This window comes from Bacillus sp. AFS037270, from assembly GCF_002585305.1.
Map to the genome: position 1 here is coordinate 57672 of NZ_NUNF01000003.1, position 49867 is coordinate 107538.

At 38.3% G+C, this 49867-nt stretch carries 54 protein-coding genes (1 of these 54 running past the window's edge); 6 read left to right on the plus strand and 48 right to left on the minus strand.

Annotation, left to right across the window (positions count from 1 at the left end):
* The 3 genes from COD92_RS01590 to COD92_RS01600 all read right to left on the minus strand — a co-directional run.
* Positions 1–381 carry the 5' portion of a CotD family spore coat protein gene (locus tag COD92_RS01590; protein ID WP_098530449.1) on the minus strand. Its footprint begins 12 nt before the window's first position, so the window shows 381 of its 393 coding nt (coding positions 1–381); the start codon lies at positions 379–381; its stop codon lies beyond the left edge, outside the window.
* Positions 382–768: 387 nt separating this feature from the next.
* On the minus strand, positions 769–2028 hold the full coding sequence (locus COD92_RS01595; RefSeq protein ID WP_098530448.1) for a ribonuclease H-like domain-containing protein: 1260 nt from the start codon (positions 2026–2028) through the stop codon (positions 769–771).
* Positions 2019–4322, minus strand: a complete 2304-nt coding sequence (locus COD92_RS01600; RefSeq protein ID WP_098530447.1) for a DEAD/DEAH box helicase — start codon at positions 4320–4322, stop codon at positions 2019–2021. Before COD92_RS01600 ends, COD92_RS01595 begins: the two co-directional genes overlap by 10 nt.
* Positions 4323–4493: 171 nt before the next feature.
* Between COD92_RS01600 and COD92_RS01605 the strand changes: the two genes are divergently transcribed.
* On the plus strand, positions 4494–5192 hold the full coding sequence (locus tag COD92_RS01605) for a Crp/Fnr family transcriptional regulator (RefSeq protein WP_098530446.1): 699 nt from the start codon (positions 4494–4496) through the stop codon (positions 5190–5192).
* Between the two features lie 38 nt (positions 5193–5230).
* Here COD92_RS01605 and hcp read toward each other — a convergent pair whose 3' ends face one another.
* Positions 5231–6529, minus strand: coding sequence for a hydroxylamine reductase (gene hcp, locus COD92_RS01610; protein WP_098530445.1), 1299 nt, complete (start codon positions 6527–6529; stop codon positions 5231–5233).
* A 169-nt stretch (positions 6530–6698) separates the two neighbouring features.
* On the opposite strand from hcp, the gene COD92_RS01615 reads away from it, so the two are divergent.
* Positions 6699–7202: an Hsp20/alpha crystallin family protein gene (locus COD92_RS01615; protein ID WP_255286649.1), complete on the plus strand. Its 504-nt coding sequence runs from the start codon at positions 6699–6701 to the stop codon at positions 7200–7202.
* Between the two features lie 71 nt (positions 7203–7273).
* Here COD92_RS01615 and COD92_RS01620 read toward each other — a convergent pair whose 3' ends face one another.
* Positions 7274–7828 (minus strand): YppG family protein, encoded by a 555-nt coding sequence (locus tag COD92_RS01620; protein WP_255286648.1) that lies wholly within the window; start codon positions 7826–7828, stop codon positions 7274–7276.
* Positions 7829–8015: 187 nt separating this feature from the next.
* Here COD92_RS01620 and yppF point away from each other — a divergent pair, with 187 nt between their 5' ends.
* On the plus strand, positions 8016–8225 hold the full coding sequence (gene yppF, locus COD92_RS01625; RefSeq protein WP_098530444.1) for a YppF family protein: 210 nt from the start codon (positions 8016–8018) through the stop codon (positions 8223–8225).
* Between the two features lie 113 nt (positions 8226–8338).
* Here yppF and COD92_RS01630 read toward each other — a convergent pair whose 3' ends face one another.
* The 3 genes from COD92_RS01630 to COD92_RS01640 all read right to left on the minus strand — a co-directional run bounded on the left by COD92_RS01630 (position 8339) and on the right by COD92_RS01640 (position 10376).
* Positions 8339–8695, minus strand: a complete 357-nt coding sequence (locus COD92_RS01630; RefSeq protein ID WP_176541197.1) for a YppE family protein — start codon at positions 8693–8695, stop codon at positions 8339–8341.
* 90 nt (positions 8696–8785) lie between these two features.
* The gene (locus tag COD92_RS01635) at positions 8786–9058 is read right to left on the minus strand and encodes a hypothetical protein (protein WP_098530442.1); all 273 of its coding nucleotides are present in this window, start codon (positions 9056–9058) and stop codon (positions 8786–8788) included.
* A 340-nt stretch (positions 9059–9398) separates the two neighbouring features.
* On the minus strand, positions 9399–10376 hold the full coding sequence (locus COD92_RS01640) for a DUF2515 domain-containing protein (protein WP_098530441.1): 978 nt from the start codon (positions 10374–10376) through the stop codon (positions 9399–9401).
* 188 nt (positions 10377–10564) lie between these two features.
* On the opposite strand from COD92_RS01640, the gene recU reads away from it, so the two are divergent.
* Positions 10565–11167: a Holliday junction resolvase RecU gene (gene recU, locus COD92_RS01645; protein ID WP_098530440.1), complete on the plus strand. Its 603-nt coding sequence runs from the start codon at positions 10565–10567 to the stop codon at positions 11165–11167.
* Between the two features lie 41 nt (positions 11168–11208).
* Positions 11209–13899 carry a transglycosylase domain-containing protein gene (locus COD92_RS01650; RefSeq protein WP_098530439.1) on the plus strand — a complete coding sequence of 897 codons (2691 nt, stop codon included), beginning with the start codon at positions 11209–11211 and terminating at the stop codon, positions 13897–13899.
* Positions 13900–13923: 24 nt separating this feature from the next.
* Here COD92_RS01650 and COD92_RS01655 read toward each other — a convergent pair whose 3' ends face one another.
* From COD92_RS01655 to COD92_RS01735, 17 genes are all read right to left on the minus strand, one after another.
* Positions 13924–14280, minus strand: coding sequence for a YpoC family protein (locus tag COD92_RS01655; protein ID WP_098530438.1), 357 nt, complete (start codon positions 14278–14280; stop codon positions 13924–13926).
* Complete coding sequence (gene nth / locus COD92_RS01660; RefSeq protein ID WP_098530437.1) at positions 14273–14935, minus strand: endonuclease III; 663 nt, start codon at positions 14933–14935, stop codon at positions 14273–14275. Before nth ends, COD92_RS01655 begins: the two co-directional genes overlap by 8 nt.
* A 64-nt stretch (positions 14936–14999) precedes the next feature.
* Positions 15000–15698, minus strand: coding sequence for a DnaD domain-containing protein (locus tag COD92_RS01665; protein ID WP_098530436.1), 699 nt, complete (start codon positions 15696–15698; stop codon positions 15000–15002).
* A 131-nt stretch (positions 15699–15829) separates the two neighbouring features.
* Positions 15830–17017: a pyridoxal phosphate-dependent aminotransferase gene (locus COD92_RS01670; RefSeq protein WP_098530508.1), complete on the minus strand. Its 1188-nt coding sequence runs from the start codon at positions 17015–17017 to the stop codon at positions 15830–15832.
* Positions 17018–17048: 31 nt separating this feature from the next.
* Positions 17049–17522: a cell wall elongation regulator TseB-like domain-containing protein gene (locus COD92_RS01675; protein ID WP_098530435.1), complete on the minus strand. Its 474-nt coding sequence runs from the start codon at positions 17520–17522 to the stop codon at positions 17049–17051.
* A gap of 139 nt (positions 17523–17661) precedes the next feature.
* The gene (locus COD92_RS01680) at positions 17662–18507 is read right to left on the minus strand and encodes a ComEC/Rec2 family competence protein (RefSeq protein WP_098530434.1); all 846 of its coding nucleotides are present in this window, start codon (positions 18505–18507) and stop codon (positions 17662–17664) included.
* Between the two features lie 48 nt (positions 18508–18555).
* Positions 18556–21354: an ATP-dependent DNA helicase DinG gene (dinG, locus tag COD92_RS01685; protein WP_098530433.1), complete on the minus strand. Its 2799-nt coding sequence runs from the start codon at positions 21352–21354 to the stop codon at positions 18556–18558.
* Positions 21355–21474: 120 nt separating this feature from the next.
* Positions 21475–21858 (minus strand): aspartate 1-decarboxylase, encoded by a 384-nt coding sequence (panD, locus tag COD92_RS01690; RefSeq protein WP_098530432.1) that lies wholly within the window; start codon positions 21856–21858, stop codon positions 21475–21477.
* Positions 21859–21885: 27 nt separating this feature from the next.
* A complete protein-coding gene (gene panC / locus COD92_RS01695) occupies positions 21886–22734 on the minus strand; it encodes a pantoate--beta-alanine ligase (protein ID WP_098530431.1) in 849 nt (282 codons plus the stop codon).
* Entirely contained in the window at positions 22731–23567 is an 837-nt protein-coding gene (panB, locus tag COD92_RS01700) for a 3-methyl-2-oxobutanoate hydroxymethyltransferase (protein WP_098530430.1), read from the minus strand. Before panB ends, panC begins: the two co-directional genes overlap by 4 nt.
* 279 nt (positions 23568–23846) lie before the next feature.
* Positions 23847–24824: a biotin--[acetyl-CoA-carboxylase] ligase gene (locus tag COD92_RS01705; RefSeq protein WP_098530429.1), complete on the minus strand. Its 978-nt coding sequence runs from the start codon at positions 24822–24824 to the stop codon at positions 23847–23849.
* Positions 24809–26008 carry a CCA tRNA nucleotidyltransferase gene (locus tag COD92_RS01710; RefSeq protein WP_098530428.1) on the minus strand — a complete coding sequence of 400 codons (1200 nt, stop codon included), beginning with the start codon at positions 26006–26008 and terminating at the stop codon, positions 24809–24811. The genes COD92_RS01705 and COD92_RS01710 overlap by 16 nt, the downstream gene beginning before the upstream one ends.
* A gap of 10 nt (positions 26009–26018) precedes the next feature.
* On the minus strand, positions 26019–27146 hold the full coding sequence (gene bshA / locus COD92_RS01715; RefSeq protein ID WP_098530427.1) for an N-acetyl-alpha-D-glucosaminyl L-malate synthase BshA: 1128 nt from the start codon (positions 27144–27146) through the stop codon (positions 26019–26021).
* Entirely contained in the window at positions 27134–27859 is a 726-nt protein-coding gene (gene bshB1, locus COD92_RS01720) for a bacillithiol biosynthesis deacetylase BshB1 (RefSeq protein WP_098530507.1), read from the minus strand. Before bshB1 ends, bshA begins: the two co-directional genes overlap by 13 nt.
* Positions 27846–28268: a methylglyoxal synthase gene (gene mgsA / locus COD92_RS01725; protein ID WP_098530426.1), complete on the minus strand. Its 423-nt coding sequence runs from the start codon at positions 28266–28268 to the stop codon at positions 27846–27848. The genes bshB1 and mgsA overlap by 14 nt, the downstream gene beginning before the upstream one ends.
* 10 nt (positions 28269–28278) lie before the next feature.
* Positions 28279–29082, minus strand: a complete 804-nt coding sequence (gene dapB / locus COD92_RS01730) for a 4-hydroxy-tetrahydrodipicolinate reductase (RefSeq protein WP_098530425.1) — start codon at positions 29080–29082, stop codon at positions 28279–28281.
* A 4-nt stretch (positions 29083–29086) separates the two neighbouring features.
* Positions 29087–29431, minus strand: a complete 345-nt coding sequence (locus tag COD92_RS01735) for a nucleotide pyrophosphohydrolase (protein ID WP_098530424.1) — start codon at positions 29429–29431, stop codon at positions 29087–29089.
* A gap of 195 nt (positions 29432–29626) precedes the next feature.
* Here COD92_RS01735 and COD92_RS01740 point away from each other — a divergent pair, with 195 nt between their 5' ends.
* On the plus strand, positions 29627–30499 hold the full coding sequence (locus COD92_RS01740; RefSeq protein ID WP_098530423.1) for a YitT family protein: 873 nt from the start codon (positions 29627–29629) through the stop codon (positions 30497–30499).
* Positions 30500–30530: 31 nt separating this feature from the next.
* Here COD92_RS01740 and COD92_RS01745 read toward each other — a convergent pair whose 3' ends face one another.
* The 23 genes from COD92_RS01745 to COD92_RS01855 form a co-directional block, all read right to left on the minus strand.
* Positions 30531–31208 carry a zinc metallopeptidase gene (locus tag COD92_RS01745; protein WP_098530422.1) on the minus strand — a complete coding sequence of 226 codons (678 nt, stop codon included), beginning with the start codon at positions 31206–31208 and terminating at the stop codon, positions 30531–30533.
* Between the two features lie 57 nt (positions 31209–31265).
* Positions 31266–32060, minus strand: a complete 795-nt coding sequence (ypjB, locus tag COD92_RS01750; RefSeq protein WP_098530421.1) for a sporulation protein YpjB — start codon at positions 32058–32060, stop codon at positions 31266–31268.
* 62 nt (positions 32061–32122) lie between these two features.
* Positions 32123–32719, minus strand: a complete 597-nt coding sequence (gene lhaT, locus COD92_RS01755) for a lipoprotein heptaprenylglyceryl N-acetyltransferase LhaT (protein ID WP_098530420.1) — start codon at positions 32717–32719, stop codon at positions 32123–32125.
* 76 nt (positions 32720–32795) lie between these two features.
* Positions 32796–33572 carry a menaquinol-cytochrome c reductase cytochrome b/c subunit gene (locus tag COD92_RS01760; protein ID WP_098530419.1) on the minus strand — a complete coding sequence of 259 codons (777 nt, stop codon included), beginning with the start codon at positions 33570–33572 and terminating at the stop codon, positions 32796–32798.
* 58 nt (positions 33573–33630) lie between these two features.
* The gene (qcrB, locus tag COD92_RS01765) at positions 33631–34305 is read right to left on the minus strand and encodes a menaquinol-cytochrome c reductase cytochrome b subunit (RefSeq protein ID WP_098530418.1); all 675 of its coding nucleotides are present in this window, start codon (positions 34303–34305) and stop codon (positions 33631–33633) included.
* 3 nt (positions 34306–34308) lie between these two features.
* Positions 34309–34833 carry a QcrA and Rieske domain-containing protein gene (locus COD92_RS01770; protein WP_141561064.1) on the minus strand — a complete coding sequence of 175 codons (525 nt, stop codon included), beginning with the start codon at positions 34831–34833 and terminating at the stop codon, positions 34309–34311.
* Positions 34834–34952: 119 nt separating this feature from the next.
* Positions 34953–35417 (minus strand): YpiF family protein, encoded by a 465-nt coding sequence (locus tag COD92_RS01775; RefSeq protein ID WP_098530416.1) that lies wholly within the window; start codon positions 35415–35417, stop codon positions 34953–34955.
* 216 nt (positions 35418–35633) lie between these two features.
* Complete coding sequence (locus tag COD92_RS01780; RefSeq protein WP_098533675.1) at positions 35634–36200, minus strand: ReoY family proteolytic degradation factor; 567 nt, start codon at positions 36198–36200, stop codon at positions 35634–35636.
* Positions 36201–36234: 34 nt separating this feature from the next.
* Positions 36235–37500 carry a tetratricopeptide repeat protein gene (locus tag COD92_RS01785; protein ID WP_098533699.1) on the minus strand — a complete coding sequence of 422 codons (1266 nt, stop codon included), beginning with the start codon at positions 37498–37500 and terminating at the stop codon, positions 36235–36237.
* A gap of 26 nt (positions 37501–37526) precedes the next feature.
* Positions 37527–38423 (minus strand): hypothetical protein, encoded by an 897-nt coding sequence (locus COD92_RS01790; RefSeq protein ID WP_098533677.1) that lies wholly within the window; start codon positions 38421–38423, stop codon positions 37527–37529.
* A 105-nt stretch (positions 38424–38528) separates the two neighbouring features.
* On the minus strand, positions 38529–39818 hold the full coding sequence (gene aroA, locus COD92_RS01795) for a 3-phosphoshikimate 1-carboxyvinyltransferase (RefSeq protein WP_098533679.1): 1290 nt from the start codon (positions 39816–39818) through the stop codon (positions 38529–38531).
* A 63-nt stretch (positions 39819–39881) separates the two neighbouring features.
* Complete coding sequence (locus COD92_RS01800; RefSeq protein ID WP_098533681.1) at positions 39882–40988, minus strand: prephenate dehydrogenase; 1107 nt, start codon at positions 40986–40988, stop codon at positions 39882–39884.
* Positions 40989–41019: 31 nt separating this feature from the next.
* A complete protein-coding gene (hisC, locus tag COD92_RS01805) occupies positions 41020–42108 on the minus strand; it encodes a histidinol-phosphate transaminase (protein WP_098533683.1) in 1089 nt (362 codons plus the stop codon).
* Positions 42109–42144: 36 nt separating this feature from the next.
* The gene (gene aroH / locus COD92_RS01810) at positions 42145–42519 is read right to left on the minus strand and encodes a chorismate mutase (RefSeq protein ID WP_098533685.1); all 375 of its coding nucleotides are present in this window, start codon (positions 42517–42519) and stop codon (positions 42145–42147) included.
* A gap of 18 nt (positions 42520–42537) precedes the next feature.
* Entirely contained in the window at positions 42538–43608 is a 1071-nt protein-coding gene (gene aroB / locus COD92_RS01815) for a 3-dehydroquinate synthase (protein ID WP_098533687.1), read from the minus strand.
* Positions 43608–44780, minus strand: a complete 1173-nt coding sequence (gene aroC / locus COD92_RS01820) for a chorismate synthase (protein ID WP_098533701.1) — start codon at positions 44778–44780, stop codon at positions 43608–43610. The genes aroB and aroC overlap by 1 nt, the downstream gene beginning before the upstream one ends.
* 167 nt (positions 44781–44947) lie before the next feature.
* Positions 44948–45394 (minus strand): nucleoside-diphosphate kinase, encoded by a 447-nt coding sequence (gene ndk, locus COD92_RS01825; protein WP_098533689.1) that lies wholly within the window; start codon positions 45392–45394, stop codon positions 44948–44950.
* 109 nt (positions 45395–45503) lie between these two features.
* A complete protein-coding gene (gene hepT / locus COD92_RS01830; RefSeq protein ID WP_098533691.1) occupies positions 45504–46466 on the minus strand; it encodes a heptaprenyl diphosphate synthase component II in 963 nt (320 codons plus the stop codon).
* A gap of 43 nt (positions 46467–46509) precedes the next feature.
* Entirely contained in the window at positions 46510–47214 is a 705-nt protein-coding gene (locus COD92_RS01835) for a demethylmenaquinone methyltransferase (protein ID WP_098533693.1), read from the minus strand.
* Between the two features lie 3 nt (positions 47215–47217).
* The gene (locus COD92_RS01840; RefSeq protein ID WP_255286857.1) at positions 47218–48021 is read right to left on the minus strand and encodes a heptaprenyl diphosphate synthase component 1; all 804 of its coding nucleotides are present in this window, start codon (positions 48019–48021) and stop codon (positions 47218–47220) included.
* Between the two features lie 172 nt (positions 48022–48193).
* Entirely contained in the window at positions 48194–48430 is a 237-nt protein-coding gene (mtrB, locus tag COD92_RS01845) for a trp RNA-binding attenuation protein MtrB (RefSeq protein ID WP_098533695.1), read from the minus strand.
* A 34-nt stretch (positions 48431–48464) separates the two neighbouring features.
* The gene (gene folE, locus COD92_RS01850; protein WP_098533697.1) at positions 48465–49031 is read right to left on the minus strand and encodes a GTP cyclohydrolase I FolE; all 567 of its coding nucleotides are present in this window, start codon (positions 49029–49031) and stop codon (positions 48465–48467) included.
* 185 nt (positions 49032–49216) lie between these two features.
* Entirely contained in the window at positions 49217–49489 is a 273-nt protein-coding gene (locus COD92_RS01855) for an HU family DNA-binding protein (RefSeq protein WP_007084878.1), read from the minus strand.
* Positions 49490–49867 lie beyond the last annotated feature (378 nt).

Here is a 49867-nt window from a genome sequence, read left to right on the forward strand (position 1 = left end):
GCCCATATATGGTCCAGGGCCAGGGCCAAATCCTGGTGCGCCTGGGCCAAAGCCAGGACCTCCCATTCCACCAAAACCAGGACCTCCCATTCCACCAAAACCTGGTGCATTTGGTACTGCATTTGGCATTGGCGCTGCTATTGGCGCTATTGGCGCTGGTGCCGGTGCACATGGGTTACAGCAGTTGATGTGCTGATTGCAGCACTCTTCTGCACATGATGCGGTTTGCGGACAGTAATGTTTATGTTGATACATATGGTGGTTCACTGTGGTTGTATGAACCGGATGAATATGCGGCACCACCGTTGTTGAAAAAGTATGGTTCACGATTTGTTGCGTCGGATGAATGACTGGAGGTAAAAAATTAGTTCCTAGATACATATAATAATCTCCCTTCAAATATTCTGTTTACATTAACAGCCTATGTAAAAGGAGCTACTCTTGTACTAATGAAAATACCTATTTTTCGTTATGGAAGCTATATTTCTTATAACATAGTATAAAAACTGTCTTTTAGGCTTGTAAACACAACGGCAGTCAAACAGACGACAATAAAAAATAAGAAAAGAATTGCTTTATACATACTACCAGCTCCATATATTTTATAGTCGTTTTTTTCTCAACTCAATTTTCAATTTTACCTTTTTCAACTATGATAAACAATATGGAAATGCTGGTTTTCTTAATAAAAATGTTAAAATTTTGTGTCACAAAATCAAATAATCTAAAATAATGAAATGACTAAACTGAAATGTGCGAACGATGCGTTTATCCATGATATTTTGCATATTTTTGTTCCAAGCGTCTAAGTCGGTTCTGAAGCTGGTCAAATATAGGTTTGTGCATGTTTATTGGATCAATAATGACAGAGTTAATGGCTTCTTGGCAATACCTAATTGCTTTTGAAAGGTCTTTATGCCTATGCTCAAATATTTTGGCCAGCTCTACACAGGCTTCTGCCCTGATTTGTAGATCCTCGGATTCAACAACCTCCAAAAACAACTCTTGCGCGCTGTTCCAATTACGTTCCTTTTTTTGCTGATAGGCTAAAATTAGCTTTGCCTTTGTTGATGTTATATCCTGTTCTTTAGTTAAAGTCGTTAATACCTTTTTCGCTTGTTCCGTTTCTCCTAAACTGGCAAACCAACGTCCTACCTCATACGTTTCAGGGCGTGATTGATTCCGGTCTGTTCCGGTGATCTGGAATGTCAGATGAGTATACAACGTTACAAGGGATAAAATGTCAATTTCATTATGTTTAAGGATACCAATCATTCCATCAGGTTGTTTACTTTCTATAAAGTCAAAATATATGATAGGAGCCAGATATCCAGGAATATCATTCAACCTTTCTACCCCTAATACCTCTTTTTCAACAATGGACAACTTCATTCTGTCTAATTTATGCTTCCAAAGTCTTCTAGCCGCGTGAAAAAGATCAAAGTGTCCGAACGCAGGCAGTTTTGGGACATGTTCTCTAACTAGCGTATGTCGTGTTTTTACTTGCGGCCAATCAAACGATTTTCCATTATATGTGACAAGGGTTCGATAGTTCACTTTTTCCAAAAAACTTTGATAAAGAGGGACCTCAGCACCTGGATTCGGCAGAATGTGCTGCCTTAAAATAAGCTCATCGCCTAAAACGCTGGCATAACCAAGAATAAAAATAGTATTTCCTACCCCGCCGCCAAGCCCGGTCGTTTCTGTGTCAAAAAAGAATAATTCTTCTACACTATGCCCTTTAGATGATAATGGATGGATAATTTCGCTTTCATTCCAGCTATTGACCGCAGTTCGTAATTCATCAAAACGATAAAGCCCATGCTGATATGCAAGCGGGTATCTTACTTCTCGAATGAAACAATAATTTCCATCTAAAAAATACGGAGTGACTTTTTCTTGTTCCCATTTATCAAGAAATGGGATTTCAATGGCAGGTACCTCTGGAAGAAGTTTTGGTTCTTTTTCAGAATAAGTACTAATTGAAAGATGCGGTTTTAAACGGTTCAATTTATTCTTTAAAGACATGACTCAACTTCCTCACCTGAAAGTGGAGTGTAGAGGAACGTCTCAAGAATGTTAACTGTATCTTTTTTGACCGTTTGACCAACAGTATCAGCGCCAATACACGATGGACATCCTGACTGACATTGACATTGATGAATCATTTTTAATGACTCATGAAAAACCTCTGACATTCCTGTATATATTTTTTCACTCAAACCAATCCCGCCCGGATAACGATCATAAAAGAAAATCGTCGGTTTTTCATTATGATCTGCCTTAACTTGGGGAATAACGTGGATATCCGAAGGATCAGCCATGACAAATAAGGGAGCAATATGATTTAGAGCATGCGCAGCGCCAATCAGACCTTGCTCGAGACGTTCTTGCCCCATTTCAGCTAACGGTTTATTTAATGACATCCAGGCTGCATTCGTATGAAGCTCCTCCTCAGGGAGGTGAATCGGACCAGATCCAATGTTTTCATGTGTCTCAAATTTTATTTTTTTAAAAATAGTAGCCATCGCCCTGACACTGACATCGCCATAGCCTATTTCTGCCTCAGGGAGTGTTTGAAGTTTATCTACTTCTAAAACCTTTAATTGAACTGCCAGGTTGGCATCCGTAAAATAGTCTACGTCAACCTCCCGAACAAATGCCTTTTTCTCATCCCAATCAAGTTTTTCAACCTGAAATTGTGTCCCCTGATGCAAGTATATAGCTTCATCATGAAGCAGCGTCATTGCAGAAAAGCGATCCATCTCACCAATGACCTTAACATGAGCTATATCAGATTGATCGACGATTATAACGTTTTCTTGTGAGGCCGAACGTAAACTAATATTATGAGCCGGAAAAGAATCATTCATCCAAAAAAATTTATCCCCATTTCGGTAAAGAACACGTTCCTCTGACAAGTATTCGAGTAACTCATCTGTTTCTACATTTCCAAATCTATCACCAGTCTTAAATGGTAGTTCATAGGCGGCGCATTTCATATGATCAATTAAAATAATAAGATTATCAGGATTAATTCTAGCCGTTTCAGGGCTTTTATTAAAAAAGTAATCAGGGTTTTGGATAATATATTGATCAAGCGGGCTGGAACTAGCAACCATTATCACTAATGCCTCGCCATGTCTCCTGCCAGCTCTTCCTGCTTGCTGCCATGCACTCGATATTGTCCCTGGATAACCAGTCATAATACAAACCTGCAGCTGTCCAATATCGACTCCCAGTTCAAGCGCATTCGTGCTGACAACCCCATAAATGTCCCCTGAACGCAAGCCCTTTTCAATTTTCCTTCGTTCTGTTGGTAAGTATCCGCCGCGATACCCCATAATTGATTTTGCTCCCAACTTATTTTTAACTAATTCCTGCAAGTAAGTTAGGATAATTTCTACTCTCACTCTGCTTCTAGCAAATACGATAGTTTGGATCTTATTTTTCAAGAGCTCACCGGCGATCTTACGAACTTCAAGTGTTGCACTTCTACGAATATTTAATGGCTTATTAACAATTGGAGGGTTATAGAAGAGAAAATGCTTGGTTCCACTTGGAGCACCATTATTATTTATCAGGGTCATTTTCTCTTCCGTTAGTCTCTCCGCAAGCTCTAGAGGATTGGCTATAGTAGCAGAGGTGCAAATAAATACAGGACTGCTTCCGTAATATTGGCAAATTCTCTTTAACCTTCTGATTACATTGGCAACATGACTGCCAAAAACACCCCGATATGTATGGAGCTCATCGATGACAACAAATTTAAGATTCTCAAACAATGAAACCCATTTTGTATGATGCGGCAGAATAGCGGAATGCAGCATATCTGGGTTGGTAATCACCACATGCCCTGCCTTTCTTACCTTTTGCCTAATATTTGCTGGTGTATCCCCGTCATACGTATAACTGTTAATATCAGCACCGGAAGCTTCAATTATTTCATTTATCTCACTTTTTTGGTCTTGTGCAAGTGCTTTAGTTGGAAAGATATAAAGTGCTCTTGCATTTGGATTTTCCAAAACGGTTTGTAATACCGGCAAATTGTAGCAAAGTGTCTTCCCAGAGGCAGTAGGAGTAACTGCCACAATACTATGACCCGAGTTAATTTCCTCATAAGCTGATTTTTGATGTGTATAAAGATGATCTATTCCTCTGGTATTTAGAGATTTCTTTAAAACAGGATGCAGATTCTCTGGCAATTCTACAGTTTGGGCAGTCTGCTTCTCAATTGTATGCCATGTGACAATATTTTCTTTAAACTCATGATTTATTTTTAGATCTGCAAGGATTTCCTGCAGGTTTTTTTTCAGCTTCATGTTCTCACCTCATTACTCCTATTTTACCGAATAAACGTTCGTTATTAAAGATATAAAACAAAATTTAATACATTAACAAGATTGAAACCTTTTTCCATTATGATAGAGTAAACGATAGGAGCAAAATTTGTTACAATAGAATAAAATGCACTGGACTTGAAAGGGGTCTATATGAAAATTGAAGATATTAAACGGGTACTAGGTGATTTTACCCTCTTCCGCGAATTAAACGATTTTGAATTAACTAAAATAGCGAATATTTCGATCGCCAGAGAGTGGAAGAAACATAGTCATGTCTTTCTCCAAGGTGATCCGCTCGAAAACGTCTATTTTATCTTCGATGGAAGAATAAAAATTTATAAAAGTGATGTAAGTGGTAAAGAACAAATCGTTGCGATTGCAAAAAAAGGAGAAATGTTCCCTCATGTCGGGTTCTTTAGAAAAGGGGATTATCCTGCCTATGCTGAAGTGCTAGAACCCTCTACACTGATTACAGTCCCTATTTCAAAATTTGAAAAGGTATTGATTGAAAATCCTGAGCTTTGTATTAAAGTGTTTAAGGTGCTTGGAGAGAAAATTGTTGATTTACAAAATCGCTTGGAGGAACAAATTCTAAACAATACATATGAACAAATCGTTAAACTTCTTATTCGTCTGGCTCAGAAACATGGAATTGAACAGCCCGATGGGACGATTCTTCTAAAATCAGAGTTTACTAACAAAGATCTTGCCAATATGATTGGTACAACAAGAGAAACCATTAGCCGGACATTAACTAAAATGAAAAAAGACGAATTAATTGAAGTGGATCCTGATGGGAACATGATTCTCGATATCACTATTCTAATGCAGGAATTGAATTTACTATAATAAAAACACCGCAGCCTTTGTAAGCTGCGATGTTTCTGTTAATTTGTATGAAGCTGAAGCATGTCTTCCATATCTTCTTTCGCTGTACCAATTAATTTAAGATTAAATGTATCCTGAAGAACCTGAAGAACTCCTTCTGAAATAAATTCAGGCGGTTTTGGCCCAATTCTAATGTCTTTAATTCCTAAACTGAATAGTCCTAATAAAATCGCTACTGCTTTTTGCTCAAACCAAGATAGGACGATACTTACTGGTAATTCATTGACTTCACATCCGAACGCATCTGCTAATGCTAAAGCGATTTTCACAGTCGAGCCGGAATTATTACATTGACCTAAATCGATATACCTAGGGATGTTTGTTCCTGGTACAACACCATAATCAACATCGTTAAAGCGGAATTTACCGCAGGAAGTCGTTAATATAACTGTCTCTGGAGGAAGTGATGTAGCAAGCTCTCGGTAGTATTCACCGCCTTTTCCAGGTGCGTCACATCCTGCAATAACAAAGAAACGTTTAATCTTACCTGCTTTCACTGCTTCAATGACCTCTGGTGCTAATCCTAAAACAGTCTCATGGTGGAATCCAGTGAGTAATGTTTCTTCTGATTCTATCGCTGCTTCAGGAAGCTCCAATGCTCTGTTAATTAATGGGGTAAAATCATCATTCACAATTTTTTCAACATTCTCAAGACCAGCAACTTCATAGGAGAACATCCGGTCAGCATAAGTACCCTTAATTGGCATTACACAGTTAGTTGTAGCAAGAATAGCTCCTGGGAACTTTTCAAATAGGCGGCGTTGATCGTACCAAGCTTTACCTATATTACCTTTTAAATGCGCATATTTTTTCAGGGCAGGATATCCATGAGCAGGCAGCATTTCAGAGTGTGTATAAATATTAATTCCTTTTCCTTCTGTTTGTTTTAATAATTCTTCTAAGGCGAATAGGTTATGCCCCGTAACAACAATACACTTGCCCTCAATTTTATTTTGACTTACGCGAATTGGTTCTGGAATTCCTAAACGTTTCGTATGAGCCTCATCGAGCATTTCCATTACGCGGACAGCAGATTTGCCTACCTTCATAGCCATATCAATATGTTCTTGTACATTAAAGTTTGAATTAGTTAATGTCATGTAAAGCGCTTCATGTGTTGTCGCATCCACAAATGGGTCCGTATACCCCAGTTGGTTGGCATGTGTTCTGTAGGCCGCAATTCCTTTTAATCCAAAAATAATTGTATCTTGTAAGCTGGCGATGGTTTCATCTTTACCACAAACACCGATAACCTTACATCCGCCAGATGGTGTTTGTTCACATTGATAACAGAACATGTAACTTCCCCGCTTTCATCAGTTTTCTTAACTAGACTACAAATTTTTTCACATCATTAGTGTGATTTAAATCACATCAGTTGAGTTTGTAACAAATTGTTCAATAACTTGTGACGAACTTATGTCGACACCTACCTATTTTTCTCCGCATATGATATGGAGTAAACTAATGGAAAGAGAGGGAATTATCATGTCATCCATGCTTCCGAGTGATAAAAATAACCATAAACCCCAGCTGCCGGAACCTTTCAAGGATATATTTAAATCAATGAATGACTTTTTCACTGATAAACCAATGCGGGGATTTTTACAATCTATTGATGATTTTTTCAAATCTCCTTTTCCGGTTGGTACAGGTTTTCAAGTTGATACAGTTGAAACAGGATCGGAATATATTATTTCAGCAGAGCTCCCTGGTGTGCAAAAGGAGCAAATCCAATTAAATATTTCAGGAAACTATTTAACCATCTCCGTCGAAAATAAGGAATTAGAGACGGAAGAAAACGACCTTACCCACGTTTATCGTCGAAAATACGTTCGGCAGCAAGCTTCTAGAACGATCGCCCTGCCACATGCTATCAATGAGAATTTGGTTAAGGCTTCGTACCGTAACGGCTTATTGCAAATCCGCATTCCTCAGGAAAAAGGAAAAATAATAGATATAGAAGAATAACCGATTTTTTTAGCTTCCTTATATATGAAAAAGACGGCTGCCAATAGCCGTCTTTTTTTCCTCTAAAATGGTTAACTTTTAAATATTCCTCCAAATCCTTTAACAAGCGAGGATACTTGGTTTACTGCATTCATCATTTGCCCTGCTGTATTCACCATTTTATTAATGTCAACTGATCCATCTTGTGATTTGAAGGAATTCATTAGCGATTTCATTCCACCTGGTTGTTTTGGCATGAAACTGTTTTTGGGATAGGGATTCATTACCGGATATCCATTCATCGGCATATATGACTGTTGAACCATGTCATCCTTCGGCTGAAGCGGGTTTTGAAATAGAAACTGGTTATCCTTTTGCGTATATTGAGCTTGATAATTCATATTTTGCGGTACAAAGCCCGGTTGATAGGTTTGACCAAATGTCTGCATTTGCTGCGGGTAATAAGGGTTGGGCGGGTAATAGGGCATCATATTATAGTTCTGGGGTTGAGTTTGATAAGCACTCGGCTGGTTTCGGCTCATATATGCTTGAGGGTTCAATTGTTGTTGTGTCATCGGTACTTGGTGCATCATTTGCCCCGAGTATCCATAATGAGCAAAATGATTTGGTCTTGGTTTACCAAACATGGGCAAACATCTCCTCTTTATAATTCTCTATTACACATTATGAAGGTTAGAGATGAATGGTGATTCTTCTAGTCTGTTTGTCAATGTCATAATCACAGGAATTTTGTCTAAAGTTTAAATATTTTAAAAACTAGGAATCCTATGTTTTCATGATACGATAATTAAAAGGGTGAAGGAGGAGCTATATATGGACATTCACGAATTAAAAAGCAAATTTATTCAAAGTCGGGATTACAACACAGATGACGTTAATGCCTTATTGGATTTTGCAAAGAGAGCGTATATTCATAATGAAATTAATATTAAAGAATATCGCATTCTTGTCCGCGAGCTTGAAAATCAAGGTGCGGTTATACCTGAAGCTATACATGAAGACTCCCTCATCGAACATTCATAGAATAATCAGCTGCAGCTCAAATCTGCGCCGTTTATCTGCCGTAAATCAGCAGCTGGCAGATAATAATTTAAATCCTTTGATCATAAAAGAGATGCAAAAAATTGCATCTCTTTCTATTTTTTAACCTCTTTTTCTACTTCCGAGAGAATAAATTCAATTGCCCGATGTGTATTTAAAAATCTTGATTTACTTGTCTCTGGGAAAAAAGACTGCACAGAAAGCTGATCAATATGGGCAGATGTTGTATCAATTTGCTTCAAATGGAGATACTGCGTCTTTGCTGTGGAAAGCCATATCTTCATAGCCTTATTCCATTTATCATTCATTTCCTTTACCTCATCCGCAAATGGTTTTATCACACTATGAAAATCGTGAGTTACTCCTGTCTCTCTCCCTTCACGATAGTTCTTTAAGAATAATTCATTATAATGTAAAAGTTTTTCCGTTAAATCAAGAATTTCTTCTGACATGTTTCCCATTGTCCCCTTTTTAATGTACAAAATAAAAAAGTAGCAAGTGTAGTAATGCTACTTTTAACCATATTATTATTTTAGCGCTAATTAAAAACCTAATTCAAGCTTTAAGGATTTAGGAACGGCACCAAGGTTGGAGTCAAGGAATTCTTCGTGAGACAGGTTCACTTGTGCTGATTTTACCCCGATATCTGAAAGGCGATGGAGTGTTACCGATAATTTTTCTTGTTCTTCACTATTCATATGAAGGCGGTGGTCGGAAAAAGAGGCTTCTAAAACAGACTCCAATTCTTCTAATTGATCATATATTTCAGTTAGCATTGTAAGCATTTTTTCTTTTTCGGACATTGGTATTGTCATTTACAAATCCCTCCTCACGAATATCTATTACGTATTATTCTCCTTCCCTTTCCAGCCTCCTTCCAGCTTGACAAAACTAGAAGCAATTCGGCAAAGAAAGTGTTAATACAGCATAAAGGATATTCTTTTTCGACATAATCATAAGTTCGCATGAAAAATCGCTGAAGCGCACATGCTAGTAAATGGAGGTGTTTTTAATGGCGAAAAAGAATAACCCAACAAGCAAACAATCAAAAGCTGTCACTGAACAAAAAACAGGCTATGGGGATAAAAAGCTTGAAGGACCAAATCGTCCTGCTGAATAAGAACCCTAAAAAAGCAAGGAGGAATCCTTGCTTTTTCATTTCCACTTTTTTAACTTCAGCGACTTTTGAAGGGAAAGAAGTAAATGAAGCTGATTTGATTTATTAAAATACCAGTCTGTAAGATGAATGGGATGATGATGGCGGGCTGGAGAATACAACCATGCTGGGGAAATGATTCGCTGTTTGCTCCAATCCTGATATTTATGTTGATGATGCGCAATTACTGGAAAAGTTGTTCTTAGCAGTGGCGTTTTCCGACCAGTCTTTATCTTAAAATATTGTTCATAATCGTGTCTTGAACCAGTATGTGGGGTCTTTTCAGCAAACTCAAAAAAATAAGGAAACAGCCGGGGATGAAAAAGGATACTCGCCAGTCTCTTCCCTAAATTAATTCGCTTGGATAGAGATCTAAAACCATTTACACTAGCCCCATAAACCTCTCCTCCACAAGTAGGAAAAAGAACACAGCTGAAGTGTAGCCAATCTTGAAAAGAAAAGAGTAAGGAGTGAAAGACCTTATTTCTATATATAGGGTGTTCTATCACAGGGGATTGAATCACATTTTGTTCATTTATAATTAAAGCTGTTGTTAATCTTTTCTTATCGGTTTCCTTCCAGTAACGATCCCACTCTTTTTGTATAAATGCTGAGACATTGAAATAGGGAAGCAAGTGAAACATTGGCCGATTGAATTTCGTCGAATATTTGTAGAGCAAAAGCTGGGGATAGACGTCATGAAAGATAAGCCAATTAGCACGCTCATAAGTCAAAAAAAGCTGTTTTCTCATTTTCGGCTCTAAAATTTCCGGGAAAATGTCACCTTCGAGGTCACACATATTCCAGCCGCCGTTCCGGGAAACCATACTTGCAAGAAAAGACCAAGTAATATCAGGATGCTTCTTAAAATATGAAAAATAGGCATCCGTTCTCGAAATATTATCAACATTTCTCTTTTTTGTTTCACTTACAATTTGACGGATGATTGATTGTTCCTGTATTGTAAGATGATTCATATTCATCTTCCCTTATTTTTTGATAGAGTTTTAATTTACGTGTAAATCTTTTGCGAAAATGGAATCATGCCTATGTTAAGCATTCACTATACAATTATTATTAGAGTGTGTAAGCAAAATTATTTTATACACCCCAAAAAAACGCTAATATTTGGTATGATAAGGATTAGCTTGAGAGGTGCAAAACGATGAATCTTAACTATCCCAATGGAAAAAAGTATAAGCCAAAGGAACTTCCGATCGATGCTTCCTTGAAAAAAAGAAAAAATGGATCTTATAGTAATCGGGGAATGACACTTGAGGAAGATTTAAATGAAACCAATCAATATTACCGGGAAAGAAAAATTGCAGTAATACATAAAAAGCCTACTCCGGTTCAAATTGTTCAGGTGGATTATCCAAATAGAAGTGCTGCCGTAATAAAAGAGGCATACTTTAAACTAGCATCGACAACTGATTATAATGGGGTATATAAAGGTAGATATATTGATTTTGAAGCAAAAGAAACACAAAATCCCACCTCCTTTCCATTAAAGAATTTCCATCAACACCAAATCGAACATATGGAAGAAGTAATGGATCAAGGCGCTATTTGTTTTGTTATTCTCCGTTTTACAAAATTTGAACAGGTTTATCTGCTTGAAGCTCAGCACTTATTAAATTTTTGGAATCGAATGATGAATGGAGGAAGAAAATCCATTACGAAAGAAGAAATTGAACAAAAGGGGTACCACATACCGCTTGGATTTCAACCAAGAATTGACTATATTAAAATAATAGAGCAACTATAGAAAACTTCATTTTTATAGAGGGTAGAAAGGAAGGAAATCATATGTCTGAACAATACCAATCAAGAGAGGAGCGCAGGAAGCAACTCCAATCCAAAGGTAAGAAAAAAAAGCAGAAAAAACCCCGCGGACTTTTTAAGAAAATTTTTCTAAGTCTTGTTGTCCTCGGAATTATTGGAATACTTACTGGAGTTGGGACTTTCGCCTATTTAGTGAAAGATGCTCCCAAACTTGATCCGAAATTATTAAAAGATCCTATTCCTTCAAAGATTTTTGATAAAAATGATAAATTGATAACTGAAGTAGGCGCCGTAAATAGGGAATACGTAAACTATAAAGACATACCTGCAGTTGTCGAAGACGCTGTTTTAGCGACGGAGGATTATCGTTTCTATAAGCACCATGGGATCGATCCGATTCGTCTCGGTGGCGCCATTTTAGCCAATTTCCAACGTGGTTTTGGTGCTGAAGGCGGCAGTACAATCACACAACAAGTTGTGAAAAATACCTTTTTAACTCAAGAAAAGACTTTAAAACGAAAAGTTCAAGAAGCTTGGCTTGCTTATGAGCTAGAACAGCAATACACAAAACATCAGATTTTTGAAATGTATGTGAATAAAGTATATGTTTCAGAAAATAGTCACGGGCTTGCAACTGCAGCAAAAATCTATTATGGGAAAGATTTAAAGGACCTTACATTAGCAGAAGCCGCGCAAATTGCCGGAATGCCACAGAGTCCTAATAACTATAATCCGTTTGATTATCCTGATAAAGCAGAAGAAAGACGTAATATCGTTTTATCATTAATGTATCAACATGGATATATTTCAAAGCAGCAAATGGAAGAAGCTGAAAAGGTTTCTGTAGCAAAAGATGTGCTGCCAATTGACAAACGTCAGGTTAAAGATAATAAAACTTATGACTCATTTGTGGATGCCGTCATTAATGAAGTCGACGATACAACTGATTTTGATATCTATACGGATGGACTAACAATCTATACATCACTAGACAGAGATGCTCAATTACACGTTAATGAAATCCTAAATGATAAGGATTCTAACATAATCCCTTACCCGGATGATAAATTTCAAGCCGGTATCGTCCTCCTTGATACAAAGACCTCAGAAATTCGAGCAATTGGAGGAGGAAGAAACCAACAGGTACAACGCGGCTTTAATTATGCCACCGATACGAGACGACAGCCTGGTTCTACGATCAAGCCGGTTCTTGATTACGGCCCTGCAATTGAATATTTAAATTGGGGCACCTATGAAATGATTAACGATAAGCCCATTACGTATTCTTCTGGTAAGAAATTTGGTAACTGGGATCAAAAATATAAGGGACCAATGTCCATAAGAACAGCCCTCCAATTATCGCGTAATAGTCCTGCTGTTCAAGCATTACAACAGGTTGGGTTAGATAAAGCGAAGGACTTTGCTGTTAATCTTGGGATTCCTTTAAAAGAAATCTACGAATCATATGCGATTGGCGGATTTGAAACAGGAGTATCACCACTTCAAATGGCCGGAGCATATGCTGCATTTGGCAATAATGGCTTCTATACCAAACCACATGCGGTCAGAAAAATAAAACTGCGTGACGGAACTATGATTGATACTTCACCTAAACCAAAAGTTGTCATGAAGGACTCTACTGCGTTTATGGTTACGGATATGTTAAAGAGTGTACTTGTATATCCTGGTACAGGGACAAGGGCCAAAGTACCTGGACTTCCAATTGCCGGTAAAACAGGAACAACCAATTATACAGATCAAGAAATGCAAGAATGGAATATAGATAGCAGTTCTGTCCCGGATGCATGGTTTACCGGTTATACAACAAATTATACTGCATCCATTTGGACAGGATATGAGAGCCGGAAAACCCCAATTACAGCGGAAGGAAGCAATCAACGAATTGCTCAGCTGCTTTTTAAGAATTTAATGGCTTATGTATCTAAGGACATTGATACCCCTGATTTTACAATCCCAAATAGTGTTCAAAAGGTCAGGGTTGAGAAAGGCAGTATGCCGGCTGTATTAGCTAGTCAGTATACCCCTAGCAGTCAGGTCTCAATTGAATACGCAGTCAAGGGGCATGCACCTAAAAAGGTTTCTGAAAAATATTACAAACTTTCAGCTCCGTCAAATCTAGCGGCAAAATATGATAATACAAGCGGAAATGTCGAAGTAACATGGAATTATAGCGCAAATAAAGATGTTCAGTTTGATATTACGATAGATGGTACCACTGCAAATCATTCTGTTCAGGCCGGAAATAGCTTTACCTTTAAGGCTAATCCGGGAGAAAAATATACTATCTCCGTCTTTGCCCTTAGTGGAAATAATAAAAGTGATGCAGTTCATACTTCAATTGATATTCCACAAGCCGAAGAACAAACTGACCAAGGCACTGGAACTGGAACTGGTACTGATACTGGCACAGGGACCGGTACTGGTACTGGCACAGGGACTGACACTGGTACTGGGACTGGAACTGGGACTGGTACTGGGACTGGAACTGGGACTGGTACTGGGACTGACACTGGAACTGGGACTGACACTGGTACTGGGACTGACACTGGTACTGATAACGGTAATGGGGACGGCAATAACACTGGAAACAACAACGGTGGTCAACAAGGAAATACTACTCCACCAGTTACAACCCCAGTAACCCCGCCAAGCAGTCAAAACACTGGAAATCAAGGGGAAACGAAAAATCAATAAGGACAAATAAAAAAATCGTCTGGGTTATAGCCTAGACGATTTTCTTATGATGTTACTCTTTACAAATTGCTTTTCCTGCTCAATCATTAATTCAGAAAGCTGTCGATACGAATGGTATAATTCAGGTCTTGAATTTATAAAATCTATTCTCTCTTCCAGATTAACCGGCTTAAATAAAAACTGATCATATCTGTTTCGATTAATAGGAGGGAATGTTTCATGATTGGTAAGATATAAAAATTGAAGATATAGGTTAATTCCCTTTTCCATCCATTTTTTTGTATTTTTTTGATCACGAGCACGAAATAATGGTGCAAGTTGTTTTTGGATGCCTTCCCATTCTGCTAGAATCGCAGCTACTGCTTCTCCACGATTATTCATTTACTACAGCCTTCCCCTTCATTCTCTTCTTACCTTCCCGACAAAGTTCTAGTAATGGACAGCTTGGACATTGTGGATTTTGAGCTTTGCAATGATAACGTCCAAAAAAGATTAATCGATGATGTGTTAGCGACCACTCATCCTTTGGGACCTTCTTCATTAACGTTTTCTCCACCTCGAGCACAGAATCCTTCCAACGGCAAATTCCAAGGCGTTTACTTACCCTTTCCACGTGTGTATCTACCGCAATGGCCGGAATATTAAAGGCTACTGAAACGACCACATTGGCGGTTTTCCTGCCCACTCCAGGAAACTTTGTCAACTCATCTCGATCCATAGGAAGAACACCGTTATATTCGTCCAATAAAATTCGGCATAAACTCTGAATATTTTTTGCTTTATTTCGATACAGGCCAATGGAACGGATATCGTTTTGAAGTTCTTCGAGTGAAACCTTCAGGTAATCTTCCGGGGATTTATATTTTTCAAATAAACCCTTGGTTACTTTATTAACAAGGGCGTCTGTACATTGTGCCGATAATGAAACAGCAATAACAAGTTCAAAAGGATTTGAGTGGTTCAATTCACAATGTGCTTCTGGGAACATTTTACCCATTTCATCTAAGCAATAACGAATTTGAGTATTATTTAGCATAGAAATCACCTACTTATAAAATGAAAGAAAACGAGAGAAGTTTCCCTCGTTTATTTACAATTATTTATTGCTCTAACCAGTTATAAAAAGGAACTGATGGCTGATGGTCATCGTTCTTTGTATGTGTCTTTTCCGTTTGTTTTTGCCGAAACTTACGTCCATGATTTTTAGCTTGTTCAATTGTTTTAATCCCATTTTTCTTCCACTCAAAAAGGATCCGATCAATATAACGAAAGTTTAATTTTCCTGACATGACAGCCTCACGAAGCGCAGCTTTTATGATGATTGGATCATGGTGATCATCGTCCATCCACATCCCGAGCGATTCACATTCAAATGGTGAAAGCGGACGGCCAAATTCCTTTTCGAAACAAGTATAGACATCTGTTTCTTCTGTTTTCTGTTCAAGTTGTCTCGTTACTTGACTATTTATTAAAAACTGATCAACTAGTCTTTCCCATAAGGGCTTTACGGAATACTTTTCAAACCGGATGCCTTCATTACTATATTGATCCATTATCTCAATAAATCCTCGTTGGATCAGCCTTCTAAGCATGTCATGACAATCAGCAATTGATACTGTCATTCTGGCTGAAAGTTCTTCTGGAGTAGGAAATTCGTTTCCTTTTTCGATAAAAGTAATAATATTTAATAAAAGAACAAGTTCCGTCTCATTTAAGTTCAGATTTCGATATTCTGAAAATAACATTGTAGGAATCGTAATATTCCCTTCCTGTAACCATGCTACTATATTTGATTTCATCTTTCTACACCTCTAGATTAGTATAACATGAACCACCAATTCGAGTAAGAGTATTAGAAATCCATCTTTGGAAAGGAAAAACAAAAAGCCTGCATCATGCAGACTTTTAAGTATTAGGAAAACGACTAAGGTTAGCTCTTAACCTTCGCTGTAACGAATTGATCAATTCGTTCCACAGCCTTTTCTAATTGTTCAAGTGATGTTGCGTAAGATAGACGAATATTATCTGGAGTTCCAAAACCTGAACCTGGAATAACAGCTACCTTAGCTTCTACAAGCAATGCTTCCACGAAGTCATCAACGTTTCTAAATCCAGTCATCTCCGCAGCACCCTTGACATTTGGATAAAGGTAAAAAGCACCCTGCGGTTTCACACAGGTAAATCCAGGGATTGCAACTAATTTATTGTAGATAATTTCTAATCTTTTCTCAAACGCTTGTCTCATTTCTTCAACTGGTTCCTGTGAACCATTGTAAGCCGCAATCGCAGCGTATTGGGCAGTTGTGGTTGGATTGGAGGTACTATGGCTGGCAAGATTCGTCATGGCCTCAACGATTTGTTTATTACCTGCAGCATAACCAATTCTCCAGCCTGTCATAGAATGTGATTTGGATACACCATTAATAACAATTGTTTGCTCCTTCAATTCTGGAGAAAGCTCCGCAATGGAGACATGTTTGGCACCAGAGTAGACAAGCTTCTCATATATTTCATCTGATACAATTAAAATATCTTCTGCCAAACAAATCTTTCCTAACTCTAGAAGTTCTTGGTCAGTATATAAAACTCCTGTCGGATTGCTTGGTGAATTAATGATTACAGCTTTTGTTTTATCCGTTATTGCTTCTTTTAATTGTTGAGGAGTAATTTTGAAATTATTTTGTTCCAGCCCTTCAACATAAACAGGTACACCACCTGCCAGCTTTACTTGTTCAGGATAGCTGACCCAATAAGGTGTTGGAATAATTACTTCATCACCATCGTTTAAGATAACCTGGAACAATGTATAAAGGACGTGTTTTGCTCCATTGCCTACAATAACCTCATTTGGTTTATAGCTTAATCCTTGATCTGCCTCAAACTTATTGATGATAGCCTTTTTTAAGGCAGGAAGGCCCGCTGAAGGAGTGTACTTTGTATGCCCCTCGTTCATCGATTTTGCAGCCGCATCTAAAATGTGCTGGGGCGTATTAAAGTCAGGTTCCCCTGCCCCTAATCCAATGACATCTTCTCCTTTTTCTTTCAATTCCTTTGCTTTTGCTGTAATAGCTAACGTAGTAGATGGCGTAAGTGCCATTACTCGATTTGCAAGTTTGATTGCCATATCTCTTTCCTCCAGTCTCCACAAGCTATAGATTTTCAATTTTTTTTAGCCATTCACCGGTTTCAAAGTGAACATAGTAATAATTTATTAAATTATTTTCAGAACGGTAGTAGATTTCCCATAATGGAATATTTTTTTCCATACCCAGCCGTACTGAAATAATTTTCTTAGGTTGTTTTTCCTGCAATAATTTTTGAATTGCTTCTTCTCTTGTGATGCCATCCTTCGCCTTTTTAATGTAAACCTTTTTACTCTTCTCAGGAATCCAAACAATCACTTTACTGCCTTTTTTATTTTTCCCTTCAATCACATTAACGGTCTCAATACCATTATAAATATGAAAGTCATCCACTTCACTCAATTGCACTTTATCCTTGGCAAGTGAAACAGCTCTTTTTTCGGCTGCTTTAACGGGCTGAACAGATGAAAAATAGACTTTTACCAGCACTCCGGCTATGACAAGTACTACAATAATGGGGATTAGAATCCACTTTTTCATTTTCTTTTTCACTTCTTTATGTACGATATATAGTTGGTTCTAATGTTCAACAATCTATTTAATTATTATAACAGGATAAATCAAGATGTGTTATCAATCTTCATTAAATTAGAAAATTTTTTTCATTTTTGCGAAAAAGCTATTCCGCTTCCTTTAGGGGAATGGTAATAATCTCATAATTTGATTCCGTAAATTTAATGGTGACTGTCCCATGTTTTTTTGTAAAATACACTTCAGACCATATACCTTGCAGGTCACGCAGCAAATCCTGATCCAGTTGATCTTCCTCTGCTCCGAACAGAATTGATATTTGTGGATTTAGAGTTTGAATCAACTGGTCAGATAAGGAGTCTTTTGTAAGAGTGTAAGGTATTTTAAAAACATGAATATCTACCAAGTTCTTAGCTAATAATTCTTGTTCCGCCCGTTGACTGAAGGAAGTCATTAAAAAGAGGTTATGCTTAAAAAAGCGCAGCATCAAATCCATGCCTTCATTTTTTTGATTTCCAAGGAATTGAACATATGCAAACATTTCAGGCAGGATTTCTTTCTTTGTCCCTTCATTCCAAACCGTAATGGGTATTTGATTGGACTGTTCTCTGGTTAATAACGCAGAAACTTCGGGCGTGGTGACAATTTCTTTAATATTATATTTTTTCCATAACTTACCGACTTTCTCAATCGAAATCTTTTCATCATTATTCGTTAGAATTAAGGTAGAGAGTTCCTTTACATTATAAAGAGAAAGCCATCCTTCTAACTCAGTTAATTCTCCTTGCCCTCCGATATTAATTAAAATATTTTCTCCATTTGGACCCTGTACAAGCGTCGCTTCACCAGTAGTCAGGCCTAAAAAGGTGACTGCTGCTTGATGCTCTGCTAATTTTACATCAATTTTTTCAACCTCTGTAGGCAAAGTCGTTTCTGCTCTTACCGCCACGCTGCTTGGAATCAATAAAGCCAAAATCATAAGCAATATTCTCATACACATTCCTCCCAGATAGTTATAGGATGTGTCTTTTTCCAAATTTTATCATAACCATTTTTGGATAAACCCCGCTAATTCCTCCATTTTTCCCTTTTGGACTGGAACGGGAGGTATTGATTGCAAAAAGGCCTTTCCGTACTGCGTGGTAACGATTCTTCTATCAAATACAATGATTACCCCTCGGTCCGTTTCGGTCCTAATTAGCCGGCCAAAGCCTTGTTTAAAACGGAGTATGGCTTCTGGTAGTGAATAATCAGAAAAAGCATTCCTTCCCTGCTGGACAATCAACTGACACTTTGCCTCTGTCAAAGGTTCATCAGGAGGGCTAAATGGCAGCCTGACAATGACAAGGCAAGATAAGTCTTCTCCTGGAATATCGACTCCTTCCCAAAAGCTGCTGGTTCCTAACAAGATGGCCTTTTCATAGCGCTGAAAATTTCTTGTTAGTCTTGAACGACTTCCACTTGAAATACCTTGAGCAATTAATACATATTCATTAAGAAAACCACTTTCCTTTATTAGTTCGTACGTTTTTTTTAGCATGTCATAAGCAGTAAAAAGAATTAGCAGCCTTCCTTTTGTTGCCTCAGCTATAGTAATGATATGTTCTGTAATAGCGATTACGTATTCTTCCAGTGATACAGAATTGATTTCTGGTAAATCATCAGGGATAAGAAGTTGAACCTGATCTTTATACACAAATGGTGAGGGAATACTCACTTGAACTGTAGAGTTTGCCTCAAGGCCAATTTCTCTCATGATATAATCAAAAGAACGATTCACCGTTAGGGTTGCTGAAGTTAGGATTACCGCTTTCTTGGTTTCGAAGAACTTCTCCTTCAACTGCATCGCAACAGTAGCTGGCTGAGCCAAAAATGTTGTCACATTTTGCGGTGAACGGGTATCCATTTCAATCCACTTTACTTCTTTTGAATCCTTGATAAAACAGCTAATCAATATGTTTCGCAATTCATCAAGCTCCGCAGCAAATCCAGAGACATCCTCCACTTTATTAAGCTCAGGGATTGATAATGAATCTTTCTGGGTTTTTAACCAATTAATTCGGCTGTCAATAGCATTGAGTATATCCTTAATCAAAAAGGACATTCTCTCGGCACTGTGGACAAGCGCTTTTCTTTCTCTGCAAGAGTCGGTTGTAGTAAACCGAACTTTTATCCGATTTATCCCTTTTTTATTAGCTGCCTTTGTTTTTGCATATAGGGCCATTAATTTAAAAAATTCATCCATCTCGTAATGTAGATCTAAAACAAGCTGATTTAATTCAAAGGAAGTAAAAAACTTTTTTCCTGATGAAGGAAGTCGTGAGGTCAGCTGTTCCATTTCATAAAAGAGTTGTTTTTGCTCATAAGTTCCAAATTGACTAATTAGCAATCGGGTAGACAAATAGTCCAATGAATAGCCAAAGAACCTACTCGCAACTTTCTCCAAATGATGACCTTCATCAATCACTACATAATCAGATGCAGGTAAAATGGAACCCGCACCTTTAATATCGCTTAATAATAATGAATGGTTTGTAATAATGATATCAGCCGAGTTTGCATTCCTTATTGCTTTTTGATAAAAATCCCTTTCTTGCCAGCCCTTATCCTCAAATAATATCGACGGTTCTTCCTTTATTTTGTTCCAATATAATTGGCCTCCACTCGATAGATTCAATTCATCCCTATCACCAGTTTCCGTCTCCGTTAACCAAACTAGGATTTGCATTTTCGTTAAGGTAGTATCATAATTATCGTTTTCATCCATTAACGTCTGGTGAAATTTTTCTAAATTTAAATACTGATGTCTCCCTTTTAACAGAACGGCATCTATCTTAAATGGAAGAATGTTTTTCAAAAAGGGAATCTCTTTATTTAAAAGTTGTTCCTGCAGTTGAATAGTATGGGTACTGACAATGATGGGCCGTTTGTTTTGCTTGGCAAAATACGCTAACGGCAAAAGATAACCAAGCGACTTACCTACACCAGTTCCGGCCTCAATCAGTGTATGCCTTGAAAGTTGCAGGGATTGATAGACGGTATCCATCATTTTAAATTGCCCCACTCGCTTTATAAAAGACTTAAAGCCGTGACGGATGATTTCAACCTTTTCTTCTTCACTTTCAGGATATTTACACTCTTCTTTATTTAAGATATCGGTTTCCTTTTCAGTATGATTCTTCTTGAACGCAATATCGTTTACAATTTCTATAGAATCTAAAATGTTTGAAGCTGCAAATGTATCCATCATGTCTTCGAGAAACAACTGCAGGTCACTCTTTAATCCCCCAGATAACTGAGTTAACTGTCTAAGAGTAACCGTCGGCAATAAAGATAGACGTTTCAATAGGATTAAAAAAAGTTCCGCTGTCACCAAGGCATCACTATCTGCCTGATGCGGCCTGTCATGGGTAAGTTTCTCTTTCTCTGCCAAATCTGAAAGCTTATAGCTGTCAGCTGTTGGATAGAGAATTCTTGCCATCTCCACGGTGTCTAAGACAGACCCATAAAACCCTTCTGATCCTGCTTGGATTAATTCTTCTTGAAGAAAGGATAAGTCAAATAATACGTTATGAGCAACAAAATAGGCCCCTTCTAACAAAGATTGAACCTTTTCGGATATTTCGGTAAATAATGGTGAATCCTTGACCATTTCATCATTAATTCCAGTCAGTTCTTCTATAAAGACTGGAATTGGTTTTTGTGGATTGATCAGCGAGGAGAACTGTTCTGTGATGTTTCCGTTTTCTATTACCACAGCCGCAAATTGAATAATTTTATCACCCTTTTTTGGTGTATTACCCGTAGTCTCTAAATCAATCACAACAAATTTATTTAACATTTGTTACACCCCAAACCTTCGTTCATTAAACGGCAACATAACTTTTCCATAATGATTTAAATTCTACCACTGTCTAAAGGATTTTTAAAATAATAAAAAAATCCCCAAAAAATGGGGACCTTACATAATGGTATGTGCTGGTTCTGCATGTAGAAGATCTTTAATCCGATTGTTCTCATCCATTATAGCTACTTTTGGTATATGAGTTTCAACTTTTTCATCAGGTACCAATGCATAAGAAATAATGATCACCGTATCACCCACTTGAACAAGGCGAGCAGCCGCACCATTTAAACAAATTACTCCGCTGCCTCTTTTACCTGGAATAATATATGTTTCTAACCTAGCACCATTATTATTGTTCACGATTTGTACCTTCTCATTGGCTGCCATTCCAACAGCATCAATAATATCTTCATCTATCGTAATACTTCCAACATAGTTTAAATTAGCTTCAGTTACAGTAGCACGATGGATTTTGCCATTCATCATAGTACGAAACAAGTTTATTCCTCCTCTAATGAAACTCTACTAATCTATTTGAATAATAATATTGTCGATTAACCTTACCTTCGAAAATTTCACAGCAACAGCAATTATAAAGGAACCTTCTATTTTTTCCAACGGTTTTAATTGTGGATAGGAAAGTATTTCGACATAATCAATTTTCCCAATAGACTCATTTGTAACCAATTCCTTGATTCTATTAGTTACAACGGCCGGATTTTTTTCACCATTGTCAATTGCATTCTTTGCTTCTTGCAGGCTTCTATATATTACGGGAGCCTGTTGTCTTTCTTCCGGTAATAAGTTAACATTTCGTGAACTCTTTGCTAACCCGTCCTCTTCACGAACGATTTCAACCGGTATTAACTGAACTGGAAAATTAAAATCGGAAATTAATCCCTCAATCACTGCAACTTGCTGGGCATCTTTCTTACCAAAATAAGCCCGTGTAGGCATTATGATATGAAATAACTTGGTAATGACTGTAGCAACACCGTCAAAATGACCAGGCCGTGATTTCCCGCATAACACATCAGTTCGTTCCTGAACTACCACTCTAACCGATGGCACTTGTGGATACATTTCTTCTACTGACGGATAAAAGAGATAGTCTACCTTTTCTCCTTCAGCTAGGGCGCGGTCTCGTTCAAAATCACGGGGATAAGTGGAAAAATCCTCTTTCGGACCAAATTGTAATGGATTGACAAATATACTCAACACAACGATATCATTTTCTTTTCTTGCCTTAGAAATAAGTGTTAAATGCCCCTCATGGAGAAAGCCCATAGTAGGGACAAAGCCGATGGATTGTCCCAACCCTTTATGGTTAACTATTTCATCCTGCATCTCTTTAATGGTAGTTATGACCTTCATTTTTTACCTCCATAAAGAACTTTCAGTTCCTCTTCCTTCATGGTGAAAGAATGTTTATCTTCAGGGAATTGATTATTTTTCACTTCGGACGTATAGGCTTGAATCGATTCAATCATAAACGGATTTACGGAATGGTATTGCTTCACGAATTTAGGCACCCTTTCGACACCATAGCCTAAAATATCGTGATAAACTAAAACCTGTCCATCTACATGCATCCCTGCTCCAATACCAATCACAGGGATTGAAATCGATTTAGCTACTTCCTCAGCCAGCTGTTTAGGCACACATTCAAGGACAATAGCAAATGCACCGGCTTCCTCAACCTTCTTTGCATCATTTAACAACTTTTGGGCCGCATGTGCATCTTTTCCCTGCACCTTATAACCGCCTAATACGCCAACAGATTGCGGTGTTAAACCTAGATGTCCACAAACAGGAATACCAGCTTGTGTCAAAGCAAAAATCTTTTCTAACACGCCATCTGCTCCTTCGAGTTTCACGGCATGGGCCCCAGCATCTTGCATCAGCCTGCCTGCATTAATGAGGGTATCTCTAACGGAGAGGTGATAGGCTAGAAATGGCAGATCTGTCACGATAAAGGTATCTTTTGCTCCTCGTTTTACTGCTTTTGTATGGTGTATCATATCTTCCATCGTTACAGGGATGGTTGAGTCATATCCTAGAACAACCATTCCAAGTGAATCTCCAACCAGAATCATGTCAACTCCGCCCTGTTCCGCTTGTTTTCCAGATGGGTAATCATAAGCGGTAAGCATGACAATTTTTTCATTGTTTTCTTTCATTTTTAAGAAGTCAGTGGTATGCTTCATCATTATTCCCTCCTTTAATAATGGGAGAGGTGATAAAACGCCAATAGAGAGCAAATAAAAAAGATCCTTCTTAAGGCAGAGGATCTCATCATTACTCATGTGCATGTTCATCCCTCTGTCCCGGTCCGTTATACGGATCTAGGCAGAAACCTTTTTAAATTGTAGTATTAATTCCTAAAAGGTGCAGTTCTAAGGAGATACTGCCCAAAGAAATTATAGCATGTTAACAGAAAAGCGCAAGAACTCTTTGGTTCTTGCGCTGACAAAAGTATCTAATTTTTATATCTCAATGTCCGCTGAATAAATATGGTGAATAAACCCTGTCTTATCCTCCAATTTTAAAACACCATCATCGGTTATTCCAAGTGCTTTTCCTTCAATGACATTGGTTAGAGTTCTTGCCTTGAGGTTTTTCCCGATGCTAACGGCATATCCCTCCCATAAAAGTTTGATGGGGAAAAATCCTTGCTCTAAATAAAGCAAATATAATTTTTCAAAATGCTTGAAAACACTCTTTATTAATTCAGCACGAGAAATGGGAGCGCCGTTTTCAATCGAAAGGGAGCTAGCGGTGTCATGAAGCTCGGACGGGAAATCTTCTCTTTTTTGGTTGACATTAATCCCTGTACCAATAATGACAGAATGAATCCGATCTGCCTCTGCCTGAAGCTCCGTTAAAATACCTGTTATTTTTTTACCATTCAGTAAAATATCATTCGGCCACTTGATTACAGGCTGTAAATTTGTGACTTCTTCAATTGCCTGTACGATGGCCACTGCAGTTAATAGAGTCAACTGTGGGGCTTTTGTTAAGGGAATATTCGGTCTTAGAATTATACTCATCCAAATACCACTATACTTTGGTGAATGCCAGCTTCGGTTCAATCTTCCTTTACCTGACCGCTGTTCTTCGGCGATCACAACGGTCCCTTCTGGCACACCTTCATTTGAAAGGTGGTGAGCAATTTTTTGAGTAGACTCTACACTTTCTTCATAATGAATATTCTTTCCGATAAAGTTAGTTATTAGGCCAAGTCTAATTTCATCGGCTGTTATTCGCTCCGGTGTTTTAACAATCCGATATCCCTTATTTCTAACGGCTTCCAATGTGAAGCCTTCTTTTCTTAAGTCCTCCATATGCTTCCAAACTGCCGTTCTTGAGCAGCCAATTAGTTCTGCTAAATACTGCCCTGAGAGAAAGGATTCGCCAGCATCCGTGAAGGCATCGAGCAGTTTCTTCCTTATTTCTGACTGCACCTGATCAGCCACTCCTTAATCTTTTCTTTGTCGTTTTGAATGTCCCCCGCTAATATGGCACACTCAATTTTTAAAAGTGTATCTTTTAACCATGGTCCTCCTTCAGATTGGAACCATTCGATAATATCACTGCCCGTTACATCCATATTATTGCGCTGTTTGATTGGCAGCTCATCATAAATCTTTAGCCAATATGATAAAGAATCCTCCTCGGTATGACCATTTAGAACACCATAAAGCTTTTCTGTAGAGCTAACGGCGTTTCTCCCCGCTGAATATAAGTCATAGGTTAACCATTCCCGCTCCATCCTTTTTTCTAAATAAATCAAGATTTGTTGAATCTCTTTGATCTCTTTAACAGGAAGCTTCCATTCTCGTAAAAAGACCTCAACTGCTTTATCTTTTATCAAAAAAGTGAATAGCAGTAATGACCACATTTCTAGTTTATTTAACCCTTTAAACGGAAAGCAGATTACTTTTTCCAGTTGACTTTTATGGTTTTTTAAGCCTGGCAGATACGCATATAATTGAGTTTCAAGTAGTATCCTAATGGCATTGTTACCATTTTCCCCAACCAACATCTTTTCAAACTCTGCTCTAATTCGTTCTACCGCTATGTTTTTTAATAATGGAACTAGCTTAGTTAATGCTTTAAGGGTTTCTTCTTCAATTGCAAAAGATAACTGACTGACAAATCGTACAGCTCTCATAATCCTTAAGGCATCTTCCTGGAAACGCTCTTTAGCTGATCCTACAGTCTGGATTACCTTATTCTGAATAGCAGCTTGCCCATTAAAAGGGTCAATAAGCTGTCCATTTCGATCCATTGCGATCGCATTCATGGTAAAATCCCTGCGCTTCAGATCATCATCAAGTATTCGTATAAAAGAGACCTCTTTAGGTCTACGATAATCTTGATATTCTCCCTCTGTCCTAAAGGTGGTAACCTCGTAAGATCTGTTCTGATAAAGGACCAGCACGGTTCCATGTTCGATCCCAATATCGACTGTTCGTGAAAATATTTCTTTCACTTCATTCGGTGTGGCCGATGTAGCAATATCTACATCACTGATTGGCCTGTTTAAAAGATAATCTCTTACAGAGCCGCCTACAAAATAGGCTTGAAATCCAGAAGCCTCAAGCTTATTAATAATAGGAATGGCTGATATAAAGGGCTCGTTCATCTCATTCACCTTAATTCAATAGCTTCCAGTATAACTGCTCATATTGTTCAACGATCCTGTCTGCCCTAAATTTTGTTTTAACTGTATCCAATGCATTTAAAGACATTTTTTGATGAAGGTCCAAATCGCTAAGAAGTGAAATAGCTTTTCGTGAAATATCCGCGAGATCACCAACCTCACAAATATACCCAGAAACACCCTGTTGGATAACTTCCGGAATACCTCCAACATTTGTACCGATACAAGGGACACCGCATGCCATAGCCTCTAGGGCAACAAGACCAAAGCTCTCTTTTTCAGATAATAGCAGCATTAAATCACTAATAGAATATAGTTCCTCAAGATTCTCTTGTTTTCCTAGGAAGATAACTTTTTCTTCCAGAGAGAGTTGTCTTACCAGTTTACACACTATTGTCATTTCAGGACCATCACCTACCAACAGTAATTTAGCCGGCATGACGGCAGAAATTTTAGCAAAAGTTTTTATGACGTCATTAACTCTTTTTACAGGGCGAAAATTAGAAACATGAATTATTACCTTTTCATCAACTTTAATTTGTAATTGCTCTTTTAAAGATGTATCTGCAGTTTTATGGTAAATCCTTTCATCAATAAAATTGTATACCGTTTCGATCTGCTTATCAGGATTGATTAGCTCATAAGTTTGATTCACCAAAGCAAACGAAACTGCGGTAACAATATCTGATTTTTCAATCCCGAATTTAATCGCATCTGTTAAGGATGGGTCGTACCCTAAAACGGTTATATCCGTACCATGTAAAGTTGTGACAATCTTTATATCCCGAGTTGACATTTGTTTTGCCAAAATCGCACAAACGGCATGAGGAATTGCGTAATGAACATGAAGGATATCTAAATTCTCACGATTAGCAACTTCCGCCATTTTACTGGCTAATGCTATATCATAAGGCGGGTATTGAAAAACCGAATATTGATTAACTTCGACTTGATGGTAATGGATATTATGATACATCTTATTTAAACGAAAAGGGAGACTTGAAGAGATGAAGTGAATTTCATGCCCCTTTTCAGCCAGCATTTTTCCTAATTCCGTTGCTACCACTCCCGACCCGCCAACAGTCGGATAGCAGGTAATTCCAATTTTTAGTTTCCGCATGGTTCTTCTCCTAGTAAATCGTGTTTCAAAACAAGCGGAACCTTTGTCTTAAACCCCTCAGCATAAGACACTCCAACAAGTTTTCCAAACATTCTTTCTCTTGACTCGACCGTTTCGATATAATCATTCACAAGCGGTGTTTGAACACTTTCGGCAGTAAATTCAAACTGACTTCTATAGGCCCTTAAGGAGGTCAGCTTTTTATCAATCACTGGTGTAATATCAACGGTAAAGTCAGGTTTATGAAATCCATTAATCATATAAAAATACAGCTTTTGCACGCGATGTGGTTCGTTGCAATCTGTGGTACGATATTTTTTTATTCCGGCAGAAAATACCGCTTCCTCCACAATCCGGGCACAGTTTCCATGGTCAGGATGCCGGTCTTCCCAATAGGGTGCAAACACAATTTGCGGCTTGTATCTTCGAATCATCTCCGCAACCTTTTGAATATACTCTTCTTTTAAGAATAACCCTCTATCTGGAAAACCTAGCGAAGCTCGGACAGATACACCTAAAATATCTGCTGCGCTACTAGCTTCCTCTTTTCTTAACACTACATTCCCATTGGAAGAGAGATCAGCATCAGTTAAATCACAAATACCAATTCGTTTTCCTTCTTCCACAAATTTCGCAATGGTACCAGCCATGCCGATTTCAACATCATCCGCATGCGCACCAAATGCTAGGATATGTAATTTATTTAGCTCCATTAACATCACCATTCTCTTTAGCTACATTTCTCCATTCCAATAATCCCATTTCTAACCCTCTTATGAGCAGTTCAGCAGTACCCATATTAGTAGCCAAAGGAATAGAATAGACATCACAAAGTCTAACTAAAGCCGTTACATCTGGTTCATGAGGCTGAGCGGTTAATGGATCCCGGAAAAAGAAAATGGCATCCATTTGATTTTTGGCAATCATCGCACCAATTTCTTGGTCTCCGCCTAATGGTCCTGATTTAAAACGGGTTACATCTAATCCTGTAGCCTCATTAACCCTAGAGCCTGTCGTTCCAGTGGCAAATAAGGTATGTTTGGCAAAAATACCTCTATAGGCTGTTACAAATTGAACTAAATCATTTTTCTTTTGGTCATGTGCTATTAATGCTATATTCATATCCTTGCCCCTAATCTAATATATTTTCAAGTCCATAAACAAAAGTATTATTTTTCATAACTGTTTCAACTGCAACCTTTACACCTGACATAAAGGATCCACGGTTATAGGAATCGTGACGAATTGTTAAAGTCTGCCCGTCAGAACCAAATAAAACCTGTTGATGGGCAATCAGTCCCGGTAAACGAACAGAGTGAATATGCATTCCATCGTAGTCGCCGCCTCTTGCTCCTGTAATGGTTTCCTTTTCATTTGGATGCCCCTGTTTTTTTCCTTCCCTTACAGCTGATATCATTTCGGCTGTTTTTACAGCGGTACCTGATGGTGCATCAAGCTTTTGGTCATGATGCATTTCAATGATCTCAACATCAGCAAAGTATTTAGCGGCCATTTGGGAGAATTTCATCATAAGTACTGCACCCACTGCAAAATTTGGTGCAATGATACAGCCAAGTTCTTTCTCTAAGCACAGCCCCTCTAGCTCGTCCAAATCCTGTTTGGTAAATCCAGTTGTCCCGACAACAGGCCGAACATGATGTTCAAGAGCTGTTTTTGCGTGGTACATGCCTACTTCTGGTGTCGTTAAGTCAATTAAAACATCCGCTTCGATATTTTGCAGGCATTTTTCAATGTCAGAATAAACTGGAACACTTGGAATCGATTGAAATCCTTCAACATCACTCAGCATCATTCCATCATTCTTGTGATCGACAGCAGCAACTAATTCAAAGTGTTCTGTATTAGTGACTAACTTTACCGCTTCACTACCCATACGACCGCGCGGGCCTGCAATTACAATTTTAATCGTATTCATTTCCTCACTCCACACTTTCTTGATCAATTCTTGTCCATCGGTTTTTATCTCTTGTATTAAATTTATTCATTACATAATCATGAGCCTCTTCCAAATCTATGTTTAAAGAATTAGCAAAACAAATCATTACAAAAAGGAGATCCCCAAGTTCTTCTTCAATTGCTTTCTCAGTCTCCGTCGACTTTTTCGGTTTTTCTCCATAAAAATGGTTTACTTCTCTTGCCAGTTCACCAAGCTCCTCCGTTAGTCTTGCAAGCATGGCGAGTGGGCTAAAATATCCTTCTTTAAACTGGCTTATGTATGTATCTACTTCCGCTTGAAGGTCCTTCATTGTTTTCCCGTTAGTCATTTCTCCACCTCATTTTCATAAACGGGTTATTTGCTCTTATTAATATACCTTTTAATGTTAGCTAAATTACGCTTGATTTACAAATGTTTTCGCTTTATCCAAGCGGTTTTCCTCCTTCTCATTGCTCTTAATATCCTAATTGGTTATAATTAGAACCGCCATCATAGAGAAATAAAGGAAGAGGTGACAATTATTATGATTTTGGGACTAAAAATAAAAAATATTCTTTTTATCCTCATAGGTTCTGCAATTATGTCATTTGGTCTTGTTAATTTTAATATGCAGAATAAACTAGCGGAGGGTGGATTCACAGGGATCACACTTCTTTTCTATTTCCTGTTTAAATGGGATCCCTCTTATACGAACTTAATCCTTAATATTCCTTTGTTTTTTATAGGTTGGAAGCTATTGGGCCGGAATGCTTTTTTATACACCATCATAGGAACGGTCGGGGTTTCGATTTCTTTATGGATATTTCAACGCTATACGATCGAAATGCCTCTAGAACACGATCTAACATTAGCTGCATTGTTTGCTGGAGCTTTTACAGGGATTGGGTTAGGGGTTATCTTCCGATTTGGTGGTACAACTGGCGGCGTTGATATTATTGCTAGGCTCGTCCAAAAATATGCTGGCTGGAACATGGGAAAAACAATGTTTCTATTTGACGCGTGCGTTATTGCCATATCCTGGTTTACATATTTAAATTATAAACAAGCAATGTACACGTTAGTAGCTGTTTTTGTCGGTGCGAGAGTGATTGATATTATTCAAGAAGGAGCCTACTCAGCGAGGGGCGCTATGATCATATCGGATCAAAACGAGCAAATAGCGGCGAAAATAATGGCCGAAATGGACCGCGGCGTAACTGCACTTAAAGCGTATGGCTCATATACAAAAAATGAGCGTGAGGTGCTATATTGTGTAGTAGCTAAAAATGAAATTATCCGGCTAAAGAATTTGATTACTTCAGTAGACCCACATGCCTTTGTCTCTATCTCCGTGGTCCATGATGTCCATGGTGAAGGTTTTACCCTTGATGAAAATAAAATGCCGATTGGCGATTAAAAAAATGTCCCCACTTTTGTGAGGACATTTTTTAATCGTCATTTCTATTCATTCCTGTAAAAATCAAAACAAGTCTTAGTAATTCTAAAACTGCTACCGCCGCTGCGGCTACATAAGTAAGGGCTGCTGCGTTTAATACCTTCCTAGCTTCTCTTTGTTCACGATTACCAATTAATCCAAGAGAAACGACCTGATTCATGGCCCTGTTTGAGGCATTAAACTCAACTGGCAGGGTAACCAGTTGAAAGAGAACTGCTGCCGCCATGAAGATAATCCCTAGCAAAAGTAACCCGCTTAAATGAGCAAAGATACCAATCATAATCAGAATCCATGATGCATTTGAACCTAGATTCGCAACCGGTACTAATGCGTGACGGAACCTGAGGAAAGCATACCCTTGACCATCCTGAATGGCATGTCCACATTCATGGGCAGCAACTGCAGCTGCTGCAATGGAGTTTCCATGATAATTTTCTGGTGAGAGACGGACGGTTTTGTTTCTAGGATCATAATGGTCACTTAAAAAACCTCGCCCCTCCTCAACCGATACATTAAAAAGGCCATTTGCATTGAGGATTTCCCTAGCAATATCAGCCCCTCTTCGATAGGTTGATGTTGGTACACGTGAATATTTGGCAAAAGTATTTTTTACTCTCATTTGCGCCCACAAAGGAATTAAAACAATAATTGCAAAGTAAATAAGATACATAATGACCTCCAAATCAGCCCGTGATGTTATTAGCATATGTTTAGCCGATTAGACGCGTCAATCCTTTAGGTCTCTGGATCGATTCTTTTTGGGTTCTTTATCTCCCTGGTACTTTCTCCAGCCTACATAGGATAATGTCATAATAATAATACTACCAGTTGAAATAATTACCCACCATAATGATGGATCTGCTTCATCCTCTTCCATATTGGCGAAAAGATTTTTTAGATCAGTGTCAAGTGCCTCAAGTTCTTGCTGGCTTTTTGCGTCACTAACTACTTGTGATCGATATTCGTTAATAAAATCAATACGTGCATCTAATCTTTGAATATTTTCCACAGGTACATCTATTTTCATACTCGGATAAATGACATTATATAAGGATAAAAAGGTGTTAAAATTTGTATGAAAATGGGCCGCATCACCCATTACGGCTGCTTCTTTTGCCTGGTGAAAGGCAGTCATTATTTGATCTTCCATTTCTGTCCATAAAGGCTGATGACTCGTTGCTAATGCATCAATAACTAGACGGAACTTCGTTAGTTTATTTAGTCGTTCTTCATATTTCATGTTGGGACTAACTGCAGCTTCCATTGCCTCATCATGGGAGGTATTTACAATTCTAACCTCATCCATTGATAGTGGTTCTTCTGTCCCTTTAATTCTCGTAAACTGGTCAGAAAAATAATCAAGCATTTTTTGGGCATCTTCATATCTTTGAAACTTCACCATTTGGAGAGCTTCATCAGAGATATCATCGAGCTTCTCCATTGGCGATTGCTGTTCGGCATAAACAGTTATGGGAGTGAGCATCATGATCATTGCTAAAAAGTATAACCATTTGAATTTCAAACCTTGTCCCCCCTTTCATTACTAATAAAATGTATGTAAGGCTGGACAAGGTTAGACCATCTTCAACTATTAATTTTTAGTTTAAAGCGACCAGGCCTAATGGCTAAATAATAGGCAAGGCCAATCGAAATACAAGAAAGCCAAAATGTAAAATAACCAATTTGCGGTATATATTTATCTAGCATTTGATAACTTGGCAGCATGAAGAAAACATAATCAATCACATCATTGTGAAGTGTCCAAATAGCAGTCACAATTAAGTGCCACCCCTTAATGCGATAGAATGGTGCATATAAAATCCCTTGGACGGCCATTGCAAAGTGAGAGAAAATTAGCATGTACCCGACCCAGTCTAGTTCTCCCTGCACTATGAAAACAAGAATGTTCATAACTACTGCCCATATCCCGTATTTAAATAAAGTCACGATCGCTAGTGCTTCAATTAACGGCCAATTTCTTTTAAGCAAAAATGCCAGCAGGACAAAGACAAAAAATAAGCTCGCTGTTGGACTATCAGGTACAAAGGCAAGAAAAACCGGCGGCGTTTCTTTTAATTGCCATCCGTACCAGTAATATCCGTAAATAGTCCCCGCAATATTTACTAGAAGTAATAGCTGCAGCACAGATCGATTTGACAGGAGAGGGTAAATCCACCTCACGCATACTCCCCCTTTTCATTTGAGTCTTCATCAAGAAAAAAGCTGACGATTCCCCGTCAGCTTTTAATTCATTCAATTATTTTTTACCAAGGCCAGAGATATATTCAGATAGCGTTTTAAGTTCAGCGTCTGAACCCTTAAAAACACCTGCTGGCATCTTTCCGCCTTTACCCTGTTTAGCAATCTTAGCCACTTCTTCTGCAGATAAGCCTGTACCAATTAGAGTTGGAGCACCAGCACCACCTTGGAAGCTATCACCATGACAGGTAATACACGTATTTGCACTAGCAATTTTATATCCTTCACTTGTCTTGTCTATTTCAACTTTTGCGACAATTTTACCTTGTCGTTCTGCAGCTGCCCAGTCATGGGTTGCAACAGACTGCCATGTTAAGAACACAGTAGCTGCGAGAGCTAACAACATAAATCCAGTTGCGACTGGTCGCTTTCTTGGACGGCGTTCAGGACCCACATCAAGGAACGGTGCTAATAATAACCCTCCAAATGCTAATCCAGGCATAATCATTGCACCAATAACCGTATATGGACCAGATGCAAATGAATATTTTAATAATTGATACAAGAACAAGAAATACCAGTCTGGTAATGGAATATATCCCGTATCCGTTGGATCCGCTATCCTTTCAAGCGGAGCCGGATGGGCTACTGTTAAACATAAATAACCAACAAGGAATACTGCTCCAACCATCCATTCTTTCAATAGAAAGTTAGGCCAGAACGCTTCTGTTTTACCAGGATATTCAGAGTAATCTTTCGGAAGTTTTGGCGTACGCATTTCTGGTGCTGGAACACGTGAGTCACCAACAAACTTCATACCTTTACCGCGATGCATTGAGCAATCCCCTCCTTTTTTCTGTAATAACACTTACAATGTCAGACAAAAACTGATTTTAAAGCGGTCCAGAGATACCTTGTCTGCGAATCATGATAAAGTGTGCTGCCATTAACCCAAACAACACTGCAGGCAAGAAGAACACATGGATCGCAAAGAATCGAGTTAATGTTTGAGCACCAACAATATGTTCATGTCCTGCAAGTAAAACTTTCACGTAAGAACCAATGAACGGTGTTGCCTCAGCAATTTGCAGACCTACTTTTGTAGCGAACAGCGCTTTCATATCCCAAGGTAATAAATATCCCGTAAAACCTAATCCCAGCATGACGAAGAAAATAAGAACTCCGACAATCCAGTTTAATTCACGAGGTTTTTTATAGGCACCTTGGAAGAAGACGCGTAACGTATGTAAAAACATCATTACAAGTACTAAACTGGCTCCCCAGTGATGCATTCCACGTACGATTTGTCCAAATGCAACTTCATTTTGCAGATAATAAACCGATTCCCAAGCGTTTTTGATATCCGGCACATAATACATGGTTAAGAACATACCGGAAAGTATTTGAATAACAGTAACAAAGAATGTCAGACCGCCAAAGCAATAAACAAACGCTGAAAAGTGATGCGCAGGGTTTACATGCTCAGGTACTTCATGGTCCGCGATATCGCGCCACAGCGGCGTAATATCTAAACGTTCATCTACCCAATCGTAAATTTTGTTTAACAATGATTACGCCTCCTTCCGTGGTTCAGCTTTTCCTAAGTATAGGAAGCCGCCTTTTTCCTTGTATGGGTATTCATCAAGCGGTGCTAACGGCGGTGTACCTGGAATATTCGTACCGTCCTTCTCGTAGCGTCCATAGTGGCATGGACAGAAGAATTGATTTGGATGTTCCTTGTTCGTATTCCAGCCCACAGTACAGCCCAGGTGTTTACAAATTGGCGATAGGGCTACAATTTTGTCACCATCTTTATAAACCCAAGCAGTGTTAGTAACTTCTGACTCATACCATGCATCCTTTTGTTTAAAGGTAAAGTCAACACGAACTGGTTCATCCGTTAATTCAGAAACCTTTTGTTTTGTTGCAATGAAATCCCCAGCTGCTTCACCTTTTAAAACAGGATCAACAGCAAATCTAACCATCGGCATTAACATACCAGCTGCCATGAATCCGCCTACACCAGTTAAAGTGTAGTTTAAAAATTGACGTCTTGAAACGCGCTCTTTACTCAAGCTTATCCCCCCCTTGTTCATAAATTTCAGTCCAACGGACACAATTTAAACACATATAAAACTAGGACATAACAATGATATATCAATCTTGTAGCAAGGTCAATATCATACTATTTTAAAAACATATAATATGGGTTGTTTTACTCGTTATTACTCCATTTCTGTGTAAAAATCGATAATAACTGCTTGACTTGACTTTCAACAACCTCTATTTTTTGAGGTTCACTCATGTTTCCAAGTGGAAGGGACGGCAGCCAAATTAACGATCCGCCTAATTTATTTTCATACATACGCCAATCCAGCTCAGAAGTTATGTAAAAGATGTGCTTAAATTCACTTTGTAAAATGTTATCTTCCCATTTTAATAACTCGCTCATTACATTTTCCATATTATCGCTTTTTAGATAGGTAAACGGAGGGAATAATAAAATCCTTCCTGTAAACTGCCTTTCAAGATATCCTGTCAAAAGCGATATAAATTCAAATGCAGCAGCCGACTGTTTCATCTCCTCTCCAAACGCTAAAGAGTAAACTGGAATAACCGCGGTATCAACATACTCTTTTGCATTTAAGTATGTTTCAACTTCTTGAGGTATCCATTTCATTATTACACCAACCTTTTTGATTCGCTACTTCTATCATATCATTATCTCCCAAGAATATAAAAGATAAAGTAGAATATTTTGAAAGTATTCCACTCCAATGAACAAAAGCGCAAACGCCTTGGTCAGCCCCGACANNGACGTCGACAGTCCTTTTATTAACCGTTATCCACAAGCGAAAATTTTATAATTTCCTAAACGAAGAAAAAGGAAGCCGGCTTAGCGCAGACTTCCCTTTTTTTGAGTTTGAGACAATTTATTTAATTTCTCGGTCAGTGCTTGGAATAATTGCTGATCCTGTTTATCAAGAGCTTCATCAATTAGCTCCAATAGTTTTTCACGGTTAAAACGTTCAATGCTGTATTGCAATAATTGTTCTGCGATCATGCCATCTTTTTCGTTTACCTGTAGATGCTTCGGAACAAATGGATTTTCCTCCAAAACTGCTGCATATTGATGTGCCTGATTGGAAGCGTGAAAATTCAACTGAATAAAAATATCCTCGTCGCGATTCAAGCGAATATCATGAAAGGATTTTTCTGCATCTGTTGTCATGACATTTTCTTTATAAAAGCGAAACGGAACTTTATCAACACAGTGTGTTGACATGATCAAACCGCGAGGACAATACTGTGCTTGCTCAACAAAATGTACCTTTTCCATTAATTGATCGTGGCTCATTAGATAGTTTAAAATCCAAACACATTCTCTTCTTTTTAATTGATAATGATTTAAAAACCAGCGAATAAAATCCTTCTTCTCGTTGACAGAAACAGGGGTTGTCATGATAGTTTCCCTCCTCTGCATAATCAGCTTTTTTTTAAGTGTTCACATCGGTAAGACGTTCAAGCAAATCAAGATACTCTTCGTTCGTTGGATCCCCCATTAACAACTGTTTAAAAATTTCGGCGGCGCGTTTGTTTTTTCCTTCTTCTACAAGAAAATATCCGTAATCCTGTAAAAATGTCTCATTATTCTTAAAAAAAGTATATGCACTTTCATATTTGTCTAATGCTGAAGAATATAATTCAAGTTTATCGTTTGCTACGGCTGCATCCCAAAGCAGCTGCGGTTCCTCATCACCATGTATATCTAGCTGTGAAATCAATTCAATTACATCCTCGTAACGTTCCTGGCGGAAAAAAAGCTTATTTAAAGTAATCGCTGCTTCCATAAATCCTGGGTCAAGTGCAAGAGCCTCACGAAAGTATTGCTCTGCTTCCTCTTCATTGCCCAGCTTTAAACAGATTTTACCACCGTAGAAAAATAACTCCTTATTAAATTCATCCTGTTTAATGCCATCTTTAATAGATTGTAGACTATTTTCGAGTTCTTCTTCCCGTTCATACGCCTTAGCAAGATGTAGATAAAGGGAATGGTACTCCAGGTCAAATTCTTTTAATTCATTGAACTTTTCAATTGCTGTACGGTTGTATCCTGCTTGAAGTGCAGTTAAAGCATAACCAAATAGAGTATTAATCTCAACCTTTTCTCTCAATGCTTGATCATAATAAGTAAGGGCCTCTTCAAAAGCTCCTGAAGCACTTAATAAATCAGCCATTCTTCCATGAATATTAACTCCTGCAATTTCATCCTCTTCCCTTAAAACTCGCTCGTATGCGTTCTTGGCTTTAATAACTTCACCTTGCTCACTATAGAGTTCCCCTAAGGCAAAATCGATAATAACCTCGTCAGGCAGCAGCTCTTTTGCTTTTAATAACTTTCTTTCGCATACTTCATAAAGACCCTGAACTTGGTAAAGATCAGCTAGTAATAAGAGTGACTGTGCAAAATGGGCATCTTGTTCTGAAATTCTCTCTAGTACAAGGATTGCTTCTTCCTCTTCACCTGCCTCAACTAATATTTCACCCAGCAGGACAAGGAGCTCGCCTTCTTCAGGATAGGTTTTTAGCAAACTTTCAATTAATGCCTTTGACTCTTCTAAAAATCCATAGTGGTAAAGTTCTTCGCCGAGAAGAAATTTTTCTTCCGGATTACCGCTTTGTAATACATCATTATATTCATCTAATGCCTCTTTATGTTGGCCGTTTTCTAACATTTGAATAATTTTATTTACACGTTCCATTCGCAAATACCTCTACCTCCCCAGATTTACAAAGAAAAATAAGATGGGGTTCGCACCTTAACATATTCTCCACTTCCAGGACTAAATAAAACTTTATCTCCCGAGCGGATCACCTTTCCTTTGTGAACTGTTACAACAAGTCTATTACTATGATAATGAAATAAACTTCCTTCATCAACCTTCCTGATTTCTCTATCCTTTAGATATAAATTATAGCTTAATTCTGTACCTGTCATAAGGCTGCCTTTTTGGGGGTAAAGGCCAAGCTTATTTTGAATAGAAATGGGCAGGGGATCATTTTCTTCCATCACCTCGTATAGGGATGGAATTTTTTCTTTTATCATTATATCCTTCCATTTCGACAAAACCATCCTCGCTTCCTTCTTTTGGGGTAAAGAAATTATTGGAATTAAAGGACTATTAAAGGGAAACATCGCTTCCCTAATCCAGCCCCACGGAATTCTTTCTAATTCATCGAGATCACTCAAATCTACAAAAATTGCCGGGATTTTATATTTTTTACAACTTCTCATAAATGAGGGGGTTATTAATTTTGGTGGAATTTTTACCCCGATAGTAAAATCAATCGGACTGCTGATTAAGGCCGTCTTCATTTCGTTTATTTTATCTGACAGTTCCTTTTCGTATGATAGTTCAACATAAGTAAAAATGGTGGTACATCCCTTTAATAAAAAATGTTCAGTCAAATAGGACTTTAAACCTTCAAAGGAGCCTTTGTAAGGAATAGCTGAACTTAAAAGGACATAAGTAGGAGTCATAATATAAGGATCTAGATTCATTCTCATAAACCGATCATGGGATGTACATTTTTGGACCATCTTTATTTGTTCATTAGTAATGAAAAGCGAACATGTAGTTAGCTGCTTGTCTTTAAGTATATTGGCATTTTCAATAATATACATCGTCCACCACCTATTTACTTTTCTTAAGACAAGCTATGCGAAGAATTGTAATTCTATACCTTTAAGAAGTCATTAAAAAAAGCAAAAGCTGCCTAAAAGGCAGCCTTAGCGGGTTAAGATATTTAAATGTGTAAAAAAGTTCGGGTAAGAAACCGAAATCGCTTCGAATCTTTCAAGTTCTACAGCATTCTCAGATAAAAGAGCAGCAATAGCAAGCATCATGCCAATCCTATGGTCTCCGTGACTTGAAACCTTTCCACCGGTTAACTTTGATTTCCCATGGATAATCATTCCATCATCGGTCGCTTCAATATCAGCCCCTATTTTCCTTAACTCTTGAACTACTGTATCAATACGATTTGTTTCTTTTACCTTTAATTCTTCAGCATCTTTAATGATAGTTGTCCCTTCCGCTTGTGTTGCAAGGAGGGCAATGATTGGAATTTCATCAATTAGTCTTGGAATTAAATTACCTTCCACTACTGTCCCTTTCAGGTTAGAAGTTTTGATGATGAGATCCCCAGCAGGTTCAAAATCATTGGTCTCCGCTTGGACAATCTCTAATTCCGCGCCCATTTTTTGCATAACTTCGATAATCCCGGTTCTAGTTGGATTTAGCCCAACATTTTTTAAGACAATCTCACTGCCAGGAATTATGGCACCTGCAACGAGGAAAAACGCCGCAGACGATATATCACCAGGAACATGAATAGTTGATGCTGTCAGTTTTTGTCCGCCTTTTACCCTAATGGTCTGATTATCTTTTGTAATCTCACCGCCAAATTGTCGAATCATTCTTTCTGTATGATCACGAGTCTCAGCAGGCTCAATAATCGTGCTCACTCCATCTGCCTGAAGTCCAGCAAGAATTAATGCAGATTTAACCTGCGCGCTTGCAACTGGAAGCTGATACTCAATCGACTGTAATTGACCGCCACGGATAGAAATTGGTGTAAAATCACCATTTTTTCGTCCATCCAGTTTAGCACCCATTTGGGTCAATGGGACCGTTACCCTTGTCATTGGTCTCTTACCAATCGACTCATCTCCCACGAGTGATGAGAAAAAGGGTCTGCCTGCTAAAATGCCCATCAATAATCGAATCGTTGTTCCAGAGTTTCCTACATCCAAAACCTCGGAAGGCTCTGTTAATCCTTCAAAGCCCTTTCCAATAATTCGAAGCTCATCCTCTGATTCCTCAATCGTTACGCCTAATTTACGAAAGCATGAGATTGTACTTAAACAATCATCCCCCGGCAAAAAATTAGTTACCCTTGTTTCGCCATGGGCGATAGAACCAAACATGACAGAGCGATGAGATATAGATTTATCACCTGGGATTGTTACTTCACCAACTAAACGATTGACGTTGGTATTAAGTTTTAATGTTTCCATCTAAATCACCTTTTTTTATTTCAAGATTTGTCAGCGCACTAATCAGCAGATTTTCTTTACCAGTTAAGTACCCACTGAAGTTGCGTAATTGGAATAACTTCCTATACATCGCTCAGCTCTTTGACGATCCTCTTCTGTTTGAAAACTAATAACTAAAACTCCATTAATATCTTCGCGCGTTTCTAAAATACGAATATTAGTGATGCTAATGTGTTCCTTTGCTAGATAACCAGTTATCTCTGAGATCACCCCAGGATAATCTGGAATATCCACATACAAGTCATAAAATGAAGGAATAGCCCCTTTTTCTTTCTGGGGAAGCCCATCACGGAACTGCTTGGCCTGATTAAAATAATTGTATATAGCAGTACTGTTTTCTTGTTCTAACAGTGTTTTGACCTCATTCATTTCTGAAAGCCATTGGTTAAGTAATTCAATTAATATTTCACGGTTGTGAAGCAAGATATCTTTCCACATTTTAGGACTGCTTGAAGCAATCCTTGTAATATCACGAAAACCTCCCGCAGCAAGACGGGGGATTAGACCCTCTGATTCAGAGAGTTTTTCGGTTTGCCGAACAATTGATGCAGCAATAATATGCGGAAAATGGCTGACGATTCCTGTAAGATAATCATGTGTTTCCGGAGTAATCGTTAAGAATTTAGCATGTGTCCCAATTAACCACTCTTTGAGAGTATCCACCTTAGTGTTTTCAATATGGTCTTCTGGTGTTAATAAATAAAAAGCATTTTCAAATAAAATCTCCTTTGCAGCTGAGACACCGCTTTTATGTGAGCCAGCCATAGGGTGGCCGCCAATGAAAGTAAACCCACGTTTTGTTAAACTTAGACTGCTCTCAACAATTTTCCCCTTTGTACTTCCTGTGTCAGTTACTATCACTTCTTTATTAAGTGGAAGTTCAGAAAGGAGGTGAATGATTTCCTTAGTTTCATTAACTGGAGCAGCTATTATAATTAAATCAGCTCCAATTGCTCCATCCTGAATACTAACTGCTATTTCATCTATGACACCAAGCATCTTTGCTAGCCTTGCCTGTTCATAGTTAATATCGAATCCAACAATTTCCGAATCGAAATGTTCCTTCTTAATACATAATGCCAAGGATCCACCTATTAATCCTAAGCCAATGACAAAAACCCGGCCCTTCAATGTCCATCCCCCTATTTAGAGAAAACTGCTTCTAGTTTGCCCCAAGAAATTCGCTTAGTACCTTTAAAACACCATCGTTTTGTGCTTCGGAGCCCACCGTTATTCTTACTGAGGTCGGGAAGCCGAGTGCTTTTCCGGAACGGACAATAAATCCTCTCTCTTGTAAATAATGAAAAATCTTATCTCCGTCTATTTTGAAATCTATTAAGATAAAGTTGGTCTGGGTAGGATAATATTCTAAATTATGCTGATCGCAAAATTTATAAAATTGTGTAATTCCCTGCCTGTTCTTTTCTTTACAGTCTTCGACAAATTGCTGATCTTTAATTGCCGCACTTGCAGCTAGCTGGCCTAATGAATTAACGTTAAATGGCTCCCTAGCAGGTTCTAAGGCCTTGATAATTGCTGGATTAGCTACCCCATAGCCAATCCTTAAGGCTGCTAAACCATAAATTTTTGAAAACGTTCTTAATACAATTAGGTTATCGAACTTACGGGTCAAACTAATAGAATTATAATAATCCTCGGCTACTACGTACTCATAATAAGCCTCGTCAAGAACCACAAGAATGTGTGGCGGAACTTTTTCTAGAAATGGGACTAATTTATTCTCCGAAATATATGTACCTGTCGGATTATTAGGGCTGCACACCCAAATGACATTAGTCTGTTCATCAATGGCCTCTAACATAGCGTCTAAGTCATGCTCCCCGTTTACAAGAGGGATTTCCTTAATAATCGCTCCTTCAATTACCGCATTGTGCTTATACTGCGAAAAGGTCGGATGAGCCATTACTGTACTGGCATTTGGATGTAATAGAGCTCTTGAGATAATTTGAATTAAATTATCTGAGCCATTACCTAAAATGAGCTCGTTCTCTTCAACCTCCAAAAAGGATGCAAGTGTTTCTCTTAAATTTGTCGCATAGCCATCTGGATAAATAGCCAGACTGGTTGAATTCGAATTTAGGGCTGAATGAACAGAATCTGAACACCCAAATGGATTTTCATTGGAGGCTAGTTTTACGATCTTTTCGAGATTAAATTGTTTCTTTACTGCATCAATAGACTTTCCTGGTTGATATGGAGTTAGTGTTAATAACTGTTCTTTCCATCTCATTTTCTCCACCCCGTTCGCTTTAAAAGTTTGTTAATTTTATAATGCAACGCTGTTGTTTAAATCAGGTCTTAACACTTGTGCATCATTTAAATAAACATGGACAATTTTTTCCTGTGTAACACTTGTATTGACGTGCATCATTACTCTAACACACATCTTCAAGGAGTTAGGAACAGGCATTTCTCGCATACACATTACTGGTACATAGGTCCAGCCTGGGAATTTCCGCAATGCCTTAGCCGGAAACGCAGCATCAACATCTTCTGTTGTTGAAACTAATACGGAGGCGACGGAATCAGGTTGAATTTGATTTACTTCAATTAATTTAGCAAAAAGTTCCTCTGTCGCTGCAATAATAGCTTCTTCAGAATTAGCAGTAACCGTCGTGGCACCCCTCACACCTCTGATCATAAAACATTCTCCCTTATATTAAAATCTTGTCAACTCTTGCCATAATACCTCTTCTGACACTTCCTGGAGTAAAGGATGCCCCACTTGTTCAAGTAAAACAAAACGAATCGCATCCCCTACAGATTTTTTATCCTGTCTCATTTTCGCTATCAAGCTTTCAAAGGATAATTGTTTAGGTACGGTTGTTTCATAGCCTAATTCTGTAACCCAGTCAATGAATTCACTTATATTAAACGATAAACCTAATAAGTTATTACTTAATTTTAAGGCAAAAATCGTCCCAATCATTACTGCTTCACCATGGGTGAAATTTCCATAACCCATTTCTGCTTCGATCGCATGTCCAAGGGTATGACCTAAATTTAAAAAAGCGCGGATTCCTGTTTCTTTTTCATCCTGCGATACGAACTTGTTTTTAATCTTTATCCCTTGTACAAGAGAAGCGGATAATTGTTCTTTTGTTATGGCATTTAAATTATGAATATTTAACCTTAACCAATCATAAAAATGAGGATCCGCTATAAGGGCATGTTTAATAACCTCCGCAAATCCAGATCGAATTTCATGAATGGGAAGCGTATTTAATAATTCTAGATCATAAAATACTGCTTCCGGCTGATAAAAAGCTCCAATCATATTTTTCCCAAGCGGATGATTGATCGCAACTTTTCCGCCTACGGCACTATCATGTGCAAGAATGGTGGTAGGCACTTGAATAAAAGGAATACCGCGCATAAACGAAGCTGCAACAAATCCGGTCAAATCTCCAACCGCCCCTCCTCCAAAGGAGAGAACAACCGATTTGCGGTCTAAACGACTGGCTAGAGCGGTTGTCAGGGCATCATAATATACCTCAAAGGTCTTTGCTTTTTCACCTGCTGGTGCAGTAAACATGATCGGTTCCCAAGGTTTCAGTACTTGAAGTAATGTTTCAAGATGAAGCTTTGCAACTGTTTCATCCGTAATAATTAGTATTCTTGTGAGATCAGGGAAATGATTTGTCAAGAATACAGGAAGTTCATTTCTACACCCTTCTCCCACAAATACAGGATATTCCTTGGATTCTGTTTGAATTTGAATAGTTTCCATTAGAACTCCCTCGCATATTCCCGATGTCTATTAATTTCATCGACAAGGGTATCAAACCGATCACTATTAAACTGTTCAATAAGTGCGTTAGCAAGTTCCCATGCTACTACATGCTCAGCAACAACAGCCGCCGCCGGTACTGCACAACTGTCAGACCGCTCAACACTGGCCGCAAATGCCTCCTTTGTTTCAATATCGACACTCATCAACGGTTTATATAGTGTTGGAATTGGCTTCATTACTCCTCTAACGACGAGTGGCATCCCGGTCGTCATGCCGCCTTCAAAACCGCCAAGCCGGTTGGTCTTACGGTAAAAACCAACTTCTTTATCCCATCCAATTTCATCATGCACTTGACTTCCAGGCAAGCTTGCCGCTTCAAAGCCAATTCCTATTTCAACACCTTTAAAGGCGTTAATACTCATAATAGCTGCTGCTAATTTCCCATCCAATTTTCGATCATAATGAACATAACTTCCAATACCTGCAGGCATACCTGTTGCAATCACCTCGACAACCCCGCCGATGGAATCTCCATTTTGCTTTGCTTCGTCAATAGCTGACATCATTGCTTGCTCCACCTTGGAATCTGCAACGCGAACTGGAGATAATTCAGTGACTTCTTTTAATGTTTCTATCGCAAGGTTAGGGTCTACGGATGCTTTCACCCCGCCGATTTCGACAACATGTCCTACAATCTCTACACCAAGCAGTGATAATAGCTTTTTCGCGACTGCACCGGCTGCAACTCTAACCGTTGTTTCCCGTGCTGAAGAACGCTCTAATACATTTCTCATATCGTGGTGGCCGTATTTAATGGCCCCATTTAAATCCGCGTGACCAGGTCGTGCCCTTGTCACCTTACGCTTGATTTCATCTTCTTGCCCTTCCACTAACGCCTCAATTCCCATAATCTTGGTCCAATGCTTCCAGTCATTGTTCTTTACCACTAATGCAATCGGTGAACCAAGGGTTTGTCCATGACGAACACCTGAAACTATTTCTGCAGTATCCTTTTCGATTTGCATGCGTCTTCCCCGGCCATAGCCTTTTTGCCGTCTGGCTAACTCATTATTTATATCTGAAGCTTCCAGCGGCATGCATGCTGGTAAGCCCTCTAAAATTGTCGTTAACTGCGGCCCATGGGATTCTCCTGCTGTTAAATATCTCATTCCCATCGCTCTTTCCCCCTTCAACTCATTAAAGAATTATTTATCAATATAACATATTGAGCAAAATAAACATAGTATAACTATTCAGAAAATAAGGGTAAATTTTTTGTAATCGGATACAAAAAAAGGCACTCGTATATTATTATACAAGTGCCTTTCAAGTTAGATTAGTAAATCCACTCGTTCACTAACTTAGAATAATCAACTACTTCAGTCTCTTTAAAAAATAATCCAATTTCACGTTCCGCACTAGACGGAGAATCAGAGCCGTGAATAACATTTTTACCCACAGTAAGGCCAAAGTCACCGCGGATCGTTCCTGGGGCCGCGTCCTTAGGATTAGTAGAACCCATCATTTGACGAGCTGTTGCAATCACATTTTCACCCTGCCAAACCATCGCAAAAACAGGTCCTGAAGTGATGAAATCAACTAATTCCCCGAAAAATGGACGCTCCTTATGTTCCCCATAATGTTCTTCAGCAAGCTCATTTGGAATACTCATTAATTTTGCCCCGACTAATTGGAAGCCTTTCTTTTCAAAGCGAGCTACAATTTCCCCAATAAGGTTACGCTGAACTCCGTCAGGCTTTACCATCAAAAATGTTTTTTCCATGGTCTCCACTCCTAAAAAAATATTATGTATATTGATTGTTAGTTTTGAACAATCCATGAAAATGTTATCATTTTTTTGAATATTTAGCAAGCTGACGCCGGCAAAGAAATTAGAACTTTCGTCTGCCTATATATTTAGCAATATCTCGCAATGTCCTTTTGGCTTTGTTTTCTGGTAACTCTTCTAGTACAGTTAATGCCTTATCTAAATAGTGATCACTTAAAGCGAAGGATTTTTCAATCGCACCTGATCGTTTAATTAGGGAGATGATCCGTCCTATTTCCTCGGGTCCCATATTTTCATGTACCTTTTCAATTTCACAAAGTGTATGAGGATCATCCATAGCAAACAGGGCAGGGGCTGTAATATTTCCTTGTAGAAGATCGCTTCCAGCTGGCTTTCCTAGTTCCTTTTCAGTCGAGGTAAAATCCAAAATATCATCAATAATCTGATAGGACATTCCAACGTAATAACCAAATCGGAATAGTTTCTTATGATATTTTTCTTCTACCCCTGCAGCAACAGCTCCTAATTGACAGCTTACTGCAATTAACAGGGCAGTCTTCCTTTTGATTCTCCTAAGGTAATCTCTAAGGTTTTGCTTAAAACGATATTTATCTTTAATTTGTTGAATTTCACCTACAGTTACTTCCACAATGGTGTTCGCCAAAATTTTATGGGCCTCAGGTCTTTCAATATTTGTCATTAATTCGAGGGCAAGTGCAAAAACAAAGTCACCTGTATACATCGCTATTTTGTTATCCCATTTTGATTTGACAGTTGGTTGTCCCCGGCGAAGATCAGCATCATCTATCACATCATCATGAACCAGTGAGGCCATATGAATTAATTCCAATGCGACAGCTACATTTTTCAGTACATGGATATCGTAATCACCAAATTTACCTGCAAGCAAAACAAAAACAGGACGAATTCGTTTTCCTCCAGCTTGTAATGTATGCATAGAAGCTTGTTTCAAAAGAAGAGACTCCGGCTGGATGGTCTCTTCAAGTTCTTTTTCTATTATGTTAATATCCGAATTCAAAAATGAATACATCATTTTTAATTTCATTTGTATTCACCCTGCTTTTCATCCCGTCTTCATTTTTGATGAATTAGATTTTTTTACCTATATGAACAGCGGCAGCACCACCACTATATGGTTTATATTTCACTTCATTGAACCCTGCCTTTTCAAACAACTTGGCAAGCTCTCTCATCCCTGGAAAATCACGGGCAGATTCATGGAGCCATGAATACTCCCGGTAGCTTTTCGCCAAAAGTCTTCCAAACAAAGGCATGATAAAACGAAAATAAAAATAATAAAGCTGTTTATAGCCAATTAAGGTAGGCTGTGATGTTTCCAGGCAAACTGCGATCCCGCCTGGTTTAAGAACCCGATGCATTTCCTTTAATACCTGCAGGTAATCAGGTACATTTCTTAAGCCAAAGCCAATCGTAACATAATCAAAGCTATTATCAGGAAAAGGAAGTTCCATTGCATTTCCATGAATTAATGTCACCTGTTCCAATCCTAAATCCTTAACTTTTTCTATCCCAACATTCAACATGTTTTGGCTAAAGTCTAAACCTGTAACTTTTCCGGAAGGGCCAACTGCTTCAGCTAAGGCAATGGTCCAATCAGCAGTTCCGCAGCATACATCGAGAGCTTTTGAACCCGGTTGAACATTCATTCTTCTCATGGTATCCTTCCGCCACTTGATGTGTTGCTGAAAACTAATAACTGAGTTCATTTTATCATAGTTATCAGATATCTTTTCAAACACATTATGAACGCGCTGTTCTTTCGATTGCTGCATGTTTTACCCTTCTTCCACAAAAGTTTTTGCATATGGCTGATACTGACCCAACAACGCTGTGACCCTTTTTGCTAGAAAGTCATTTATGTTAGGAAGTTGTTTTTCTACAGCATGTTTTAAACGTTCTATATATTCATCGCATGTCTGAATTAAACGCTGTTGTTGTTCTTCTGTTAAATCTTCCAATTTTGCTCCTGTGAAAACGAGTTTCTTCAGTGATTGAAAAAGAATAGAGCAGCCTGATTGAAAATATTCGTTTCTCTCAATTAATAGCCTTTTATATAATAAAAAATCCCCAAGAAACTCATCCCAAAACTCTACTTTAAAATAATCTGCGACCTTTGACAGTAAAGAACTTTCGATTTTTCTAATACCTGACATTAGACTTTCTATTCCATCGAGGTCCGTTTGGTATACGAGAATTTTATGTTCGTTTACTTCTTTTACCCCTGCTGAAAGAGCTTTTATCATGTTAATATCTTCAGCTTCTGCAAGAATTTGATAATATAGTCCGCTAAAATAGTCTCCAGCAAGTACAGTTAGTTGTCTTTTTTTCTCATCTATAGTCTCGCTAGATATATAATCATGGGTATCAAGGGCAATTTGAATTAACATGGTTGACAATGTATAGTTTTGTATCTGATTAAAAGAGAGTTCTAATGATTCCAGTAAAGAGACGAGAACTAACAGCTTTTCCTCATCTATTTTTGGGGTTTCGATAAATTCAAGCAAGTAGGAATCAAAAACCCTCTTTTCGACCTGCTCTTTTATCGTTGTAAATTTTTGTCGAATGTCGTGCACTGTCATCACCCTTGCTTCCCCGATGTAATCACTATATGTATTTTATATTGTCTATTTGAATGAAATTTTCATGCCCACCTTATAGAGAAAAATAAAACAAGGCAGACCCAATTATAACATAAAAGGTCTGAAGTGAGCAGGAATTCACAAAATAATCGCTTACCATTCTAAGTTGCCGCTATTTTCTAATTTCACTCTCAACTTCACCAAATTGAGTGAGAATTTTAGCGTTACCACGAATTTTAATCGCAGAGGTATGCTCCGTAAATTGAGCAATGAGGACCTCTCCTTTATCAAGCTTTTCTGAATGATGGAATCTGGTATCAGAGCCCCTTGTTAAGCCGATTACACTGACTCCATCATCTTGAGCTTTAATCACAACATAATCGCTATTTTGTGGATTACGCTTTTCCAATTTGATCACTCCATATGTCAAGAAATAATTAATTTCAATATTTAATTAAGGATAGGACTTCAGATCGTGCCACTGCATCATCTGCAAGAACTCCGCGGACAGCTGTTGTAACGGTTTTGGAACCAGGCTTTTTTACACCACGCATTGTCATACACATATGCTCAGCTTCTACTACAACCATTACACCGCGAGGGTCAAGCTTTTCCATCATGCTATCTGCTATTGTTGACGTAATCCGTTCCTGCAGCTGCGGCCTTTTAGCAACTGCTTCAACAGCACGAGCTAATTTACTAAGCCCTGTGACACGGCCATTTTGTGGGATATAAGCAACATGCGCTTTTCCAAAAAAAGGAACTAAATGATGCTCGCACATTGAGTAGAACGGAATATCTTTCACTAAAACAAGTTCTTCGTGATCTTCACTAAAAATGGTCTCAAAATGCTGCTTTGGATCTTCATTTAAACCGCTGAAAACTTCCTCATACATTTTTGCCACTCTTTTAGGTGTGTCAAGTAGACCTTCACGATTTGGATCTTCACCAATTGCCTCTAATATTAAACGTACCGCCTCTTCTATTTGGGCACGATTGACTTCCGACATACCGAATTCCTCCTAGAGTATATCTTTTAAGTATAAACACCAACTACATATTAGCACAATCATTTCATTCCAAGCAAAAAAATAGATACTTACAGTCGATATTACCCTTTAAGTAGAAAAAAGGCCATGGACTTCTCCATGACCTTTTTGCCTAAGCTACCTGCTTAAAGCAATCATTTATGTAATTACTTAACTGCATCTTTAAGCGCTTTACCTGGTTTGAAAGCTGGTACCTTACTAGCAGCGATTTCGATTTCATCACCTGTTTGTGGGTTACGACCCTTACGGGCAGCACGTTCACGTACTTCAAAGTTACCAAAACCAATTAGTTGTACCTTATCACCATTTTTTAAAGCATCTAAAATCGCATCAAAAACAGCATCAACTGCTTTTGTAGCGTCCTTTTTTGAAAGCTCGCTAGCTTCAGCAACTGCATTAATAAGTTCTGTCTTGTTCATGCCATTCACCTCCTCCCAAAGAAATTATCAAGATTCGTAAATAAGATTACTTATCTACATTTCTAAACAATTTTTCTAATTTCTATACGTCATAGCAAGGTTTTATTACCAAAGTAATCCATTTTTACTACTTTGGTGACCTAAATCTATTTTTTTAATAAAAACCCAATAAAATAAAGGGTTCAAGCACTATAACGTAATTCTGTTAAAAGATTATCATAATCATTTCCGCATATCAAGAAGATTTCATGAAATAATGGTAATCTTTTCTTTTGTTCATCAATATACTGCTATATTTGACTTATTTTAGCACATATGTAGCGGCAAGAACCAAAGCGGAAGCGCCTTGATCAGCCCGGACAAGCATAAGACGAGCCG

Bases quoted from the DNA above. Each gene is read 5' to 3' on its own strand.
- COD92_RS01595 (WP_098530448.1), bottom strand. From the start codon at position 2,028: ATGTCTTTAAAGAATAAATTGAACCGTTTAAAACCGCATCTTTCAATT.
- COD92_RS01600 (WP_098530447.1), bottom strand. From the start codon at position 4,322: ATGAAGCTGAAAAAAAACCTGCAGGAAATCCTTGCAGATCTAAAAATA.
- COD92_RS01605 (WP_098530446.1), top strand. From the start codon at position 4,494: ATGAAAATTGAAGATATTAAACGGGTACTAGGTGATTTTACCCTCTTC.
- hcp (WP_098530445.1), bottom strand. From the start codon at position 6,529: ATGTTCTGTTATCAATGTGAACAAACACCATCTGGCGGATGTAAGGTT.
- COD92_RS01615 (WP_255286649.1), top strand. From the start codon at position 6,699: ATGGAAAGAGAGGGAATTATCATGTCATCCATGCTTCCGAGTGATAAA.
- COD92_RS01620 (WP_255286648.1), bottom strand. From the start codon at position 7,828: ATGTTTGGTAAACCAAGACCAAATCATTTTGCTCATTATGGATACTCG.
- yppF (WP_098530444.1), top strand. From the start codon at position 8,016: ATGGACATTCACGAATTAAAAAGCAAATTTATTCAAAGTCGGGATTAC.
- COD92_RS01630 (WP_176541197.1), bottom strand. From the start codon at position 8,695: ATGTCAGAAGAAATTCTTGATTTAACGGAAAAACTTTTACATTATAAT.
- COD92_RS01635 (WP_098530442.1), bottom strand. From the start codon at position 9,058: ATGACAATACCAATGTCCGAAAAAGAAAAAATGCTTACAATGCTAACT.
- COD92_RS01640 (WP_098530441.1), bottom strand. From the start codon at position 10,376: ATGAATCATCTTACAATACAGGAACAATCAATCATCCGTCAAATTGTA.
- recU (WP_098530440.1), top strand. From the start codon at position 10,565: ATGAATCTTAACTATCCCAATGGAAAAAAGTATAAGCCAAAGGAACTT.
- COD92_RS01650 (WP_098530439.1), top strand. From the start codon at position 11,209: ATGTCTGAACAATACCAATCAAGAGAGGAGCGCAGGAAGCAACTCCAA.
- COD92_RS01655 (WP_098530438.1), bottom strand. From the start codon at position 14,280: ATGAATAATCGTGGAGAAGCAGTAGCTGCGATTCTAGCAGAATGGGAA.
- nth (WP_098530437.1), bottom strand. From the start codon at position 14,935: ATGCTAAATAATACTCAAATTCGTTATTGCTTAGATGAAATGGGTAAA.
- COD92_RS01665 (WP_098530436.1), bottom strand. From the start codon at position 15,698: ATGAAATCAAATATAGTAGCATGGTTACAGGAAGGGAATATTACGATT.
- COD92_RS01675 (WP_098530435.1), bottom strand. From the start codon at position 17,522: ATGAAAAAGTGGATTCTAATCCCCATTATTGTAGTACTTGTCATAGCC.
- COD92_RS01680 (WP_098530434.1), bottom strand. From the start codon at position 18,507: ATGAGAATATTGCTTATGATTTTGGCTTTATTGATTCCAAGCAGCGTG.
- dinG (WP_098530433.1), bottom strand. From the start codon at position 21,354: ATGTTAAATAAATTTGTTGTGATTGATTTAGAGACTACGGGTAATACA.
- panC (WP_098530431.1), bottom strand. From the start codon at position 22,734: ATGAAGGTCATAACTACCATTAAAGAGATGCAGGATGAAATAGTTAAC.
- panB (WP_098530430.1), bottom strand. From the start codon at position 23,567: ATGAAGCATACCACTGACTTCTTAAAAATGAAAGAAAACAATGAAAAA.
- COD92_RS01710 (WP_098530428.1), bottom strand. From the start codon at position 26,008: ATGAACGAGCCCTTTATATCAGCCATTCCTATTATTAATAAGCTTGAG.
- bshA (WP_098530427.1), bottom strand. From the start codon at position 27,146: ATGCGGAAACTAAAAATTGGAATTACCTGCTATCCGACTGTTGGCGGG.
- bshB1 (WP_098530507.1), bottom strand. From the start codon at position 27,859: ATGGAGCTAAATAAATTACATATCCTAGCATTTGGTGCGCATGCGGAT.
- mgsA (WP_098530426.1), bottom strand. From the start codon at position 28,268: ATGAATATAGCATTAATAGCACATGACCAAAAGAAAAATGATTTAGTT.
- dapB (WP_098530425.1), bottom strand. From the start codon at position 29,082: ATGAATACGATTAAAATTGTAATTGCAGGCCCGCGCGGTCGTATGGGT.
- COD92_RS01735 (WP_098530424.1), bottom strand. From the start codon at position 29,431: ATGACTAACGGGAAAACAATGAAGGACCTTCAAGCGGAAGTAGATACA.
- COD92_RS01740 (WP_098530423.1), top strand. From the start codon at position 29,627: ATGATTTTGGGACTAAAAATAAAAAATATTCTTTTTATCCTCATAGGT.
- COD92_RS01745 (WP_098530422.1), bottom strand. From the start codon at position 31,208: ATGTATCTTATTTACTTTGCAATTATTGTTTTAATTCCTTTGTGGGCG.
- COD92_RS01760 (WP_098530419.1), bottom strand. From the start codon at position 33,572: ATGCATCGCGGTAAAGGTATGAAGTTTGTTGGTGACTCACGTGTTCCA.
- COD92_RS01770 (WP_141561064.1), bottom strand. From the start codon at position 34,833: ATGAACAAGGGGGGGATAAGCTTGAGTAAAGAGCGCGTTTCAAGACGT.
- COD92_RS01775 (WP_098530416.1), bottom strand. From the start codon at position 35,417: ATGAAATGGATACCTCAAGAAGTTGAAACATACTTAAATGCAAAAGAG.
- COD92_RS01780 (WP_098533675.1), bottom strand. From the start codon at position 36,200: ATGACAACCCCTGTTTCTGTCAACGAGAAGAAGGATTTTATTCGCTGG.
- COD92_RS01785 (WP_098533699.1), bottom strand. From the start codon at position 37,500: ATGGAACGTGTAAATAAAATTATTCAAATGTTAGAAAACGGCCAACAT.
- COD92_RS01790 (WP_098533677.1), bottom strand. From the start codon at position 38,423: ATGTATATTATTGAAAATGCCAATATACTTAAAGACAAGCAGCTAACT.
- aroA (WP_098533679.1), bottom strand. From the start codon at position 39,818: ATGGAAACATTAAAACTTAATACCAACGTCAATCGTTTAGTTGGTGAA.
- hisC (WP_098533683.1), bottom strand. From the start codon at position 42,108: ATGAGATGGAAAGAACAGTTATTAACACTAACTCCATATCAACCAGGA.
- aroH (WP_098533685.1), bottom strand. From the start codon at position 42,519: ATGATCAGAGGTGTGAGGGGTGCCACGACGGTTACTGCTAATTCTGAA.
- aroB (WP_098533687.1), bottom strand. From the start codon at position 43,608: ATGGAAACTATTCAAATTCAAACAGAATCCAAGGAATATCCTGTATTT.
- aroC (WP_098533701.1), bottom strand. From the start codon at position 44,780: ATGAGATATTTAACAGCAGGAGAATCCCATGGGCCGCAGTTAACGACA.
- ndk (WP_098533689.1), bottom strand. From the start codon at position 45,394: ATGGAAAAAACATTTTTGATGGTAAAGCCTGACGGAGTTCAGCGTAAC.
- hepT (WP_098533691.1), bottom strand. From the start codon at position 46,466: ATGAAATTAAAAATGATGTATTCATTTTTGAATTCGGATATTAACATA.
- COD92_RS01835 (WP_098533693.1), bottom strand. From the start codon at position 47,214: ATGCAGCAATCGAAAGAACAGCGCGTTCATAATGTGTTTGAAAAGATA.
- COD92_RS01840 (WP_255286857.1), bottom strand. From the start codon at position 48,021: ATGACAGTGCACGACATTCGACAAAAATTTACAACGATAAAAGAGCAG.
- folE (WP_098533697.1), bottom strand. From the start codon at position 49,031: ATGTCGGAAGTCAATCGTGCCCAAATAGAAGAGGCGGTACGTTTAATA.
- COD92_RS01855 (WP_007084878.1), bottom strand. From the start codon at position 49,489: ATGAACAAGACAGAACTTATTAATGCAGTTGCTGAAGCTAGCGAGCTT.